54 protein-coding genes (1 of these 54 only partly in view) are annotated in these 55,953 nt (G+C 72.8%); 30 read left to right on the plus strand and 24 right to left on the minus strand.

Going from position 1 to position 55,953, the window contains the following annotated elements; translation table 11 throughout:
* Positions 1-221 precede the first annotated feature (221 nt).
* Genes CRP51_RS26005 through CRP51_RS26015 form a run of 3 tightly spaced genes read left to right on the plus strand, consistent with a single transcriptional unit; the run spans position 222 to position 3,506 of the window.
* Positions 222-1,079, plus strand: a complete 858-nt coding sequence (locus CRP51_RS26005) for a polyphosphate polymerase domain-containing protein (RefSeq protein ID WP_097233795.1) — start codon at positions 222-224, stop codon at positions 1,077-1,079.
* 34 nt (positions 1,080-1,113) lie between these two features.
* On the plus strand, positions 1,114-1,800 hold the full coding sequence (locus CRP51_RS26010; RefSeq protein ID WP_097233796.1) for a DUF4956 domain-containing protein: 687 nt from the start codon (positions 1,114-1,116) through the stop codon (positions 1,798-1,800).
* Between the two features lie 8 nt (positions 1,801-1,808).
* Positions 1,809-3,506 carry a CotH kinase family protein gene (locus CRP51_RS26015; RefSeq protein WP_212616005.1) on the plus strand — a complete coding sequence of 566 codons (1,698 nt, stop codon included), beginning with the start codon at positions 1,809-1,811 and terminating at the stop codon, positions 3,504-3,506.
* Positions 3,507-3,532: 26 nt separating this feature from the next.
* Here the strand turns inward: CRP51_RS26015 and CRP51_RS26020 are convergent, their stop codons facing one another.
* On the minus strand, positions 3,533-5,077 hold the full coding sequence (locus tag CRP51_RS26020) for a sensor histidine kinase (protein WP_097233797.1): 1,545 nt from the start codon (positions 5,075-5,077) through the stop codon (positions 3,533-3,535).
* On the minus strand, positions 5,074-5,826 hold the full coding sequence (locus CRP51_RS26025; RefSeq protein WP_097233798.1) for a response regulator transcription factor: 753 nt from the start codon (positions 5,824-5,826) through the stop codon (positions 5,074-5,076). The genes CRP51_RS26020 and CRP51_RS26025 overlap by 4 nt, the downstream gene beginning before the upstream one ends.
* 154 nt (positions 5,827-5,980) lie before the next feature.
* Here CRP51_RS26025 and CRP51_RS26030 point away from each other — a divergent pair, with 154 nt between their 5' ends.
* The 4 genes from CRP51_RS26030 to CRP51_RS26045 all read left to right on the plus strand — a co-directional run bounded on the left by CRP51_RS26030 (position 5,981) and on the right by CRP51_RS26045 (position 8,864).
* Positions 5,981-6,628: a dihydrofolate reductase family protein gene (locus CRP51_RS26030; RefSeq protein WP_097233799.1), complete on the plus strand. Its 648-nt coding sequence runs from the start codon at positions 5,981-5,983 to the stop codon at positions 6,626-6,628.
* A gap of 228 nt (positions 6,629-6,856) precedes the next feature.
* Positions 6,857-8,059, plus strand: a complete 1,203-nt coding sequence (locus CRP51_RS26035) for an RtcB family protein (protein WP_097233800.1) — start codon at positions 6,857-6,859, stop codon at positions 8,057-8,059.
* A gap of 130 nt (positions 8,060-8,189) precedes the next feature.
* Positions 8,190-8,360 carry a hydrophobic protein gene (locus CRP51_RS26040; protein ID WP_097233801.1) on the plus strand — a complete coding sequence of 57 codons (171 nt, stop codon included), beginning with the start codon at positions 8,190-8,192 and terminating at the stop codon, positions 8,358-8,360.
* A gap of 333 nt (positions 8,361-8,693) precedes the next feature.
* Complete coding sequence (locus tag CRP51_RS26045; RefSeq protein ID WP_097233802.1) at positions 8,694-8,864, plus strand: hydrophobic protein; 171 nt, start codon at positions 8,694-8,696, stop codon at positions 8,862-8,864.
* Positions 8,865-8,903: 39 nt separating this feature from the next.
* Here CRP51_RS26045 and CRP51_RS26050 read toward each other — a convergent pair whose 3' ends face one another.
* The 5 genes from CRP51_RS26050 to CRP51_RS26070 all read right to left on the minus strand — a co-directional run bounded on the left by CRP51_RS26050 (position 8,904) and on the right by CRP51_RS26070 (position 11,811).
* A complete protein-coding gene (locus CRP51_RS26050; protein ID WP_097233803.1) occupies positions 8,904-9,152 on the minus strand; it encodes a helix-turn-helix domain-containing protein in 249 nt (82 codons plus the stop codon).
* Complete coding sequence (locus CRP51_RS26055) at positions 9,152-9,697, minus strand: DUF2975 domain-containing protein (RefSeq protein ID WP_097233804.1); 546 nt, start codon at positions 9,695-9,697, stop codon at positions 9,152-9,154. Before CRP51_RS26055 ends, CRP51_RS26050 begins: the two co-directional genes overlap by 1 nt.
* Positions 9,698-10,089: 392 nt before the next feature.
* Positions 10,090-10,743, minus strand: a complete 654-nt coding sequence (locus tag CRP51_RS26060; RefSeq protein ID WP_097233805.1) for a GNAT family N-acetyltransferase — start codon at positions 10,741-10,743, stop codon at positions 10,090-10,092.
* A 19-nt stretch (positions 10,744-10,762) separates the two neighbouring features.
* Positions 10,763-10,969 carry a DUF397 domain-containing protein gene (locus CRP51_RS26065; RefSeq protein ID WP_097233854.1) on the minus strand — a complete coding sequence of 69 codons (207 nt, stop codon included), beginning with the start codon at positions 10,967-10,969 and terminating at the stop codon, positions 10,763-10,765.
* 11 nt (positions 10,970-10,980) lie between these two features.
* A complete protein-coding gene (locus CRP51_RS26070; RefSeq protein WP_170970681.1) occupies positions 10,981-11,811 on the minus strand; it encodes a helix-turn-helix domain-containing protein in 831 nt (276 codons plus the stop codon).
* 249 nt (positions 11,812-12,060) lie between these two features.
* On the opposite strand from CRP51_RS26070, the gene CRP51_RS26075 reads away from it, so the two are divergent.
* The 3 genes from CRP51_RS26075 (at position 12,061) to CRP51_RS26085 (ending at position 13,786) form a co-directional block, all read left to right on the plus strand.
* Positions 12,061-12,546: an ATP-binding protein gene (locus tag CRP51_RS26075; protein WP_097233807.1), complete on the plus strand. Its 486-nt coding sequence runs from the start codon at positions 12,061-12,063 to the stop codon at positions 12,544-12,546.
* Between the two features lie 397 nt (positions 12,547-12,943).
* Positions 12,944-13,288 (plus strand): DUF7848 domain-containing protein, encoded by a 345-nt coding sequence (locus CRP51_RS26080; RefSeq protein ID WP_141514663.1) that lies wholly within the window; start codon positions 12,944-12,946, stop codon positions 13,286-13,288.
* Positions 13,289-13,327: 39 nt separating this feature from the next.
* Positions 13,328-13,786 (plus strand): NUDIX domain-containing protein, encoded by a 459-nt coding sequence (locus CRP51_RS26085; RefSeq protein WP_097233809.1) that lies wholly within the window; start codon positions 13,328-13,330, stop codon positions 13,784-13,786.
* Positions 13,787-14,353: 567 nt separating this feature from the next.
* On the opposite strand, the gene CRP51_RS26090 is transcribed toward CRP51_RS26085, so the two are convergent.
* Entirely contained in the window at positions 14,354-15,109 is a 756-nt protein-coding gene (locus CRP51_RS26090) for an SDR family NAD(P)-dependent oxidoreductase (RefSeq protein WP_097233810.1), read from the minus strand.
* Positions 15,110-15,260: 151 nt separating this feature from the next.
* Here CRP51_RS26090 and CRP51_RS26095 point away from each other — a divergent pair, with 151 nt between their 5' ends.
* From CRP51_RS26095 to CRP51_RS26105, 3 genes are all read left to right on the plus strand, one after another.
* Positions 15,261-15,881 carry a TetR/AcrR family transcriptional regulator gene (locus tag CRP51_RS26095; RefSeq protein WP_097233811.1) on the plus strand — a complete coding sequence of 207 codons (621 nt, stop codon included), beginning with the start codon at positions 15,261-15,263 and terminating at the stop codon, positions 15,879-15,881.
* Positions 15,882-16,037: 156 nt separating this feature from the next.
* A complete protein-coding gene (locus CRP51_RS26100) occupies positions 16,038-16,424 on the plus strand; it encodes an effector-associated constant component EACC1 (protein WP_141514664.1) in 387 nt (128 codons plus the stop codon).
* Positions 16,424-17,656, plus strand: coding sequence for a caspase, EACC1-associated type (locus tag CRP51_RS26105; RefSeq protein ID WP_097233813.1), 1,233 nt, complete (start codon positions 16,424-16,426; stop codon positions 17,654-17,656). Before CRP51_RS26100 ends, CRP51_RS26105 begins: the two co-directional genes overlap by 1 nt.
* Before the next feature lie 51 nt (positions 17,657-17,707).
* On the opposite strand, the gene CRP51_RS26110 is transcribed toward CRP51_RS26105, so the two are convergent.
* From CRP51_RS26110 to CRP51_RS26130, 5 genes are all read right to left on the minus strand, one after another.
* Positions 17,708-19,255 carry a polyamine aminopropyltransferase gene (locus CRP51_RS26110; protein WP_170970682.1) on the minus strand — a complete coding sequence of 516 codons (1,548 nt, stop codon included), beginning with the start codon at positions 19,253-19,255 and terminating at the stop codon, positions 17,708-17,710.
* The gene (locus tag CRP51_RS26115) at positions 19,252-19,689 is read right to left on the minus strand and encodes a DUF350 domain-containing protein (protein ID WP_097233815.1); all 438 of its coding nucleotides are present in this window, start codon (positions 19,687-19,689) and stop codon (positions 19,252-19,254) included. The genes CRP51_RS26110 and CRP51_RS26115 overlap by 4 nt, the downstream gene beginning before the upstream one ends.
* A gap of 178 nt (positions 19,690-19,867) precedes the next feature.
* On the minus strand, positions 19,868-20,287 hold the full coding sequence (locus CRP51_RS26120) for a DUF4247 domain-containing protein (RefSeq protein WP_170970683.1): 420 nt from the start codon (positions 20,285-20,287) through the stop codon (positions 19,868-19,870).
* Positions 20,284-20,784 (minus strand): DUF2617 family protein, encoded by a 501-nt coding sequence (locus tag CRP51_RS26125; protein ID WP_097233817.1) that lies wholly within the window; start codon positions 20,782-20,784, stop codon positions 20,284-20,286. Before CRP51_RS26125 ends, CRP51_RS26120 begins: the two co-directional genes overlap by 4 nt.
* Complete coding sequence (locus CRP51_RS26130; RefSeq protein WP_097233818.1) at positions 20,781-21,410, minus strand: DUF4178 domain-containing protein; 630 nt, start codon at positions 21,408-21,410, stop codon at positions 20,781-20,783. Before CRP51_RS26130 ends, CRP51_RS26125 begins: the two co-directional genes overlap by 4 nt.
* Positions 21,411-21,895: 485 nt before the next feature.
* Here CRP51_RS26130 and CRP51_RS26135 point away from each other — a divergent pair, with 485 nt between their 5' ends.
* Positions 21,896-22,888: an ArsR/SmtB family transcription factor gene (locus CRP51_RS26135; RefSeq protein ID WP_097233819.1), complete on the plus strand. Its 993-nt coding sequence runs from the start codon at positions 21,896-21,898 to the stop codon at positions 22,886-22,888.
* Here the strand turns inward: CRP51_RS26135 and CRP51_RS26140 are convergent.
* From CRP51_RS26140 to CRP51_RS26165, 6 genes are all read right to left on the minus strand, one after another.
* Entirely contained in the window at positions 22,867-23,778 is a 912-nt protein-coding gene (locus CRP51_RS26140) for an oxidoreductase (RefSeq protein WP_097233820.1), read from the minus strand. The two genes, CRP51_RS26135 and CRP51_RS26140, sit on opposite strands and share 22 nt — an antisense overlap.
* 76 nt (positions 23,779-23,854) lie before the next feature.
* Entirely contained in the window at positions 23,855-26,161 is a 2,307-nt protein-coding gene (locus tag CRP51_RS26145; protein ID WP_097233821.1) for a beta-xylosidase/alpha-l-arabinosidase, read from the minus strand.
* A gap of 43 nt (positions 26,162-26,204) precedes the next feature.
* Entirely contained in the window at positions 26,205-27,095 is an 891-nt protein-coding gene (locus CRP51_RS26150) for a carbohydrate ABC transporter permease (RefSeq protein ID WP_097233822.1), read from the minus strand.
* Positions 27,092-27,994, minus strand: a complete 903-nt coding sequence (locus CRP51_RS26155; protein WP_097233823.1) for a carbohydrate ABC transporter permease — start codon at positions 27,992-27,994, stop codon at positions 27,092-27,094. Before CRP51_RS26155 ends, CRP51_RS26150 begins: the two co-directional genes overlap by 4 nt.
* 7 nt (positions 27,995-28,001) lie before the next feature.
* Positions 28,002-29,303: an extracellular solute-binding protein gene (locus CRP51_RS26160; RefSeq protein ID WP_097233824.1), complete on the minus strand. Its 1,302-nt coding sequence runs from the start codon at positions 29,301-29,303 to the stop codon at positions 28,002-28,004.
* Positions 29,304-29,430: 127 nt separating this feature from the next.
* Positions 29,431-30,450, minus strand: coding sequence for a LacI family DNA-binding transcriptional regulator (locus tag CRP51_RS26165; RefSeq protein ID WP_097233825.1), 1,020 nt, complete (start codon positions 30,448-30,450; stop codon positions 29,431-29,433).
* A 113-nt stretch (positions 30,451-30,563) separates the two neighbouring features.
* Between CRP51_RS26165 and CRP51_RS26170 the strand changes: the two genes are divergently transcribed.
* Positions 30,564-31,679: a glycoside hydrolase family 10 protein gene (locus CRP51_RS26170; protein WP_245880813.1), complete on the plus strand. Its 1,116-nt coding sequence runs from the start codon at positions 30,564-30,566 to the stop codon at positions 31,677-31,679.
* A gap of 28 nt (positions 31,680-31,707) precedes the next feature.
* Here CRP51_RS26170 and CRP51_RS26175 read toward each other — a convergent pair whose 3' ends face one another.
* Positions 31,708-34,479, minus strand: a complete 2,772-nt coding sequence (locus CRP51_RS26175) for a trypsin-like peptidase domain-containing protein (protein ID WP_097233827.1) — start codon at positions 34,477-34,479, stop codon at positions 31,708-31,710.
* Positions 34,480-34,486: 7 nt separating this feature from the next.
* On the minus strand, positions 34,487-34,792 hold the full coding sequence (locus tag CRP51_RS26180) for a trypco2 family protein (protein WP_212616006.1): 306 nt from the start codon (positions 34,790-34,792) through the stop codon (positions 34,487-34,489).
* Between the two features lie 198 nt (positions 34,793-34,990).
* On the opposite strand from CRP51_RS26180, the gene CRP51_RS26185 reads away from it, so the two are divergent.
* Entirely contained in the window at positions 34,991-35,311 is a 321-nt protein-coding gene (locus CRP51_RS26185) for a hypothetical protein (protein ID WP_141514665.1), read from the plus strand.
* A 289-nt stretch (positions 35,312-35,600) separates the two neighbouring features.
* Here CRP51_RS26185 and CRP51_RS26190 read toward each other — a convergent pair whose 3' ends face one another.
* Positions 35,601-36,347 (minus strand): phosphotransferase family protein, encoded by a 747-nt coding sequence (locus tag CRP51_RS26190; protein ID WP_097233829.1) that lies wholly within the window; start codon positions 36,345-36,347, stop codon positions 35,601-35,603.
* Between the two features lie 430 nt (positions 36,348-36,777).
* Positions 36,778-38,013: a Gfo/Idh/MocA family protein gene (locus CRP51_RS26195; protein WP_097233830.1), complete on the minus strand. Its 1,236-nt coding sequence runs from the start codon at positions 38,011-38,013 to the stop codon at positions 36,778-36,780.
* A 361-nt stretch (positions 38,014-38,374) separates the two neighbouring features.
* Between CRP51_RS26195 and CRP51_RS26200 the strand changes: the two genes are divergently transcribed.
* The 14 genes from CRP51_RS26200 (at position 38,375) to CRP51_RS26265 (ending at position 54,873) form a co-directional block, all read left to right on the plus strand.
* The gene (locus CRP51_RS26200; protein WP_097233831.1) at positions 38,375-39,940 is read left to right on the plus strand and encodes a PQQ-dependent sugar dehydrogenase; all 1,566 of its coding nucleotides are present in this window, start codon (positions 38,375-38,377) and stop codon (positions 39,938-39,940) included.
* 186 nt (positions 39,941-40,126) lie between these two features.
* Positions 40,127-42,106 (plus strand): glycoside hydrolase family 127 protein, encoded by a 1,980-nt coding sequence (locus CRP51_RS26205; protein WP_097233832.1) that lies wholly within the window; start codon positions 40,127-40,129, stop codon positions 42,104-42,106.
* A 164-nt stretch (positions 42,107-42,270) separates the two neighbouring features.
* Positions 42,271-43,992, plus strand: coding sequence for an ABC transporter substrate-binding protein (locus CRP51_RS26210; RefSeq protein WP_245880814.1), 1,722 nt, complete (start codon positions 42,271-42,273; stop codon positions 43,990-43,992).
* 4 nt (positions 43,993-43,996) lie between these two features.
* Positions 43,997-44,950, plus strand: a complete 954-nt coding sequence (locus tag CRP51_RS26215; protein WP_097233834.1) for an ABC transporter permease — start codon at positions 43,997-43,999, stop codon at positions 44,948-44,950.
* Positions 44,950-45,945, plus strand: coding sequence for an ABC transporter permease (locus CRP51_RS26220; RefSeq protein WP_097233835.1), 996 nt, complete (start codon positions 44,950-44,952; stop codon positions 45,943-45,945). Before CRP51_RS26215 ends, CRP51_RS26220 begins: the two co-directional genes overlap by 1 nt.
* A complete protein-coding gene (locus CRP51_RS26225; protein WP_097233836.1) occupies positions 45,942-46,790 on the plus strand; it encodes an ABC transporter ATP-binding protein in 849 nt (282 codons plus the stop codon). Before CRP51_RS26220 ends, CRP51_RS26225 begins: the two co-directional genes overlap by 4 nt.
* The gene (locus tag CRP51_RS26230) at positions 46,787-47,698 is read left to right on the plus strand and encodes an ATP-binding cassette domain-containing protein (protein ID WP_097233837.1); all 912 of its coding nucleotides are present in this window, start codon (positions 46,787-46,789) and stop codon (positions 47,696-47,698) included. Before CRP51_RS26225 ends, CRP51_RS26230 begins: the two co-directional genes overlap by 4 nt.
* Positions 47,695-48,996: an alpha/beta fold hydrolase gene (locus CRP51_RS26235; protein WP_097233838.1), complete on the plus strand. Its 1,302-nt coding sequence runs from the start codon at positions 47,695-47,697 to the stop codon at positions 48,994-48,996. The genes CRP51_RS26230 and CRP51_RS26235 overlap by 4 nt, the downstream gene beginning before the upstream one ends.
* 73 nt (positions 48,997-49,069) lie before the next feature.
* Complete coding sequence (locus tag CRP51_RS26240) at positions 49,070-49,981, plus strand: dihydrodipicolinate synthase family protein (RefSeq protein ID WP_097233839.1); 912 nt, start codon at positions 49,070-49,072, stop codon at positions 49,979-49,981.
* Complete coding sequence (locus CRP51_RS26245) at positions 49,978-50,979, plus strand: proline racemase family protein (protein ID WP_097233840.1); 1,002 nt, start codon at positions 49,978-49,980, stop codon at positions 50,977-50,979. Before CRP51_RS26240 ends, CRP51_RS26245 begins: the two co-directional genes overlap by 4 nt.
* Before the next feature lie 85 nt (positions 50,980-51,064).
* Positions 51,065-51,748 (plus strand): GntR family transcriptional regulator, encoded by a 684-nt coding sequence (locus tag CRP51_RS26250; RefSeq protein ID WP_097233855.1) that lies wholly within the window; start codon positions 51,065-51,067, stop codon positions 51,746-51,748.
* The gene (locus CRP51_RS26255) at positions 51,745-52,944 is read left to right on the plus strand and encodes an NAD(P)/FAD-dependent oxidoreductase (protein ID WP_212616007.1); all 1,200 of its coding nucleotides are present in this window, start codon (positions 51,745-51,747) and stop codon (positions 52,942-52,944) included. The genes CRP51_RS26250 and CRP51_RS26255 overlap by 4 nt, the downstream gene beginning before the upstream one ends.
* A gap of 128 nt (positions 52,945-53,072) precedes the next feature.
* The gene (locus CRP51_RS26260; protein WP_281259710.1) at positions 53,073-53,363 is read left to right on the plus strand and encodes a (2Fe-2S)-binding protein; all 291 of its coding nucleotides are present in this window, start codon (positions 53,073-53,075) and stop codon (positions 53,361-53,363) included.
* Positions 53,347-54,873 (plus strand): FAD/NAD(P)-dependent oxidoreductase, encoded by a 1,527-nt coding sequence (locus CRP51_RS26265; RefSeq protein WP_097233841.1) that lies wholly within the window; start codon positions 53,347-53,349, stop codon positions 54,871-54,873. Before CRP51_RS26260 ends, CRP51_RS26265 begins: the two co-directional genes overlap by 17 nt.
* Before the next feature lie 24 nt (positions 54,874-54,897).
* On the opposite strand, the gene CRP51_RS26270 is transcribed toward CRP51_RS26265, so the two are convergent.
* Positions 54,898-55,953: the 3' portion of an aromatic acid exporter family protein gene (locus CRP51_RS26270; RefSeq protein ID WP_097233842.1), read on the minus strand. It continues 78 nt past the right edge of the window; only the last 1,056 of its 1,134 coding nucleotides appear in the window; its start codon lies beyond the right edge, outside the window; it ends in the stop codon at positions 54,898-54,900.

The raw sequence follows: 55,953 nt of genomic DNA on the forward strand, positions 1-55,953 counted from the left end.
CCCGGACCCGCCCCCGCCCCTCCACGAACACCCCTCGTAGAGGACCAACGACCTGTGCCACCCCTCACACACCCAGGACCCCCACCCCCACCCGGGGCCAGCGACTGACCGCCGAGCGTGGCGGCTTCGGGGGCTCCCAGCGTTCTCTCAGGTAACTCTGCGGGTTCTCCCATCTCCATGGCGTTCCCTTCTCCCTGTCGCCACTGGAGAAGGGAACGTTCATGGCATTGACGGCAACCGGCCACGCGCCGCACGCCTTCAACCGCTACGAGCTGAAGTACCTGGTACCGGCCGCCGGTGTGGCGGAGATCCGTCGGGAGGTGGCCGCCCGGATGCGCCCGGACGGCAACGCCGGGCCCAACGGCTACGGGGTGTGGAGCCTCTACTACGACACGACCGGGCTCCGCTTCTACTGGGAGAAGATCGAGGGGCTGCGCTTCCGCCGCAAGCTCCGCATCCGCCGCTACGGCGAGCCCGGCGCCGATCCGGGCGCCGGGCCGGGCGCCGACGACCTGCCCGTCTCGCTGGAGATCAAGCAGCGGGTGAACCGCGTCACCCAGAAGCGCCGGGTGCTGCTCCCCTACGCGGCGGCCAGGGAACTCTGCGACGGCCGGCAGCGGATCGTGCCACCCGACGCGGGCCGCGCCGACGTCGACCGGGCGTTCGTCGACGAGGTGCTCGAACTGGTCACCCGGCTCGACCTGCGGCCCACCGCCATCACCGGTTACCGGCGCGAGCCCTACGTGGGCGTCGACTCCGACATGGGGCTGCGCGTCACCTTCGACCACCGGGTCCGGGGGCGGGACCACGACCTGAACCTGTGCGCCGAGGCGCAGAACCGCTCGATCATCAGCCCGCACCTGGTGGTGATGGAGGTCAAGGCCAACGAGCGGGCGCCGTACTGGATCACCGATCTCGCCGCCCGGCACGACCTCCAGGTGCGGCGCATCTCCAAGTACTGCCAGAGCGTCGAGGCGTTCGGCCGTGCGCCACGCTCCGTCTTCCACGCGCCGGAGACCGAGGACGCGCCCCTGGCCGCCCCCGCCACCGGCGACGCCGCCGAGCGGCAGCCCGCCTGAACCCCCGTATCCCACCGTCTCTCTGAGGAACCCCATGGATCTCGACTTCGGCATCACCGACCTGTCCGGCACGTTCAGCGTGCTGGACGTGACACTCGCGCTCTCCCTCGCCTTCGTGGCCAGCGTGGTCGTCGCCTGGACCTACCGAGCCACCCACCGCAACATCTCCTACAGCCAGAGCTATGTGCACACGCTGATCATCCTGGGGATGCTGATCGCGTTGATCATGCTGGTGGTCGGCTCCAACATCGCCCGCGCCTTCGCGCTGGTCGGCGCGCTCTCGGTGGTCAGGTTCCGCAACGCGATCAAGGAGACCAGGGACGTCGGCTTCATCTTCCTGGTGATGGCCGTCGGCATGGCCTGCGGCACCCGCTTCTACGCGTTGGCCGCCATCGCGACGCTGCTGATCTGCCTGGTCATCCTGCTCATGCACCGGTTCAACTGGTTTGCTCTGGAGGTCAAACGCCAACTGGTAAAGGTGCAGGTCCCCGCCGACGGGGAGGACCACGGGCCGACCGTCGAGGACGTGCTGCTGCGGCTGACCGACGAGCACGAGCTGATCAGCACCGAGTCCGTGCGCGGCGGCGCGCTGCTGGAACTGGCCTATACCGCGCGGCTGAAGAAGGAGGTCACCCCGGGGCAACTGGTCAGCTCCCTGCGGGAGTCCACGGCCGGCCAGAAGGCCGCCGTGCTGACCGGCTACGACCAGACCGACCTGTGACCCCGCCCGTGCGGGCCCAGGGGAGCCCCCGCCGCCGCCTCCGCCACCGGCTGCCCGTGCGGCTGCGCCGCCACTGGCCCACGCTCGGCGCGCTGTGCGCCACGGTGCTGGTGCTGTCGCTGCTGGTGGGCGCGGAACGGGTGCGGCCCTATGTCAGCTCGGAGTTGGTCGCCGACGAGACCGTCACGAACAACATCGAGGGCGAGGGCGACCTCTTCGACGACGGGGAACACGACATCGAGATCACGTTCAACGAGGACGAGTATGCCGACATGCTGCGCGTCTTCCGTGAGGAGGGCGAGAAGCAGTACATCAGGGCCGACATCGTCATCGACGGCACGGTGATCAACGACGTGGCGCTGCGGCTCAAGGGCAACTCCACGCTGATGCCGCTGCGCGGCGACGGCTTCGGGGGCGCCCCCGGGGTGCCGGTCGAGGGCGACGGCGAGCTTCCGAGCGGTGCTCGTCCCGCCCAGCGCGGCGAGTCGGCGGGCGCGGGGGAGGCGCAGGGGGACGGCTCGCTGTCGGAGGACGACCCCGAGACCCTGCCCTGGCTGATCAGCTTCGACGAGTTCCAGTCCGGCCGGGCCTACCAGGGGCGCACGGAGATCGCGTTGCGCCCCGGCACCACGGCCTCGGAGACGGCGCTCAACGAGGCGCTGGCGCTCTCCCTGACGGCGGACGACGGCCAGCCGACGCAGCAGTTCTCCTTCGCCTCGGTCGCGGTCAACGGCGGCGACTCCGCGCCCCGGCTGATGCTGGAGTCCCCGGACGAGCCCTGGGCGGCCGAGTTGGGCGAGGGCGTGCTCTACAAGGCGCGCGCCGGCGGATCGTTCGACTACCTCGGTGACGACCCCACCGACTACGAGGAGTCGTTCCGCCAGATCAACGGCCAGGGCAGCTATGACCTGACCCCGGTCATGCGACTGCTGCGCTTTGTCGACGAGGCGGACGACGAGGAGTTCGCCGCGCGGCTGGGCGAGTACGTGGACATCGACTCGTTCGCCCGCTACCTCGCCACCCAGGCGCTGTTCGCCAACTTCGACGGCATGAACGGGCCGGGGAACAACTACTACCTCTGGTACGACACCGAGGAGGAACGGTTCACCGTGCTCTCCTGGGACCTGAACCTCGCCTTCGGCGGCATGGGCGGCGCGGGCCTGGCCGCCCCCGTCGAGCTTCCGGGGGAGGCGGAACTCCCGGACGGCGGCGCGCTTCCCGACGAGGGAGAACTCCCGGACGGGGCGGGCCCGCCCGCCGAAATCCCCGAGGGGGGCGGGGGACCCGGCGGGGACTTCGGCGAGGGGCCAGGCAGGGACTTCGGCGAGGGGCGCGAAGGGGACTCCGGCGAGGGGCGCGAGAGGATGCGGATCGGGGGCGGAGGCAGCGCGGCGCTGATGGACCGCTTCCTCGGCCACGACGCGTTCAACGAGCTGTACGAGAACGCCTACGCGGAGCTGTGGCAGCGCTACGTGGGCGAATCCGACGGCGCCGACTCCGTGCGGGCGCTGCTGGACTCCCTGGCAGCCCGCGCCGAGAGCGCCGGGGACACCGAAGCCGACCGCGCGACCAGCGAGTTGGCCGAGCAGCTGGCCGAGACCCCGGAGGACCCGGACGAGACCCCGCTCGGCATGGGCGGCGGCTGGGGCCCGGCCGCACCCGAGGAGACCGACGTCCTCCCCGAAGGGGAGGCCCCGCCGGAGTGAGACCGACCGACCGGCCGACCTCGACCTCAGCCGAGGGGCAGCGCCACCGTGAACTCGGTGCCGCGCCCCTCGGCCGAGGCCACGGTCAACCGCCCGTCGTGGGCCGCGACGAACGCCGCGCTGATGGCCAGCCCGAGACCGGCGCCACTCCGCCCGCCCGGCGTGCCGGTGGCGCGGTAGAACCGGTCGAAGAGCCGGGGCAGCTCCGCCGCCGGGATGCCCGGCCCCTCGTCCCGCACGGTGAGCAGCGCCACCTCACCGACCCCGGCGGGCAACGTGCCCGCCCCCGGTCCCGCCGCCGCCGGCGGCCGGGGCGCGCGCCGCACCGCGACCGAGACCGGAGTGCCGGGCGGGGTGTGGTGGAGCGCGTTGCCCACCAGGTTTTCCAGTACCTGGCGCACCCGTTCACCGTCGGCCACCGCCAACACCGGTTCCGGCACGTCGAGTCCGATCGGTGTCTCCGGCGCCCGCACCCGGGCGGCCCGCGTCACCCGTTCCGCGATCTCGCCCAACTCGACGTCCCCCGGCTGGAGATGGGGCGTCTCGTCGAACCGGGAGAGGACCAGCAGGTTGTCCACCATGGCCCCCATCCGCTGCGCCTCCTCCTCGATGAGCGACATCCAGCGCTCCGTGCGCGGGTCCTCGGCGACCACACCCCGGTCCCGCCCCTGCCGGTGGAGCGCGGCGAACCCGACGATCGAGGACAGCGGCGTGCGCAGCTCGTGGGACGCGTCCGCCACGAAACGCTTCGTCGTCTCGGCGGAGCGGTCGCGCTCCCGCAGGGCCTGGGCGAGCTCGCCGAGCATCGTGTTGAGCGCGGCGCCCAGCCGGCCCGGCTCGGTCGCCGGGTCCAGGGCGGGCACCCGGCGGTCGAGGTCGCCTCCGGCGATGGCCCCGGCGGTCCGTTCGATCTCCCGCAGCGGCCGCAGTTGGAGCCGCACGATCGCCACCGCCCCGGCGCCCAGCACCACCAGCAGCGCCAGCCCCACCACCGTCTCGATGACCACCAGCCGGCCGAGGGTGTCGTCCACCTCGTCCAGCGACTGGGCCGTGACGTGCACACCGCCCTCCTCCCGGGGCAGCGCGAGCACCCGCCACGAGCCGTCGCCCCGCGTGCTCGGCGCGGTGAACGGCTCCCCGCGCGCGGCCAGCAGCTCCGCCACGCCCCACCCCGAGAGGTCGGGCAGCGCGTCGTCGTCCGGGGTGACCCCCACGACGCTCCGCACCCGCCCCGAGGCGTCCAGCTCCAGGCTGCGCAGCTCGGTCGGGAACGGCGGGGCCGTCCGGTCGGACTGGTCGAGCGGCGGGCGGTCCGGCGTCCCCGACCCCAGCGGCGCCGGCGGTTCCCACGGATCGGTCGGCGCCGGCAGGTCGACGCCGCTGCCCTCCGCCGGGCGCAGGCCGCCCAGCCGCCCGTCCACCTCGTCGATCATCGAGTGCCGCAGCAGCGTGGTACCGGCCGCGCCGAACGCGAAGAGCCCGACCGCCGTCAGACAGAGCAGCGCCACCGTCAACCGCGCGCCCAGTCCGCGCGGCCACAGCCGCCATCGCCCCGCCGCGTCCGGCGTCACCGCCGCTCCTCCTCCGCCAGCCGCAGACTGTAGCCGACGCCCCGGACGGTCTGGATCAGCGCGGGACCCGGCGACGCCGCGTGCACCTTGCGCCGCAGATAGCTGACGTAGGTCTCCACCACCCGGGTGTCGCAGGTCCCCCCGCCCCAGACCCGCTCCAGGATCTGGGACTTGCTGACCACCCGACCGGAGTTCAACAACAGGTAACGCAGCAACGAGAACTCGGTCGGCGACAGCCGCACCGGCCGCCCGCCGCGCCGCACCGCGTGCGCGTCCTCGTCCAGCTCCAGGTCCGCGTAGCGCAACGGCTCCCCGGCGCCGTCCCCCTCCCCGGGCTCCCCGGGGCCGCCCGCGCGCCGCAGGATCGCGCGCAGCCGGAAGACGACCTCCTCCAGGCTGAACGGCTTCGTCACATAGTCGTCCGCCCCCGCCCGGAACCCGGCCAGCCGGTCGTCCACCGTGTCCCTCGCGGTCAGGAACAACACCGGCAGCCCCGGCCGCACCCCCCGCAGATCCGCCACCAGCTCCAACCCACTGCGGTCCGGCAGCGTCACGTCCACCACCGCGATGTCCGGCACGAACGTCCCCACCGCGCCCACCGCGCCCCGCGCGTCGGGCGCCCCCCGGGTGGCGAACCCGCTCAACTCCAGTGAGGCGGTGAGCAGTTCCAGGATGTTCGGCTCATCCTCGACGATGAGCACCCGGGCCACCCCACCGGCGGCCCCCTCGGCTACGACACGCGGCTGCATGGAGCGACCCTGGCCCATGGGACGTAAAACCGCCGTTATGGTGCCGACGCCGTACCGGGTCGCCGGGCTCCGACCGGTTCCGGAGACACCGATGAGTTCCTCCGCCGCGGAGAGTCCTACCCCCGGTTGTCCGACAACACAGGAGGAGGAACAGGTGGCTCAGCTGCTGAGGGTCCAGAACTTCACCGTCTCCAGCGACGGGATCGCGGCCGGTGAGGACCAGAGTCTGGAGAGTCCCTTCGGCCGCGCCGTCGACCCGGCGCGACTGTTCGCCTGGGCCGGCGCCACCGCCAGCTGGCCCAATCGCACCGACCCCGGCGGAAGCAGGGGCCTGGACGACTACTTCACGCGGGACTTCGCGCGCAACATCGGCGCCGAGATCATGGGGCGCAACAAGTTCGGGCCGCAGCGCGGACCCTGGCAGGACCACGAGTGGCGCGGCTGGTGGGGTGACGAGCCGCCGTTCCACACCCCGGTGTTCGTCATGACGCACCACACGCGCCCCTCGTTCACGCTCTCCGACACCACGTTCCACTTCGTCGACGGCACCCCGGCCGCGGTCCTTGAGCGAGCGCGGGAGGCCGCGCGCGGCCAGGACGTCCGACTCGGCGGCGGGGTGACCACCGTTCGGGAGTTCCTCGACGCCGACCTCGTCGACACCATGCACGTGGCGGTCTCGCCGGTGAGGCTCGGTTCCGGACTACGGCTCTGGCAGTCGCCCGAGGAACTGCTCGACCGGTTCCACCTGGAGGTCGTGCCCAGCCCGAGCGGCATGACGCATCACCTGTTCTGGCGTAAGTGACCGGTGACCCCGGAGAGTTCACCCTTCGAGCGGGGCACGGCGGGGTTCGGCGGGGCACGGCGGGCACGGCGGGATACGGCGGGGTTCGGTCGGCGAGCGAAAACCCGTTGTACCCACCCCGCCCCCGCACGCGACCATGGACCCACCGCGCGTCGACAACGCCCGGCCGCCGCAGGGCGGTTGGGGCTGGCCGTGGCGTGCGTGACAGCGGACGACCGAGGGGGAGACATGGGATTCACCGAGCTGCCGGGGGACCGGGTACCGATCCGGATGTGGGCCGACCCCACGCAGGTGGAGGACAGCGCGATGCGGCAGCTGCGCAACGTCACCACGCTGCCGTGGGTCCGCGGGCTGGCCGTGATGCCGGACGTGCACTACGGCAAGGGGGCCACCGTCGGCTCGGTGATCGCCATGGAGGGGGCGGTCTGTCCGGCCGCCGTCGGGGTCGACATCGGCTGCGGCATGTCCGCCGTCCGCACCTCGCTCACCGCCGAGGACCTGCCGGGCGACCTGTCGCGGCTGCGTGCGCGCATCGAGCGGGCGATCCCGGTCGGGCGTGGGATGCACGACGAGCCGGTCGACCCGACGCGGCTGTACGACTACGGCTCCGGAACGGGCGCGCGCTGGGGGGACTTCTGGTCGCGGTTCGACGGGGTCGCGGACGCGGTCTCGTTCCGGCGCGAGCGGGCGACCAGGCAGATGGGGTCGCTCGGCTCGGGCAACCACTTCGTGGAGGTCTGCCTCGACACCGAGGGCCGGGTCTGGCTGATGCTGCACTCCGGTTCGCGGAACATCGGCAAGGAGCTGGCCGACCACCACATCGGCGTCGCCCAGAACCTCCCGCACAACCAGGGCCTGATCGACCGCGATCTCGCGGTCTTCGTGGCCGACACGCCGCAGATGGCGGCGTACCGGCACGATCTCTTCTGGGCGCAGGAGTACGCGCGGTACAACCGCGGCGTGATGATGGCGCTGCTCAAGGACGTGGTCCGGAAGGAGTTCGGAAAGGCCAAGCCCCGTTTCGAGCAGGAGATCTCCTGCCACCACAACTACGTGGCCGAGGAACGGTACGAGGGAATGGACCTGCTCGTCACCCGCAAGGGCGCGATCAGGGCCGGAGCGGGTGAGTACGGAATCGTGCCGGGTTCGATGGGGACGCGTTCCTACATCGTGCGGGGTCTGGGGAATCCGAGTTCCTTCCAGTCCGCCTCGCACGGCGCGGGCCGGCGGATGAGCCGGGCGGCGGCGAAGCGGCGGTTCACCGAACGGGACCTGGCGGATCAGACGAGGGGCGTCGAGTGCCGGAAGGACTCGGGGGTCGTCGACGAGATTCCCGCCGCCTACAAGCCGATCGAGCAGGTCATCGCGCGTCAGGGCGACCTGGTCGAGGTGACGGCCGAGCTGCGGCAGGTCGTCTGCGTCAAGGGCTGAGGCTTCCGCCGTTCGCGGGTCCCCGGGTCGCGTGACCCCGGGGACCCGTCGTCTCCCTCGTCATTTCCCGGCGACTCGGGGAATGTTCCGGGAGCGGTCGGGCAGCAGCGAAGTCAGGAGGTTGGTAACCATGGGCATGTTGTTGCTCGTTCTGCTTCTCGCTCTGCTGCTGTTCGGCCTGGGGTTCGCGTTCAAGGTGCTCTGGCTGCTCGCCGTGGTGGTGCTGGTCGTGTGGATCGTCGGCTTTCTGGTGCGCCCCGCGGGAACGGGCGGAAGCCGAGGCCGCTGGTACCGCTGGTAGCGGCCCCTCCTCCCCTTTCCCGTCCGTCTTTCGCTCTTCTGGCCACTTCACCGAGCCGCTCTTCTGAGCCACTTTTTGGGCCGCCTTTTTGAGTGTGCCCACCGCTCGTTCCAGGACCCGCTGCCGGCCCGGTGCCGGTGACACACCGGGCCGGCAGCGCCATTCTCGGCAGCGGGATTCTCTTTCGTGTGAGCGAATGAACGCACGCGGTGAGATCTGACGCGAATGCCTCACCCGGGTCGCCGTGGTCGAGATCCGGCCGCAACGTGGAAGAGACATTTCACGGGCGTCCCCGCGCTGAGCAGGGGACGCCGAGCGCTGGAGGTTTGATTCGTGGGTCCGATACTTCTCGTACTGCTTCTCGCTCTTATTTTCTTCGGCCTCGGGTTCGCGGTGGAGGCCCTGTGGTGGATCGCCGTGATCATCCTGATCATCTGGCTTCTCGGTTTCTTCATCCGCCCCGCCGGAGCGGGCGGCCAGCGGGGCCGCTGGTACCGCTGGTAGACGCGGGCGGACGGGCGGTCGGACCGGAGGGAACCCCCTTCAGTCGGGTGGGGCCTCCGCGTCGGGGAGTTCGGCGTCGTCAGTGGCGGGGACATAGCGCAGAAGATCGCCGGGTTGGCAGTCGAGAACCTCGCACAGGGCCTCAAGAGTGCTGAAGCGGACAGCTTTGGCGCGGCCGTTCTTCAGTACGGCGAGGTTGGCGGGGGAGATGCCGACATAGTCGGCGAGACGGCTGACGGTGAGTTTGCGCCTGGCCATCATGACGTCGATGTCGACGACGATCGGCATCAGACCAACCCTTTGAGTTCGTCGTGCATACGAGTGGCTTCGTCGTCGCGCTCGATGGCCTGGTGCAGCAGGGTGCGCAGCAGGAGCATGACCAGGGTCCCGGTGCCCGCCGCCAGGGCGGTCCCCCACGGGTAGAGGGTGAAGCTGAGCGGCACGGCGTCGCCGACGCGCACGGCGAGGAGGGCCAGCAGGACGGTCGCGCCGGCGAGCGCGCGGACGGTGACCGTGAGGTAGGGCAGCGAGGCGGAGCTGAGGGCTTCGCCGTTCTGGGCGAGCGTGACCACGCGCCAGACGCAGACGACGACGACCTGAACCAGCAGCAGGGCGGCGATGGTGTAGAGCGCCACCCCGGTGCCGTGCGTCCGCATGACGGAGGACACGAGGTCGTTGCCCTCCGTGACGGTCCCGTCGGGCGACACGGTGAGGCCGCCGCTCCGGTCGCGTTCGGTGTGCGCGAGGAACGCGGTCAGCGCTTGGATGCCCAGGGCGAGGGCGAACACCGCGACGAGGGCGGCGCGCAGGGCACGCGGGAGTAGGTGTGTCATCCGGACTCCATGATCTATCGATTAACGATAGAACTCTATCATTATTCGATAGCCCCTCTGGGTGGCCGGGTCGACGGCCCGGCCGGGCCCGGTCGGTTTCCGGTCGGCGCGACCCCAGGGGGCTTCTGCCGGGGGTGGGCGGCACGTGGGCGCTTCAACGACGAAGCCGCTCCGTACCGGAGGTACGGAGCGGCCATCGCCGGCGCGCGGGGTTCGTGATGTGGGGAACGTCCCCGCGCGTGCGGGGAGCAGTCGAAGCCGATCAGGTAGGACTCGCCGGGGACGGGGCCATCCCCGCACGTGCGGGGAGCAGGTGGTCTTGGACGGCGCCGCGCCCGCGCGGCGGGGAACACCCCCGCGCGTGCGGGGAGCAGAGTTCGTGAGCTGCGGGTTTATCCGCGGTGGAGGTGGATTTTACTTACTTTACCTTTGGTCTCCACGGTGCCTGCGTCGGAAGCGGACTCGTCGGTCGAACGCGGCCGTGCGTCCCCCGGCGTGGTGGGTGACACGCCCGCTCTCCACTCATGTTCCAGGATGGAGTGGGTCACGGAGTCGCGCCAGGTTCCGGCGACGTGGACGTGGTCGCGGATCGTGCCCTCCTCGACCATGCCGACGCGGCGCAGCAGCGCGGCGGACGCGTCGTTCTGCGGGGCGCGGGCTGCCCAGACGCGGTGGAGGCCCAGGTGGTCGAAGCCCAACGTCAGGAGCAGGGTGACCAGTTCGGTTCCCAGGCCGCGTCCCCACACCGACGGGTGGAGGGCGAACCCGATCTGGGCGGCGCGTTGTCCTTCGAGCGCCAGGCGGGCGTACCCGATCAACTGGCCGTCCGCCGCGCACACCGCCAGGGCGTACTCCGTGCGCGGTTGCGCGACGGCGGAGACCATCGAACGGGCGACGATTCCACCGACCTGCCCCCGGGTGCGCGGCTCGAACGAGAGGTGCCGGGTCGCCTCCGCGTTTCCGTAGAGGGCGTGAACGGCGTCCACGTCGTCCGTCGTCAACTCGCGCAGGGAGAGCCGGTCGGTGGAGAGGTCGATCGGGTACATGCCGTGGGGCGTGGTGCGGTCAGTCGGCGAAGGTGGAACGCTTGGCGGCGTCCACGAAGGCGTTCCACGCCGAGGTGGGGAAGGTGAACGCGCCGAGGGCGCGGTCCTTGCTGTCGCCGACGGCCACGAGGCCGTCGGCGGTGCGTTGGGTTTCGACGCAGCTGCCGCTGCCGCCGTTGGAGTAGGTCGACTTGCGCCACCTGGAGGTCGGCAGGTCGTATCGCATCGTCGTGTCCTTCACTTGCCGTCGAGCTCCGCAGCGATAGCGGAGATCAAGGTCATTGACTCCGGCGAGGATAGCGCCTGAGTGCGGAGGTGTTCAGCCGCGATTCGGTAGGGTTCCACGCTGGTTTCCTCCTCGACGAAGACCCGGCTGTCCTTCTGCTCCAGGAAGACGATGTCCATGTCCGCGGCCCCGCTGAAGGTGAAGTGGAGGAAGCTCCCGTCCAGACCCGCGTGCGCACCACGGGCGAACGGGATGACCTGGATGGCCAGGTGGGGCGGGTTGTTGATCTCGACCAGCCTGCGCAACTGCTCGGCCATGACCTCGGGACTTCCGACCTGGCGGCGGAGGATCGCCTCGTCCAACAGGCAGAGCAGGCGTGGCTTCTCGTCTTGGGTGAGCAACTGCTGGCGTTCCATGCGCACCTGGACGGCGTGGTCGACGGATGGGCTGTGCGGAGTTGGAAAGCCGCTGATGATGGCGCGGGCGTAGGCCTCGGTCTGGAGCAGTCCCGGAACCACCAGCGCTTCGTACTGGAAGATGGTGCTCGCGGTGGACTCCAGCTCGATCAGTTCGACGAGTTTCGGGGTCAGCACATCCTGTCGTTGCTGCCACCAGCCGCGTTGTTTGCTGTTCCGGTTGAGTTCGAGCAGCCCGTCGCGTAGCCGGCGGTCGGACACCTCGTAGAGGTCCAGGAGCGCGACCAGTTCGAGGCGGCTCAGCCCGGTCTTGCCGCCTTCGAGGCGACTGACCTTGGTGTCGCTGGTGTCCAGGGCCTCGGCTGCGTCCTGTTGCGACTTGCCGACCTGCTCACGCAGTCGGCGCAGCTCCAAGCCGAGCCTCATCCGACGGACCGTGCTGACCGCGCGTCCCATTTCTACCTCCCGTGACTTCGGTGAACGGGGCACAAGTCTGCCGCATCCCGCACCTGTTGGGGTATCAGAACACTTAGGCGAATCGCAAATCTGCGGTGAGCGGCTTGCGAAGCGTCGGGCGTTGGGCCACTCTGAGGGTGCTGACGCTGCGCGCCTGGCGAGTGACTAGTCGTTGCCCTCGTGCGCCCTCATCGAGCGTCGGCGTGTCCGGGAGGTGCCATGACGAATCCGTTGCGACCCGTTGTCGGCCACGGGGTGGCCGTACGAGCGAAACGTGGCTGGGCCTTACAAGTGCGCCCCGCCGAGATCGAGTTCTGGCGCCAGGCCGCAGGTCGGCTGATGGCTGACTGGGGTGCTTCCACGGCCGTGACCGATGTCGTTCGGCTCGGTGTCTCTGAGCTGCTGGCGAATGTCAGCCGCCATGTCGAGGATCAACGTTGCCGTCTCAGCGTCACTCGTGCGGGTGGTGATGTGCTGGTCGAGGTCGTCGACCGTTCCAACCAGCCTCCGCTGGTCGGGGAAGTGCCCGACTGGAACGCGGAGTCCGGGCGAGGGCTGTGGATGTTGCGCGAAATGGTCGACGACTTCGGCTACATGCCCAGGCCCTACGCCCTGCGGGTCGCCCGCCGAGGGACCGTGCTGCGCATGGGGAAGACCGTCTGGTTCTCGTGCAAAGCCGTCCTTCCGGAACGGGGCGTCGGGTGAACGCGCGGGCGCACGATGCGCGTTCGGGCCTGGGGCCTGCGGAGTGGGAGTTCCAGATACCGGTGCCGGGGTTGGTGGGTGCGGAGCAACGGGCGTGGGGTCCCTGTTGGTTCTGGTGTGGGCACCGGGTGGCGCCGGTGGTGTGGATCGGCTGCCTCACCTCGGAGGGCGCGACTGCCCCGCTGTATGCCTGCGACGGGTGTTTGCGGCAACTCGCGGCGATGGCCTGGGACTTCACTGATGCCGTGCGTGGGGCGCCACGCGGCTGTGACGGGCGGGCGTTGGAGCCGTACCGGCCGGCGGACGGTGCATGGATGCCCTGGGCCCGGCGGGGCCGTGGGCGGCCTCGGGCCCGCACCACGTTCGGCACCCGTTTCTGGCAGGGGGGCTGGCCGTCGTGAACGACATCGTGCGGGGGGCGGACCGGGTGTTGATCCAGGAGCGGGGGCCCGGGGTGCCGGGGGGCATCTACGGGGCGGAGTGCATGAGTTGCGAGGCGGTCTCTCCGTTGTTCGACGACGATTCGCTGCCGGTGGCGGTCTGGGCGCTCCAGCACTCGCAGGATCAGCCGGATCACACGTTGTTCCTGGCTCGGACGGAGCGCCACTGGCGTGTGGTCCCGCGTCCGGACGACCCCCAGCCGCCGTCGTCCCCCGGCCCGGGGTTCGCCGGTCCGGCGTTCGTCGGCCTGATGTGTCTGCTGACGGCCCTCTCGGGTCTGCTGCCCGCCCTGACCGCCTGACCACTTGAACCGAACCGACCTTGTGAGGAGAACCCCGCCATGCTGACGACGATCAACCGTTCCCCGATCCCCATCACCTTCCACGTCCTGGCCACCACCCAGACCAACCACGTGCTGATGGTGCGCGGGACGCGTGAGGACGGCCAGGAGGGGTGGGTGCTGCCGCACGGGCGGGTGCCTCAGGGGCGCTGCATCATTCTGGCCGCCCGCGAGGCGTTGCTGGAGGCCACCGGCTGCGACCGCACCCTGTCCGAAGTCCTCGCGGTCAGCCCCACCACGGATGACGCCGGGACGCTCAACGGCCTGACGTATGTGCTGGACGGCGGGGTCCTGCCCCAACTGCCCGCCAGGGAACCGAAGGAGGGCGCGGGCTGGGTCCCGCTGCGCGAGCTGTACGAGCCCCCGGCCCTCTACCAGTACGCCATCATCGCCACCGGCCAACGCCGCCGCCTCCCCCTCCTGATCAACACCGACCGCCCGGAGGCGGCCTTCATCTGACGGGGGAGGGGGAGGGGACGCGGGCCGCCCCGGCCGGGCTGGCCGGGCTGGCCGGGCCGATTTACACCCCCGGGCGTGCGAGGAGCAGCCGCGCCAGTTCCCTGACGATGTGGTCGGGCGGGGAACACCCCCGCGCGTGCGGGGAGCAGGCCCTGCCGACCGCGAACAGCCTGCGGTTCCAGGGAACATCCCCGCGCGTGCGGGGAGCAGGTCGGCTCAACTTCGTCGGGCTCGGGCCGCTGGGGAACACCCCCGCGCGTGCGGGGAGCAGAGTTCGTGACCTGCGGGTTCATCAGCGACAGTGGCCGATTTTACTTACTTTACCTTTGACTCCGAGGCAGCCGGGTTCGCGATACACGGGCCGGCGATCCCGAAGTGTCATCGCTTACTCCCCTTCCCCCTGACGGTCAGCGAACAACCCCGACCGCCTCCACCCTATTGGGCTGCCGCAGTTGGGCTGCCGCCTCGCCCGCCGAGCGCGCGCTCACCACGGCGGCGGCCCCGCGACCTCAACGGCCAATTGCTCCCGCCGGGCCGGGGCCCGGGAAGCCGCCGCGTGGGGGGCGGCTATGCCGCGTAGCCGCCGTCGATCCTCAGTACCGCGCCGGTGACGTAGGACGCCTGGGGGCTGGCGAGGAAGACGACGCCCGCGGCGATCTCCTCCGGCCTGCCGTAGCGGCCCATCGCCGTGGTCGGGAGGAACACGGCCGCGCCGGGGCCGTCGGCGGGGTTTGCTTCGGTGTCGACGAACCCGGGCTGGACGACGTTGACCGTGATGCCCCGGTGCGCCAGGTCGCGGGCCGCGCCCCGGCTGAAGCCCTCAAGGGCGGCCTTCGAGCCGGTGTAGTACGCCATCCCCTGGAAGCCCGCCCGATGGACCACGCCCGAGCTGATGTTGACGATCCGCCCGCCGTCGGGCAGCAGCGGCACCGCTGCCTGGACCCCGGCGAGCACGCTGGTGTAGTTGAGGGCGAGCTGCCGGTCGATGGTGGCCTGGTCCACCTGCTCGCCGAGGACGCCGCCACCGCCCACGGCCGCGTTGTTGACCAGTATGTCCAGCCTCCCGAACTGGTCAACCACGCGCCGGATCAGGTCCGCCGCCTGCTCCGCGTCCGCCTGGTCGGCCTGGAACGCCGCCGCGCGCACCCCCTTCGCCTCCAGTTCGGCGACCACGGCCTTGGCCCGGTCCGCCGAGGACGCGTAGCTGATCGCGACGTCGGCCCCCTCGTCGGCCAGCGCCAGCGCGGTCGCCGCCCCGATCCCGCGCGAGCCGCCGGTCACGATGGCCACCTTGTTGTCCAGCTTGTTGCCCGGCTTTCCCATGTGCTTCTTCCCGCTTCTCTCGATGCCGCGACCGCGTGCCGCGTACTGCGCGTTGCACGTCGCGTGTCGTGCGCCGCGCGTCGCGGAGTTCTTGACCGTTCGGTCCACCATATGGGTGGTGGACCGAACGGTCAAGAACTATCCTGTGGGTATGGCACGCCCACGCTCGTTCGACGAGAAGCAGGTACTGAACGCCGTCCGCGACCAGTTCTGGGACGCCGGATACGCCGCGACCTCGCTGGAGGACCTGATGCGGGTCAGCGGCCTGGGCAAGGGCAGCCTGTACGCGGCGTTCGGCGACAAGCGCCAGCTCTTCCTGCGGGCGCTGCACGGTTACACCGAGGAGATCCACGCGGAGCTGCGGGAAGTCCTCGCCGACGCCCCACGGGCCCTGGACGCGCTGCGGGCACTCCTCGAACCGCCGATCGACGCGTCGCCCGGGGCCGACGCCGGCGCCGTCACGCGGCGCGGCTGTCTGATGGCCAACAGCGCGTACGAACTCGGCAACGCCGATCCGGAGGTCCTCGCGCACGCCCACCGCACCTACGAGAAGTCGACCGCGCTGATCGGGGACTGCGTCGCCCGCGCCCAACGCGAGGGCGACCTGCCGGCTGGAGCGGACCCGGTCGCGCTGGCGCGCGCCCTCCTGGCCGCGCAGCAGGGGCTCGTGTTCATGAGCCGGACCGGGCTGGACGCGGAGGCCCTCACCGCCACGGCACGCTCGCTCGCCGCTCGACTCCTGCCGGACCAGGGGCAAGCGGGGAGCGGGTAGGCCCGGAGCCGGGGGCGCCCCTCCGGGAAGGGCGGCGGGGCGGCGCCCCGCGTGCGGAACGGAGGCAGCCGGGGCGAGCGGCACGCGGCGCCGCCCCGGTCGTGGCACCATCAAGGCGAGGCAGAGCAACCGGAGTTCGGGCACCTGGGGGTGGGCGTGCGGGTACGGATTCGCGTCGCGGCGGGGGAGGACGGGGCACGGGAGCTGGCGTCGCTCCGGCGTTGGCTGGAGGCCGAGGCCGGACTGCGGGGCACCGTCGACGTCGAGCGACGCCCGGTCGGCGCCGGGGAGATGGGGGCGCTGGCGGACACGCTGACGGTGGCGGTGGGGGCCGGCGGCGTGGTCACGGTGCTGGCGGGCTCGTTGTCCGGGTGGCTGCGGCAGCGCCGTTCCGACGTGCGGGTCGACATCACGGCGAGCGACGGCAGGCGCGTGTCGGTCACCGCGCGGCGGGTGCGGGACGCCCCCGCCCTGATCGAGAACGTGCTGGCCGCCGAGCGGGAGAGCCGGGACGGCGACGGGGCGCCGCGGGGAGCCGACTGATGGCCGGGCTTCCGGACCCGGCCGGGACCCGTGCCGTGCTGATCGGCGTCGGCGAGTACGAGCTGCTGCCCGGACTTCCCGGCGTCACCAACAACCTGTCCGCCCTGTACACGCTGTTCACGGCGCCGGATCTGCTCGGTCTGCCGGCCGACCACTGCACGGTGTTGGACGGCTCGGTCTCCCCGGACGAGATGGACCGGGCCGTCGCCTCGGCGGCGGCCGAGGCGACCGACACCCTGATCGTCTACTACGCCGGGCACGGCCTGGTCGACGAGTACGACGGGACCCTGCACCTCAGTGCGTACCGTACGGACCCGGCCCGGGTGCACGCGACCGCGGCCCCGTACGAATGGGTCCGCCGCAGCCTGCCGCGGGGGCCGGAACGACGCCTGGTCGTCCTCGACTGCTGCTTCAGCGGACGGGCGTTGAACAGCATGGCCGACGACGGGATCACGGCCATCACCGCGGCGGAGGGCACCGCCGTGCTCGCCGCCGCCCACGAGAACCGCGTGGCCGCCGCGCCGCCGGACGAGCCGCACACCGCGTTCACCGGGGAACTGGTCGAGCTGCTCTCACGCGGCATCCCCGGCGGCCCGGAACTGCTCGACCTGGCAACCCTCTTCGGCACCATGGAACGCGCCCTGCGGGCGAAGGGGCGGCCGGTGCCGCAGGGCGCGTTCCGGAACACGGCCAGGCAGCTGGCCCTCGGCCGCAACCGTGCCTGGGCGCCGCCGGACGTCGTGCTCCACCAGCCCCCGCGCGCCGGCGCGGCGCGCGGGGGCGAGGAGACGCGCGCCGTGCTGACCCTCAGCCAGGAGGTCTGCGACCAGATCGTCGCCCATGCCAGGGAGGAGCATCCCCGACTGGCCTGCGGCATGGTGGTGGGCCCGGCCGGCTCCGACCGCCCCGATCACCTGATCCGCATCACCAACGCGTCGCCCACGCCCGAGACGATGTGGGAGTTCGACGGCCTGGAGGCGGTCAGGGCGTACCAGCGCATGGAGAGGAACGGCGAGGATCTCGTCGTCGTCTACCATTCGCGTCCCGAGCCGGGGGCCTATCTGTCGAGGCTCGACGTCGCCTTTCTGGACGAGGACCGCACCGGCCGGCATCTCGTCATCGTCGCCATCCCGGACCCGGACCGCGTCGAACTGCGCTCCCACCGCGTCTCGGACACCCGGATCATGGAGGAAGCGGTGCGGGTGGTGCCGTCGCACGAGCGGAGTCCGTGAGCCGGGGCCCGTCGGCGGAACGCCCCGTCCACAACCGCCGGGACAACACACCTAGTTGTACTGCCACTCGTCCTTCCCGTACTCGATGATCACGGGCTCCATCAGGGTGTTCGGACGGATGCCTGGCGGGCGTTGGCGGTCCGGGGGGAAGACGCGGGACGCGGCGAGGACCTCGGGGGAGAGGTAGCGCTGGGGTGGGGCGTCGGGGGAGAGGACGAGGTCGGGCGCTTCGCCTCCCCGGGCGGCGAGGACGAAGCCCCAGTTGCCGAAGCTGGGGACGTCCACGTGGTAGGGCGTGGTGGACAGGCCGGCCTCGCGGAGGCTGGTCTCGATCGACCAGTAGCTGTTGGGGGCGAAGAACGGCGACCCGCTCTGGACGACGACCCGCGCGTCCGGCGCGAGGACGCGGGTGAGCATCGAGTAGAACTCGACCGAGTACAGCTTCGCCGTCGCCGTGTCCTCCGGGTCGGGGAAGTCGATCAGCACCGCGTCCCAGGGGCCGCGCGCGTCGCGGAGCCAGTTGAACGCGTCGTCGTGGACGACGTTCACCCGCTCGTCCTCGAACGAGCGGTCGTTGAGGTCGCGCAACGGCCCGAAGCCGTTGCCGAGATCGGTCATCGCCGGGTCCATCTCGACGAGGGTGACCTCCTCGACGTCCGGGTAGCGCAGGATCTCGCGCAGCGCCAGCCCGTCGCCGCCGCCCAGCACCAGCACCCGCCCGCGGGTCCCGGCGAGCGCCGGGTGGGTGAGGGCCTCGTGGTAGCGGTACTCGTCGACGGAGGAGAACTGGAGGTCGCCGTTGAGGAAGAGCCGCAGGTCGCTGCCGCCGGTGAAGGCGAACGAGCGGGTGACCACGATCTCCTGGTACGGGGTGCGTTCGGCCAGCAGGATCGGGTCGCGGTAGAGGCGTTGCCGCGCGGTCACCTCGATGTCCTCGGCGTACGCGTAGGCGCCGCCGAGCAGGGCGAGGATGACCGCCATGGTGGCGAGCAGCGAGGCGCGGACGAAGCGGCGCGTCTGCCGGCGGAAGATCCACAGCACCACGGCCATGCCGACCGCCGCGTTGACGGCGCCGACCACCAGCGCGCCCTTGAGCTGCCCGAACGTCGGCAGCAGCAGCAACGGGAAGCACAGCCCGCCGACCAGGGCGCCGAGGTAGTCGACGGCGAACATGTCGGCGACCGCGCCGCCGGCCTCCTGACGTTTGATGCGTTGGAGCATCGTCATCAGCAGCGGGATCTCCGCGCCGATCAGCACGCCGACGACGAACGCGACGACCACCATCGCCTCGGTGTAGATGCCGACCCAGGCGAAGAGGACGTACAGCAGCAGCACGGAGAAGCCGCCGACGAGCGCCAACAGCCCCTCGACCAGGGCGAAGGCGCCGACCGCGCGGGCCCGCAGCGGCTTGGCCGCCAGCGAGCCCACGCCCATGGCGAAGACCATCACGGACAGGACCAGTGAGGTCTGGAAGACGGTGTTGCCGATCAGATAGCCGCCGAGGGCGACGAGGGCCAGCTCGTAGACCAGCCCGCAGGCGGCACAGAGGAAGACCGTGAGGAGCAGCAGGAACCGCGCCAGCCGAGGGCGCGGGATCACGAGAGGGCCGCGCCGACCATCAGTGCCGTGCCGAGGTAGGTGGCGCCGTGCACCCAGGCGGCCGGGTGGGCCTGGCCGTCCCGGTCCTCGAACGCGACGGCGCCCATGCGTCCCGGCGCGAGCCAGCCGATGACGACGAAGACGAGGATCATCAGGGCGACGCCGACCAGCCCGTAGACGCCGGTGGAGACCAGGCCCCAGCCGAGACCGTCCTCGGACTCGCTGCTGCCGACGGCGCGCATCACGACCCAGCCGACGCCCAGCATCTGGCTGCCGAGGACGATGGCGCCGCCCCGGTTGCGGTCCCGCCAGACGACGCGGTCCAGCCGGCCAGGTGTGACGAGGTCGAGGGCGACGAACGCGACGGCCATCACGGCGAAGCCGACGAGGCCATAGAGGAGAGTCTCGCCGGCGGACTCGAAGATGTCCCCCATGGTCTACCTGCCTTCTGTGCGGTGCACTGCTCTGCGGATGGAAGTGGTTAGGTCGACGGAAGTGGTCTGGTCAACTGGTCTGGTCAACAGGTGTGGTCTGGTCAACTGGTGTGGTCAGGAGGGGAAAAGTGGTCTGGTCAACGGGTGCGGGCCCCGGGCGACGGGCCGCGTGTGCGGGTCACTTGCCGGTTCCGGGGCCGCCGCCGCGGAAGTTGTCGCTCTGCGAGGCGGACCAGCGGTGGCCGACGTGTGAGTGCCAGCGTTGGACACCCCTGCGGTACTCCTCGATCTCGATCCTGCTGCCGCGCGGCGCGTGGGGGCTGACCGCCACGATGTCGTCGTCGTAGCGCAGGAAGATCCGGTCTCCGTCGACGATCCGGTCCTCCGGCTTCGCCTTGTCGCGGATCTCGTCGGCCACGTCGCGCGGCCCGTCGGCGCTGTCGAGATAGGTGGCGGTGGCGGTGGTATCGCGCTGGTAGGTCTCGGCGATCCAGCCGCGCGGGGCGTCGGCGGAGCCGCCGCCGGAGCAGCCGACCAGCAGGAACGCGGTGGTCGCGACCAGGGCGACGCCGACGTGTCGGGGGCGGGGGTTCCTCACGGCATCTCCAGACGGGTCTCGGTCGCCACGACCTGGCCGGCCTGTGGATACACGTGCCAGGTGCGCCAGTTGACGACCCGGCCCGCGCGCCAGGTGAGCAGCCCGGTGAGGGCGTCGGGCGAGCCGGGGAAGGTGCCGTGCAGCGCGGCCGGCCGGTGGGCGAGGCGGGCACGCAACGCGGCGGCGCGGGCGCTGAGTTGGTCGGCGGGCAACGGCGTGACGGTGGAGTCGAACGCGTAGCGCCAGCCGTCGATGTCGCGGCGCACGGTGTGCGGCGGGCCCTCGCCCGGCTCGGCGGGCAGGCAGGCGAGGGTCTCGCTGACGGGCCCGGCGAGCACCTGGTGCGAGGCGCCGAGGAGGCGCAACTGAACGGTGAAGCCGTCGAGTTCCGCGTCGGTGACGGCGAGTGCCGGCCGGCGGGGGCCGGTCAGGGTGAAACGGAGCTGGTCGGCGCTGGTGTCGCGGTAGGGCGTGGCCAGGCGTATGCCGCCGCTCACGCGTCGCCGCCCGGGTAGATGGTCAGGGTGCCGCGCGGCACCCGTTCGCCGAGGGAGACCTCCCAGCGGCCGGGGCCGCCGGCGCCGGGGAACCGCTCGAAGGCGAGGCCCCGGCCGCCCGGTGCCTCGTAGTCCGCGTACTCGACGCGGCCGTCGGCGGCCAGGCCGGTGGTCCCCTCGGAGCGGTAGGCGGCGGTGCCGTGCTCACTCCGGACATAGGTGACGCCCTCGACGGTCAACGTCTTCCCGGCGGGCACGAGTGCGCCCTCGCCCCGGTACTCGGTCCAGAGCATGACCTCCAGGTCCGGGTCCTCCTCGACGGAGATCCAGCGGCGTCCCTCGCCGCCGCCGTCGGCGTCCATCGGGTCCAGGAAGTGTTCCGACCAGGTGAAGCCGCCCTCGGTCAGCCGCAACGAGCCGCGCACGAAGAGGCGTTGGCCCAGGTACTCGACCATGTCGCCGGCCTTCAGCTTCCTCGGGTCGCCGCCGGTCTCGGCGTCCGGCGCGAACGGGTCGCGTGGCGGGCGCGGCGCGGTGGCCCGCGGCCTGGCGCGGGCGCGCAGCACGACGGTGACGACGACGGCCGCGAGCGCGACCAGTCCGACGAAGGCCAGTACCAACCCCATGGAGCTTTTCCCCCGTTGACCATTTCCCCGGCAACCACCGGGATTCCCCCGGATGCGCCCCGATGCGCCCGGACGTGCGCAAGCGAGGCCCCATCGGGGCCGTTCGGCGCAGAGTATGGCACGAGATCCAGCCGGTATCCCGGGGTGGTGCGGGACTGTGTCCCGGTGATGACATTCGGCCGCGGCCGCACCGGCGCGGGCGTTGGGACCGGCCTCCGCCCGGGGGAGTCGTCGGCGCGCCGGGACACGAGGAAGGGGTCTTCCGCCCGGCGCGGCCAACGACTGGTCGCCGGCGCTGGTCAGGCGCCGTTTCCCCCGACCCGAGCGGGGCCGGATGGCCAAGGGTGGCCCCTGGGGCAACGTGGGGCCAGCGGCTTCGACGTAGGCTGAAACCGCCGGGTAGTAGCGAACAGCCGTGCTGCCGGGGGCCGGCGGACACCTTTCCGTTCCCCGCGGTCCGGCCTGGCTCAGGGGAGGCTTGGCCGATGACGCTCAGGGTGCGGTTCACGGGGGAGGATCTGGGGCGGGTCAGGCTGGCCGCCGGCGCCGACCCGATGTGGGAGACGGTGCTCAGCGTGCACCGGCTGCGGGACGGCCACGCGCCGCACGTCTACGGGGCGTGGCGGCGTTCGCTGCGGGCGGCGCAGGTGCCGGAGAGCCTGCGGGTGCTGATACCGGGGCGCGGCTACTTTCCGGACTTTCTCAACCCGGAGGAGTCGGCGTGGGGTTGGCGCGCGGCGTTGGACGCGGTGCGGGCGACGCCGGGGCGGCGGGTGGCCTCCGAGCTGTCGCGGCTGCCGAGGGGGCATGAGGAGCCGGGCTGGTTACGGGAGTTGGCCGCGGGGCGGCGGGGTGCGCTGGGCCGGCTCGCCGACGACCTGGACCGTTACCACCGGGTCGCGGTGGGCGGGCATCCGGTGTGGTCGACGGTGCGGGCGGCGGTGGACGCGGATCTGGCGGACCGCGCACGGAGGTTGGCCTCCGGCGGGGTGGACGCGCTGCTGTCCGGGCTGCGGCCCGCGATGCGGTGGGAGCCGCCCGTGCTGGAGGTGGACTATCCGGTCGACCGGGAGCTGCGGCTGGCGGGGCGCGGGCTGCTGCTGGTGCCGTCGTTCTTCTGCTGGCGGACGCCGGTGATGCTGGCCGATCCCGGGCTGCCGCCGGTGCTGGTCTATCCGGTGGCTCACGGCCCGATGGTCTCCGCCGACCGGGCGGCGCTGGGGCGGCTGTTGGGGGCGACCCGGGCGCGGGTGCTGGTCCGCGTGGCCGAGGGCGGCGCGACCACGGGGGAGTTGGCCAGAAGCATCGGCATCTCGTTGAGTTCGGCTTCCCAACACGCCCGCGTGTTACGGGAGTCGGGGCTGCTGTACTCGATGCGTCGCGGCAACGAGGTGCTGCACACGGTGACCCCGGCCGGCCGGACGCTGCTGCCGGCCGACGGCGTTCCCTGGGCGCGTCAGCCGCGCGGCGCCGGGTAGCGGACGCCGGTCAGCTCCTCGGAGACCTGCCACAGGCGGCGGGCGACCGCGTCGTTGAGCGTCCAGGGCGCGCGGAGGGTGGGGGCGCGCCGGCCGCGCACGGTGCCGGGGCCGGTGAACGAGTCGGGGGCGACGTCGGGCGCGGTGGCCGCGTAGAGGGTGGGCATGGCGCCGGCCTCCGCCGTACTGGCCAACGTCCGGTTGACCAGTCGCGCGGCGCGTTCCCTGGCCGGTTTCCGCCGCAGGCGGGCGGACTGGAGCGTCAGGTCGGTGTCGGCGTAGCCGGGGTGGACGGTGGCCGCCAGCAGGTCCACGTCGGCGGCGCGGCGCGCCAGCTCGCGGGTGAACAGCAGGTTGGCGGTCTTGGAACGGCCGTAGGCCAGCCAACGGCGATACGGGCGTTCGGTGTTGAGGTCGTTGATGTCGATGTTGCCCAGCAGGTGGAGCACGCTGGAGACGGTGACGACCCGGGCGCCCGGCGCCTTGCGCAGCGCCCCGTACAGCAGGCCGGTGAGGGCGAAGTGCCCCAGGTGGTTGACGCCGAACTGGCTTTCGAAGCCGTCGGCGGTGGTGGCGCGGGGGACGGCCATCACTCCCGCGTTGTTGACCAGCAGGTGGAGCGGGGCGTCGGCCCAGGTGCCGGCGAAGGCGCGGACCGAGGCGAGGTCGCCCAGGTCGAGCAGGCGCAGCTCGGCGCGGGCCTCCGGCACCTCGTCGAAGAGCCGGGAGAGCGCGGACTCGCCGCGCCGCTGGCTGCGGCAGGCGAGCACCACCCGGGCGCCGCGCCTGGCCAGCTCACGCGCGGTGACGTAGCCCAGCCCGCCGTTGGCGCCGGTGACCACCGAGGTGCGGCCCTTGAGATCGGGGATGTCCCGTGCGGTCCAACGCATGGACCCAGGGTAGGCCGCGCCCCGGCGGCCGGCGCACAGGTGACTGGCCGTCACCATGACGCGCCGGCCGCGAGGTTCACGGGGCGGTCGGGGGAGCGGGCAGCGGGGTGACGGTGGCAGGGCAGCGCAGCCGCCGGTCGTGGCCGAGCTCGCGCTCGGGTCCGGTGACCGTCAGCGGCAGGGCGTGCCGCAGGTCGCCGACGGACGCGCCGAGCCGCAGCTCCAGCGCCCCCGGCTCCACGATCCGCCGGCCTGGTGCCACGGTGTAGCCGGCGAGGTCGGCGTGGAAGGAGAGGTCGACCCGGGCCGAGGCGCCGGCGGCCAGCGGGACCCGCGCGTAGCCGACCAGCCGGTTGACGGGGCGGACGGTGCGCGCCACCGGGTCGTGCAGATACAGCTGGACGACCTCGGTGCCCTCGCGTGCGCCGGTGTTGGTGACGGTGACCGACACGGTGGTCCCGCCGTCGGTCGGCACGGTCGCCGCGCTCAGCGCCGGCTCGCTCCACGCGAAGGTGGTGTAGCTCAGCCCGTGGCCGAACGGGTAGAGCGCGGTCGGGTCGACGGCGCTGGCCTCCCCGGCCTGCGCCAGCGGCGGCGCGAGATAGCCGGCCGGCTGGCCGCCGGTGTCGCGGGGGACGCCCACCGGCAGCCGGCCGGCCGGGTTGACCCGCCCGGAGAGCACCCCGGCGACGGCACGCGCGCCCTCCTGTCCCGGCAGGAACGCCTGGACGACGCCGGCCAGCCGGTCGGCCCACCGGCCCAGCGCGTAGGGCCGCCCGGTGAGCGCGACCACCACGACCGGCACCTCGCCGGCCACCAGCTCGTCCAGCAACGCGCCCTGATCGTCGGGGAGTTCGAGGTCGCCCACGTCGCAGCCCTCGCCCGAGGTGCCGCGCCCGAAGAGCCCGGAGCGGTCCCCGACGACGGCCACGCACACGTCGGCGCCCGCCACGTCGGCGGCCGTCGCCGCCCTGGTCAGGCGGGTGTCCGGCAGCTCGTCCGCCAGGGCGGCGAACAGCGTCGGCACCTCCACGCCCAGTGGCAACTCCGGGTGGCTGATGCCGACATGGCGCGGGAAGGTGTAGCAGCCCAGGAGCGGCGCCACGTCGTCCGCCAGCGGTCCCGCCACCGCGATCCGCGCTTCGCCCGAAAGGGGCAGCGCCCCGCCGTCGTTGGCCAGCAGCACCACGGACTCCTCGGCCAGCGACCGGGCGACGGCACGCAGCGCGGGCGGGTCGAGGTCGACCCGCCCGCCGTCGCCGAGCGCCGCCGGGTCGGGGCGGTAGTCGGCGTCCAGCAGGCCGAGTTCGGCCTTCTGGGCGAGCACCCGCAGCACCGAGCGGTCCACCAGTTCCTCGGGCACCCGGCCCGCGCGCACCAGCTCCGCCAGCGGCGGCCCGTAGCAGCGCTGCGCCGGCAGCTCCACGTCGATGCCCGCGGCCAGTGCCACGGCCGCCGCCTCGCCGGGGGAGCCGGCCACGCCGTGGTTGACCTCGAGGAAGGAGACGCCGAAGTAGTCGGAGACCACCGTCCCCTCGAAGCCCCACTCCTCCCGCAACAGCCCGACCAGCAGCGCCTCGTCGGCGGAGGCGGGCACGCCGTCGATGTCGTTGTAGGCGGCCATCACCGAGCGTGCGCCGCCCTCCCGCAGCGCCATCTCGAACGGCGGCAGCAGCACGTCCGCCACCTCGCGCGGGCCCATGGAGACGGGCGCGTGGTTGCGGGCGGCGCGGGAGGCGGAGTAGCCGACGAAGTGCTTGAGGGTGGCGATGATCCCGGCCGACTCCAGGCCCCGCACATAGCCGGTGGCGACGGTCGCCACCAGATAGGGGTCCTCGCCGATGGTCTCCTCGGTGCGTCCCCAGCGCGGGTCCCTGCTGACGTCGAGTACCGGGGAAAGGCCCTGGTGGATGCCGACGGAACGCAGCGACTCGCCGATCAACTCCGCTGCCCGCTCGACCAGTTCGGGATGGAACGTGGCCCCCCAGGCCAGCGGGGTCGGCAGGATGGTGGCCTGCCAGGCGGTGAATCCCGTCAGACACTCCTCGTGCGCCACCGCCGGGATGCCGAACCGCCCGGCGGCCACGATCCGCCGCTGGTCCTCGGCCAGCAGCTTGGCCTTCTCCGTCGGGTCGACGGGCAACGTGCCGAACGGGCGCGTCAGTTGGCCGAGCCCGTGCGGCAGCAGCTCCGCGAGGTCGGGCTGGCCGGCGTTGATCTCGTGCTGGAGCGGGGCGACGTCGGCCTCGTCCGAGCCGCCGGCGTCCGACCCGGGCCAGAGACCGACCAGTTGGGCCAGCTTCTCCTCCAGCGTCAGCTCGCTCAGCAGCGCCCGCGCCCGGTCGAGGGGGGTGCGGGTGGCGTCGTGCCAGGGGTGGTTCATCGAACTCCTCGTTTCGGTGCGGGCGTCCCGGGCGCGGGGCGGCTCACTTGCCGCCCACCCCCATCAGCCCGTTGATCAGCTGACGCCGGGCGAACAGATAGGCCGTGAAGATCGGCACGATCGACAGCACCACGGCGGCCAGCAGCGCGGGGATGTCCACGCGGAACTCGCCCACGAAGTCGTAGAGGCCGAGCGTCAGCACCCGCGTCTCGCGGGACTGGGTGAGGATCAGCGGGAAGAGGAAGCCGTTCCACGCGCTCAGCGCCGAGAAGACGCCCGCCGTGGAGATCCCCGCCCGGGACATCGGGATGACCAGTTGGAAGAGGACCCGCACCGAGCGCGCGCCGTCCAGCGCCATCGACTCGTACAGCTCCTCCGAGATGTCCCGCATCGTGCCCACCATGATCAGCACGCTCACCGGCAGCGAGAACGCGGCGGTGGGCAGGATGATCGCCAACAGCGAGTCGTAGAGGGAGAGTTCGGTGATGATCAGGTAGATCGGGATGATCACCGCCTGGGAGGGGATCGCCAGGCCCAACAGGAAGAGCTGGAAGGTCTTCTGGCTCAGCCGCGAGCGGGTGCGCACGATGCTGTAGCTGACGGTGACCGAGAGGGCCAGCACCAGCGCGGCACAGGAGGCCGTCACGATCACGGTGTTGAGGAGATAGCGCGGGAAGTCGCCCTCCAGCACCTGCCGGTAGCTGTCGAAGGAGAGGCTGGTGGGCAGCGACAGCGGTCCGTTGTCCAGGTACTCCTGGCGGCTCTGGAGCGTCGAGGCCACCAGGATGTACAGCGGTACCACGACGATGATCAGCCAGACGAACGCGCCGAAGCCGGCCGGGTAGTTGGCCCGCCGTGGTAGCCGGGTCCGCTGCTTTCGCGGCGCGTTCCGTTCGCGCGGCGGCGCCGGGCGCGGCGTGGTGTCGGTGCTCACATGCCCTCCCGGGTGCTGCGCATCCTGTTGAACCCGGTCAGCCGCACCAGCAGCAGCGAGGTGCCCGTCGCCACGATCACCAGCGCGGCGGCGACGGCGCTGGCGTAGCCCAGGTCGAACGCCTTGAAGCCGGTCTCGTACATCAGGTACGGCACGATCGAGGTGGCGTCGCCGGGACCGCCCCTGGTGAGGATGAGCACGGTGTCGAAGTAGGTCAGCGCGCCCACCACCATCAGCACCGTGGAGGTGACGATGGTGTTCCGCAGCTGCGGCAGGGTGATGTGGAAGAACTGCCGCACGGTGCCCGCGCCGTCGATGGCCGCCGCGTCGTAGAGCGACTGCGGGATCTGCCGCGCGCCGCCCTGGTAGATCAGGGTGTGGAACGGCACGAACTGCCAGCCGGTGACGAAGAGGATCGCGGCGAACGCGCCGGTGCTCGACCCCAGCAGGTCGGCGTTGTCGAGGTTGAACCAGTCGGCGACGTCGGCGGCCAGGCCCAGGTTGGGGTCGAAGATGGTGCGCCACAGCAGGGCCAGCGCCACGGAGGAGGCGAGCAGCGGCAGGAAGAAGATCGCCGACAGCACGGCCCGGTTCCGCTGGCGGCCCGCCGCCCACACGCCGAGCAGCAGCACGATGGGGGTCTGCGTCAGCCAGGTGAGGGCGGTCAGCAGCAGGCTGAGCCAGATGGCGTTGCGCATCCCGTCGTCGTTCCAGAGCCGGGACCAGTTGTCCAGCCCGGTCCAGCTCGGGTCGCTGAGGCCGTCCCAGTCGGTGAAGGACAGGTAGCCGACGATCCCCATGGGGGCCGCGGCGAACAGGAAGAAGAAGAGCACGGCCGGGAGCGCCCAGGCGATGCCTGGGCGCCCGGCGCGCGGGGTGTGGGTCGTCTCGCGCTTCACGGAAGTCCTAGAGGTTCTGCATCGCTTCGACGAACTGCTCGGCGTCGAGCTGGCCGCTGAAGAGCTTCTCGATGTTGTCGAGCATGGGCGTGGCCTGGTCGGCGGTGAGCGCCTGGTCCCAGGAGAGGGTGAAGCTGGGGGCGTCGCGCACCATCTCGTACTGGAAGCGCGCGTACTCCGGCGCGGGCGCGTCGTCCAGCAGCTCCTCGACGTCGGCGGTGGTGGGTATGTCCCCGTTGCCGACGAGGGCGCTGGCGTACTCCTCGCTGGCGTGGAGCTTCAGGAACTCCACGGCGGCGTCCCACTTCTCGCCCTCGACGCGGGAGTTGACGGACCAGTAGTTGGTGGGGTTGCCGACCAGCGCGGCCGGGTCGCCGGTGCCGCCCTCGACGGCGGGGAAGGTCGCCCAGGCGAGGTCGTTCTCCGCGAACTCCGGCTGGTTGGACAGCTGGTTGGAGAACTCCCAGCTGCCCATGAGGTGCATCGCCGCCTCGCCCTGGGCGAAGAAGGTGGAGGCGCCGTCCGTGGTGTAGCTGACGGAACGGAAGTTGTTGCCGAAGGCACCCGCGTCGACCAGGTGGACGGCGTGCTCGGCGGCGGCGAGCACGGCCGGGTCGCCCCAGGCCGAGGTGTCGCCGTTCCTGATCCGGTCGAAGAGCTCGGAGCCGCCCTGCCGGTCCAACAGGTACTCCAGCCACATGAGTTCGGTCCACGGGTCGCCGCCGGCCAGCACCGCGGGGGTGATGTCCCGCTCCGCGAACGTGTCGACCAGCGTGAAGAGTTCGTCCAACGTGGTGGGCGGGGTGACGCCGGCCTCGTCGAAGAGCGTCTCGTTGTAGAAGAGGATCACCGGCTGGACGCCGCGCATCGGCACCCCGTAGTAGCGCCCGTCGATGGCGCCGGCGTCCAGGATCGTCGGGAGGAACGCGTCCCCGAACTCGGGGTCCTCGGCGAGGGTGTCGGTGAGGTCGATCAGCATGTCCTCCTCGACGAAGTCGGCGATGCTGCCGCCGCCCCAGTTGAAGAAGATGTCCGGCGCGTTGGGGCTGCCCATCGCGGTGCGCATCCGGTCCTGGTAGTTGTCGCCCGGGATCTCCGTCAGGTTGATCTTGATGTCGGAGGTCTCGTTGAACTGGTCGACGAAGTCCTGCTGGATCGTGGTCGAGCCGTCCTGGTAGACCCAGACCTCCAGACTGTCCGAGCCGCCGCCCGGGCCGTCGCTGCCGCAGGCGGCGAGGGTGGTCGCCGCCACCGTGCACGCGGCCGACACGGCCAGGAACCGAAGTCGCGGTCTCTTGGGGCTTCGCATCGCACACCTTCCGGAAGGACGCCGATAATTATCGGTGAATGGGTGTGGCAAATTACGGGCACGGCGGCGTCCCGTCAACGGTGTCGACGAAACTGGCGCCTGTCCGCCCCTGAGGGAACGTCAGTTTTCAGCCGGCGGGCGGCGGCGGCGCGGTGGAGGCGCGCACCACCAACTCCGTTGCCAGTTCAAGCCTCGGCGTGTCGATCTCCTCGCCCCTGGTCTGCCGCAACACCGTGCGTGCGGCGACCTTGCCCATCTCGGCGAGCGGCTGGCGGACCGTGGTCAACGGCGGCGCGGACCAGCGCATTTCCGGAAGATCGTCGAAACCCACGACGCTCACCTCCTGCGGAACGCGCAGCCCGCGCCGCCGCAGCGCCTCCATCGCGCCCATCGCCATCTGGTCGCTCGCCGCGAACAGCGCCGTCGGCGGGTCGGCCAGCTCCATCAGTCGCTCGCAGCCGGTGAACCCGGACTCGTGGTAGAAGTCGCCCGGCACCATCAGCTCCTCGGCCACCGGCAGCCCCGCGCCCTCCAGCGCCGCCCGGTAGCCGTCCAGCCGGGCGCGGCTGCACAGCAGGCGGGGCGGCCCCGCGACAAAACCGATCCGCCGGTGCCCCAGCGACAGCAGATGCTCGGTCGCGGCCAGCCCGCCGGCCCAGTTGGTCGCCCCCACGGTCGGCGCGTCCAGCGGAGGCGCGCCGGCCGGGTCCACCACCACCAGCGGCACGCCCAGCCGGTGCAGCTCCTTGTGCAGCAGCGGCTCCAGCACGCTGGTCACCATGATCACGCCGTCCGAGGCGCGCGCCCGCAGGTTGGTCATCCACTGCCGCGCCGCGCCCGCCCGGTCGTGGATCGCCGAGACCACCGTGCCGACCCCGGCGGCGCCGGCGACCTCCTCGACGCCCCTGATGATCTCCACGGCCCAGGGGCTGTCGAGGTCGTTGAAGACGAGGTCGAGCAGCGCCGCCCGGTCCCCGGGGGCGTGGGTGCGCCGCCGGTAGCCGTACTGGCGCAGCAGCTCCTCCACCCGGGCGCGGGTCTCGGGCGCGACGTCGGAACGCCCGTTGACCACGCGCGATACCGTCGGCACGGAGACCCCCGCCTCCCGGGCGATGGCCGTGATGGTGACCTTGCGTTCCGCTGCCATGGTGGTACCTCTTCGTTGGCTCTGGGTGCTCCGGAAGTTTTTCAACATTATTCCGGAAGGGTTGACGCGTCCCCAAGTGCCCCTTAGAAACGGTCGGGTCAGCCTGCGGGGGCATGACAATCGAAAGGGGCATCGCTATGTCTCCCCTGGTGCGCAGAGCCGCGATCGCCGTCTCCGTCGGAGCCTTGCTCTCCGGAGCGGCCCTCGTCAACGCGCAGGCCAACGAAACCTCGGGCACCACCCCGGGGAGCACGACCGCCGAGGTGGCGCCGAGCGCCGCGACCCTCAAGGAGGCGGCCGAGGCCAGCGGCCGTTTCATGGGCACGGCCATCGCGGACGGCAGGCTCGGCGACCCGACCTACACCGGCATCGCGAGCAGCGAGTTCTCCAGCGTCACGGCGGAGAACGTCATGAAGTGGGAGGCCATCCAGCCCCAGCGCGGCCAGTTCAACCTGGACCCCGCCAACCGGCTGATGGACTTCGCCGCCGCCAACGCCCAGCAGGTCTGGGGCCACACCCTCGTCTGGCACAGCCAACTGCCCGGCTGGGTGAGCAACGGCGGCTTCGGGGCGGAGGAGCTGGACGGCATCGTCCAGGACCACATCTCCACGGTGGTCGGCGAGTACGCCGGCGAGATCGCCTACTGGGACGTGGTCAACGAGGCGTTCAACGACGACGGTTCGCTGCGCCAGTCGGTCTTCCTCAACACCCTGGGCGAGGGCTACATCGCCGACGCCTTCCGCTACGCGGAGGCCGCCGACCCCTCGGCCAAGCTGTGCATCAACGACTACAGCACCGAGCACACCAACGCCAAGAGCGACGCGTTGTACGAGGTGGTCTCCGGGCTGCTGGACGAGGGCGTGCCGATCGACTGCGTCGGCTTCCAGATGCATCTCATCCTCGACCAGTACTCGGCCTCCGACATCCAGTCCAACCTCCAGCGCTTCGCCGACCTCGGCGTCGAGGTGGTCATCACGGAGCTGGACGTCCGGATGGACATGCCGTCCGACGAGACGAAGCTGGCCTCCCAGGCCACGCAGTACGCCGACGTCGTCGGCGCCTGCGTCGCGGTCAACGGCTGCGCCGGCGTGACGATCTGGGGCTTCGGCGACGCGGACTCCTGGGTCCCCGGCACGTTCCCCGGCCAGGGCGCGGCCCTGCCGTGGGACGAGAACTACCAGCCCAAGCCGGCCTATGACGGCATCCTCCGGGGCTTCGGCGCGGCGTAACGCCTGCCGGCGGGACGCGGGCGGCGACTCACCCGGCCGGCCCGGGCGGGGAGCCGTCCGCGTCCCGCAACGCCGCGACCCGGCCGGCCTCGTCCGGCGTGAGGTCGGGGCGGGCCAGGAGCGCGCGCAGCACGAAGCCGGCGTCCGACTCCTCGGTGTGGGCCTCCAGCCAGGTGAGGGCCGTGGAGATGACCTGTCGCGCCTCGTCCGGCGTGAGGTCGGGGCGGGGGAGGAGCGCGCGCAGCACGAAGCCGGCGTCCGCCCGCTCCGTGTGCTCCGCCAGCCAGGTGAGCGCCACCCGGACCGTCCGCCGCGCGTCGTGGGACGTGCGGGCGGGACGGGCGAGCACCCGGTCCAGGACGGCGCGCACCTCCGCGTTCGCGACGCGCCGCTCCAGCCAGGTCAGTGCCAGGGAGAACGCCCGCCCCGCCGCCTCAGGCGGCAGATCGTCGCGGGAGAGCAGCGCGGGCAGCACGAAGTCCACGCTGTCGGTGCCGACATGGCGCTCCAGCCAGCGGAACGTGCCGTCGACCAGCCGTTCCAGCGCCTCCGGCGGCAGGTCCTCTCGGTACAGCAGCGGCCCGAGGACATAGCTCGCCTCGCGTCTCACGCCGTGGTCGCTCAGCCAGTCCAGCGCGGCCGGCACCAGCAACGCCCCGCCCTCCGGCGGCAGATGGCGCAGGCCACGGTAGAGCAGGTGACGGGCGTCGACCCCGGCGCCGAACTCCGTCAGCCAGGGGCCGACGACCTCCTCCCAGCAGCGGACGGCGGCGGTGTGCCAGGGCGGCCCCGAGCAGATCGCGCCGAGGGCGTAGCCGCCCACGTCGGCGTCGTCGCGCAGGAGGCGACCGACGGTCGCCGCGTTCTCCCTGAACCAGCCGTCCAGCGTGGACGTGAGCGCGCCCGCGCGGTCGACGAGCGACAGGTCGTTGACGAGCCGCCCGATGTTCGTGGCGTAACGGCCGAGGGTGCGGGGGTGGGTGAGGCCGCCGGCCAGCAGGGCACGGACACCGGCGGCGTCCGGCACCTCGTCGCGTTCCGGCAGGACGACGGACTCCACCAGTTGGTCGGCCACCACGTCGTGGGCCACCGACAGCAGTTCGTCGTCCCCCTCGAACCAGCCGAGCGAGACCAGCGTCGCCACGACCGACTCGGCCCCCGGCGCCTCCTCGGGCGGCGCCCCCGCGAGGGCGGCGCTGGCGGCCGCGACCACCTCCGCGCGGGACTGCGGGCACGCCGCCGCGGCGGCGGCCGCGGCCACCAGGCCGAGGGGCGCCCTGGCGGGGGTGAACGTGTCCTTCCGGGCGCGCACGGTCAGGCCGTCCTCGCTGAGCCGCCGTTCGAGCCACCCGGCCAGCTCCCCGCTCGACCGCAGCCCCGCGGTGAGGGGCACCGGCAGCCTGGCCTCGATGCGGCGCTCGATCTCGCGCGCGATGAGGAGGGCGATGATCGGCCGATTCCGGCAGACGGCCGTCATCTGCGCCGGGTCGAGCGCGTCCACGGCCTTCGGCGCCAGCCTTGTCAGCGCGTTGGCGGTGACCTCCCGCTGAAACGCGTCGTCCCGCCGCAGTTCCACCTCGTCGAAGAGCTCCCGCAGCGCCGCGCGGTCCGACTTCCGGAGCCAGCCGGGGCGCACCGAGGCGAGCAGCGCCACCGTCACGCCCTTGCGGTGGGCGGCGGGGAGAAGGCGGTGCCGCAGCGCGGACAGGTCGAGCTGCGACTCGTTGAGGTAGTCGATCACCACCAGCACGGGACCGGGCTCCGCGAGGACGTGCTCGGCCAACTCGTCGGTGGGCGACGGGTTCTCACCGGGCAGGACGTGCAGCACCCTCCAACCCGCCTCCATCGCCAGCCGTCCGACCTCAAGTCCGGTGCGCGTCTTCCCGGTGCCCGCCGCGCCCACCAGCAGCACGCCTCGGTCGGCGGACGTCACCAGCGTCAGGAACAGGTTCGCCGGATCGGCCGCGTGCTCGCTGCCGGGAGAGACGAAGGGAAGGTGGTCGGGGTCGAGGTTCTTCTTGAAGTCCCCCAACCCGCGCACCAGTTCCTCCTGGGGGACGACCGCGGACAGCATCCTGCCCCGGTCCGCTCCGGGAGGCTCGATCGCCACCGCCCGCGGCCGGATGCCGTCCCGCGCGACGAGCCGCACGAACTCCGGGTCCTCCAGCGCGACGGCGATCGGCTCGCCCTCGGCGCTGCCGGTCCCGGCGGCGGGCAGTCGTTGCGACTGGACGCCGACCAGGAAGAGCCCGTCCTGGGTGAACAGCGCCGTGCCGGAGAGTCCCTGCCACGGATCCTGCCCGTCGGGTCCCCGGTTGGTCGGCGGGGAGGTGGTGAAGACCAGGTCCAGACAGCCGGACTTGATGTTGGAGCCCAGCGGCACGAACCCGCCGACCTCCCGACTGTCGCGACGCCGCAGTCCCGCTCGCCCGGCGGTCCCGGGCCGCTGTGCGTACGCGGGGAAGCCGACACCGGTGAACGGCACGGTGCCCGTGCCTCCCGACAGCCGGCCCAGGGGCACCGGCGGCACGGGCGCCCCCGTCCCCGGGGAGGCGGGCGGCGCCGTGAGCCGCAGCAGCGCCAGGTCGCGCCCCCGGGCCCGCCACACCGGCGCGACGGGGTGCTCGGTGTCGTGCCCGCCGAGCAGCACGGTGCAGCGGGGCTCCCCCTCCGGGGGGTCGAGGAGATGGCCCGCGGTCAGCACCAGGGTCGGCCCGATGCGGTAACCGGACCCGTACTCCGCGTGCTTCCCGCGCCTGACGACGACCTCCGCCACGCGTTCCCTGTCGAACGGCCGCATCGCGCGGTCAGCCGCCGGAGAGCAGATCCGAGACGTCGTCGCCGGTCAACACGGGGTCGCCGCCGCCGGTCTCGGCCGCCAGGCTGATCCTGACCGTGTGGGTGTGCGTCGACTTCACGCTCCCCCCACCGTCCAGCGAGACGACCCAGAAACGCACCCCCGCCTTGGCGTCGGCCGACTTCTCCACCGCCACCTGGAGCTCCAGATCGATGGAGCCGACGCGGAACCGCACGTCCTCGCCGGCGGCGTCCAGCCGGGCGCGGTTCAGCTCGGAGCGCAACGACGCGAGCAGGTCAGCCAGTTCGATGTGCACACCAACCCCCCGGAAAAGGCCCCGAGTTCACGGGCCCTCGTCGGTACGACGTAGGACGGACAAGTCTCGCAGAGAGCTTCGCCACTCGCACCACAACGCGGCACCGTGCCTCGTTCCCTGTGCACACCCCTGAGTGGAACGCGAGTTCGACAGCTCGCCCCGCCGGGCCTAGTCTGCGGGAGCATGACAGTTCCACGCGTGTTATCCGCACTGGAGCGACTGCGCCCCGCCGGGGGGCCGGGGGGCGTGCGCGCCGCCCGCGTCGGGCCACCGACCGTGGACGAGCTCCGCGACCTCGCCGACTTCTCGGCGCCCGCCCCGCTCGCCGTCCGGGTCGCCCGGCGCACCGCCGTGGGCGTCGGCGCCGGGGTGCTGCTCTCCGGGACGGTGCTGCTCACCGGCGCCGAGGCGCAGGCGCCCGAGGCACCGCCGCGGCTGCCGCCGGTGCCGGCCTCCACCCTGCCAACCCCTTCCGGCGGCCCGGCGCTCGCGCCCGTTTCGGCCCCCGACCAGCCCTGACGGTCCTCGGCGTTCTCCGGTCGCGGCGTTCTTCCCTCGCGGTGAAGCTCCGCTCGCGACCGGTCGGGTGCGCGCGCCGCTCGTTCCGGCGTGCGGCGGCGGTGGGCGGTCCCCGTGACGGGCCGGTACCCGGCTCTCCCTCTCGGACGAAGGGACGCCGGGGGCGGCTACGAGGAGGAGGGGCGCCCGCAGCGCGCACCCGGCTCCGCCGGGCCGCCCACGGCGCCCGCCCCTCTCGCGCGCACCCCTCTCACCGGGCTGGACGTCTCCACAACGGCCGGGAAGGGCCTCACATGCGAGCTTTCAGCACGTCGACCTCACAGCCCGGCGCGAACGGGTCGAAGCCGTGCTCGACCAGCCAGCGGACCCCCAACAGGCTTCGCAACGACCACCACGCGCGGATCACGTCGACGTCGACGTCGGTGCCGTAACCGGCGAGGACGTCGTCGAGGCGCTCCTCGTGTCCCAGCGTCAGGGTGGCGAGGTCGAACAGGGCGTCGCCCGGACCCGCCTCGGACCAGTCGATGACGCCCGTGACCTCGTCGCCGTCGACGAACACGTGGTCCACCTGGAGGTCGCCGTGTGTGAACGCGGATGCCCATGGCCGGATCGCCGCCTCGGCGACCTGGCGGTTGCGGGTGACCAGGTCGGCGGGCAGGACGCCGTTCTTCACCAGCGCCTCGCACTCGCCGTCGAGTTCCGCCGCCAACTCCTCGGGCCCCCGGCGGCGCCGGCCGGTCCACGGCGGCAACGGCGCCTCGTGCAGCCGCCGGACGGCGGCGCCCGCACCGGCCCACGCCGCCGGCGACGCGGTCGACGGCGCACCGAGACGACCGAGCGCCGTCCCCGGGACCGCGGTGATCGCGAGCACGGGCGGCCTGCGCCACAACACCCGGGGCGTCGGGAGCGACACCAGGGCCAACGCCTCGACCTCGACGTCGATGCGCGCCTGATCGGCGTCCACCTTCAGAAACACGTCGCCGACGCGCAGGGTCGCACGCTCGGAGTGGGCGACGACCACTTTGACCTCGTCCATGGGCGCCCAGTATTCCGGGGGTGATCGTCGGCGTCGCCGGGATTATCACGTGCGACGACGCCTGCCCCTCGCGGCTGTTCGTGGACGATCAGCCCGGCGAGAGGGGAACGGGCGAGGGGGCGGGCGCCGTGGGTGGCCCGGCGGAGCCGGGTGCGCGCTGCTCCCGCCCCCGGGCCGTGGTCGGCCCGGAACAACGGCGCGGCCATGGTGCCCGGTTGGCGCGGCCCGCCACCCACCGACCACCGGTCGGCAGCGGGGATACGCGTACCCCCGTCCCTCCCCCTCGTAGCCGCCCTTGGCGGCCATGCGCACGAGAGGGAGAGACGGCACACGGCCCGCCACGGGGACCGCTCACCGCCGCCGCAGCCACCGCAGGGGGGTGTACGCGCGACGGTCCGGCGGCGCCAGTGCGTTCAGCCGATCTCGGGCTTCAGCCGATCTCGGGCGCGTCCCCGTGGTCGGGGACCGGGAGGCGTTCCCCGCCGCGGAGGGCGGAGGCGTGGGCGATCACGCCCGGGAGGGTGTAGCGGGCGGCGACCCAGGCGTTGACCGAGGGGAGCGTGCCCTGGTTGACCGCGTTGACGAAGTCGTCGGCCAGGAAGTGGTGGCTGCCCTCGTGCCCGTTGGGGACGTGGGCGTACTGGGTCGGCAGCCGCGAGATGTCGTGGACCGGCGCGGTGCCGGAGACGAACGCGTCGCGCAGCGCCGGGTCGACGTGTTCCAGGGAGGGGTCGTCGGCAGCCAACGTCCGCTTCGGCGTGAGGAGTTCGCTGATGTCGTGGACCCCCTCCTTGTCCTGCCAGACGCTGAAGGTGGCCAACTGCTCGAAGCTGCCCTCGGTCCCGAAGAAGCGGAACCTGGACTCCCGGATGTGCGAGGGGTATCCCACCCGGCGGAACTCGTTGATCCGGAACGAGCCGCCGCCCGCGACCTCGAAGAGCGCCGTCGCGTTGGAGAGGTCGTTGTCGAACTGGCTGACGTCCTTGTCGAAGACGCCGTCCCCGCGTTCGTCGCGCACCCCGACGGCGGAGACGCTGACCGCGTGGGTGCCCCAGGCGCCGAGGACGCCGCCGACCGAGTGGGTCGGGTAGAGCAGCGGCGGGTAGCTGGCCGTGGCCTTCCAGTTCTCGCCCCCGCTGTACTGGTAGGCGGAGTAGAAGCCGAGGTCCATGTCGTGGACGTAGTCGCCCTCGGCGTAGAAGAGCCGGCCGAAGGCGTTCTCCGCGACGCGGTTCCTGGCGTAGACGGTCGCCGGGTTGTAGTGGCTGGTCTCGCCCATCATGTAGGTGAGGCCGGTCTCCTGGACCGCCTCGACGATGGCGGCGATCTCCTCCGCCGAGACGGCCATCGGTACCGCCGAGTAGACGTGCTTGCCCGCCCGCAGCGCGGCCACGGCCAGCGGTCCGTGGGTCCAGCGCTGGGTGAAGAGCGCGACGGCGTCGATCCGGTCGTCCTCCAGCATCGCCTCGAACGACGGCAGCGTGCCGGCGAGGCCCTGCTCGGCGACGAGCGACTCGGCACGCTCGGGGATCAGGTCGGTGACGTGGACGGAGCCGACACCGGGGTGCAGATGGAACAGCTTGCTGAACGAGCCGGCGAACTGGCCGGCGCCGACGATGCCGACGGAGAAAGGACCGGAGGGCCTGGGGCGCCTGGGAAGGGGCATGGAGCGAATCCTCACTGGGGGTTCCGAGGGGACACCGGATGGGCATCAGGAACGATCACGGACAAACGCTTTCCCACAGAGAACCCTAGGCAGGGCCTGACGCGCTGGTCAAAGGTCTGTCGCCTGTCAACTTCGGCGCGCTCCGGACGGTATGCCCAACCGGTCGCTAAACAAGACGAGTTGGGGACATCGTTTACTACCAGGAACTCGCGTGGGCGCACTGGTGTGGCGCCTGGTGAACAGCTAGCGTCGCGCACATCCCACCCCGCGTGCGGCCACTGGTCACGGCCGGCCACCCCCTTCCGTCGGGCCGCCCGCGGTCGATCCGGGTCCACCCCCCCCTCACGCCGTTGGAGCCGTTATGCCACGACGCCGATGGAAAGCGCCCCTGCTGATCGCCGCCTCCCTCTCCCTGCTGACCCCGCTCGCCCTCACCACGACCGCCGCGGCCTCGGGGTCCGACGACACGGCGGCGGAAGCCGCCCCGAGTGACGTCGGGACCACCGCCGTCCCGCTGGAGAACCTGACCGCGACCACCACCCAGGTCGCCTCCGGGCTGCGCCGCCCGACCGCCGTGGTCGCGCCCGACGACGGCACCGGCAGGCTGTTCATCACCGAGAAGCCCGGCACCGTCCGCGCCTACCACCCGGACTCCGGCCTGGAGGCGGACCCGCTGCTCGACGTGATCGACGAGGTGGACTCCTCGGCCAACGAACGCGGCCTGCTCGGCATCGCGCCCGCGCCGGACTTCAGCGACAGCCAGGAGCTGTATCTGGCGTACACGGCCGCCGCCGACGGCGCGGTGACGCTGGCCCGTTACGGGCTGGCGGACGACAGCCTGGAGGTGCTGCTCAGCCAGGAGCACGCCGAGTACGACAACCACAACGGCGGCCAGCTCGCGTTCGGCCCCGACGGCTATCTGTACATGTCGATCGGCGACGGCGGCGGCTCGGGCGACCCGTTCGACACCGGGCAGCGCGTCGACACCCTGCTGGGCAAGATCCTCCGCCTCGACGTGAGTCAGTCCTGCGGCGACCTGGCGTACTGCGTGCCGGAGGACAACCCGTTCGTCGGCGACCCGGAGGCGCGCGAGGAGATCTGGTCCTTCGGGCTGCGCAACCCGTGGCGGTTCTCGTTCGACTCCGAGGACGGCTCGCTGTGGATCGGCGACGTCGGGCAGGGGGTGATGGAGGAGATCAACCACCTGCCGGCCGGCGAGGGCGGCGCCAACTTCGGCTGGTCCTGCCGCGAGGGCGACTCCGAGTTCGACCCGGAGCAGTGCGACCCCTCGGCCGAGCTGACCGAGCCGATCTTCACCTACCCGCTGACCGGCGGCAACTGCGCCGTGATCGGCGGACACGTCTACCGGGGCCAGGAGTTCGCCGACCTGGCCGGCGGCACCTATGTGACCGTCGACTACTGCTCGTCGAAGGTCTTCGGCATCCGCCCGGCCGAGGGCGGCGGCTACGAGACCGCCGAGATCGGCAACGTCGGCCAGAACAGCACCCAGATCACCGCCATCGGCACCACCGTGGACGGCGAGTTCTACGCCGTCAACGACCTGCCGGGCGGGCTGCACCGGATCAGCTTCGAGGAGACCGCGCCGGCCACCACCTGCGAGGTCGCGGTGGACGTCGACTCGTGGGGCAACGGCTACAACGCCGCGCTGACCCTCACCAACACCGGCGAGGAGCCGGTGGAGGGCTGGGAGCTGACGTTCGCCCTCGCCGAGGGGCAGCGGTTCGTCTCCGGCTGGGGCGGGGTCTTCACCGCCGAGGGGAACACCGTCGTCGCCCGCGACAACGGGCACAACGCCACCATCCCCGCCGGCGGGAGCGTGAGCCTCGGCCTGGTCGCCCGCCACCAGGGTGACGCCTCGACGCCCGCCGCCTTCACCCTCAACGACGGCGCGTGCGCGCTGGGTTGACGTAGCACGCCGCCCCCGGAGGGCGGACCGAAAACGCCCGCCGGCGCCGCCGGCGGGCGTTTTCGGTTACACGAAGTTCACGCAGACCTCTTGTGCCCCGGGGGCCGATGCCAGTGCAATGTCACCCACCACATTGCAGTCTTCGATGGGGTCCCCCAGGGGCGCCCCGGGACGGCAGGTCCTGTGATGTCCTCTTCCTCCTCCTTCGCCGCTTCCCTCCCGGCCGAGGCCGGCGCCCCCGCGGTGCTGGCCACCGGGCGGCCGGGCCGCGGCCTGGGCGCCGCCCGGGTCACGATCACCGGCGGCCTGCTGGCCCGTTGGCAGCGGCGCAACGCCACCGCGACGCTGCCGCACGCCCTCGCCGAGATCACCGCGGCCGGGAACCTGGACAACTTCCGCCGCGTGGCGGACGGAGACCGTTCACCGGGCGGCGAGGGCGCCTACCGGGGGCGTTACCCGTTCCTCGACACCGACGTCTACAAGACGCTGGAAGGGCTGGTCTACGAGCTCGCCAGGGGCTCGACCGGGCCCGAGGCGCGGGAGTTCTGGGAGGAGAGCGTCGCGCTGATCGAGGCGGCCCAGGCCCCGGACGGCTATCTCGGGACCTACCACCAGAGCCCCGACACCCCCAAGTCGCCCTGGGAGGACCTGGCCTGGGGACACGAGCTGTACAACCTCGGCCATCTGACGCAGGCGGCCGTCGCCGCCGCGCGACAGCTGGGGGACCGGCGGCTGCTGGACGCCGCCCGCCGCTTCGCCGACCTGGCGGTCGCCCGCTACGGCCCCGACGGCGAGCCGCTCTACTGCGGCCACCCCGAGGTCGAGACGGCGCTCGTCGAGCTCTACCGGGAGACCGGCGAACGCGCCTACCTCGACCAGGCGCGGCTCTTCGTCGACCGCAGGGGGGCGGGCCGGCTGCGGCACAGCGTCTTCCCGCCGTCGTACTTCCAGGACGAGGTGCCGCTGCGCGAGCTGCCCTCGCTCACCGGCCACGCCGTGCGCATGGTCTACCTGGCCGCCGGCGCCACCGACCTGTGCCTGCACGACGAGGACCCCGCGCTGCTGACGCACCTGGAGGCGCTGTGGGACGACATGGTCGCCACCAAGCTGTACCTGACGGGCGGCCTCGGCAGCCGCCACTCCGACGAGGCGATCGGCGACCGCTACGAACTGCCCGCCGAACGCGCCTACGCCGAGACCTGCGCCGCCATCGGCACCATGCAGTGGGGCTGGCGGCTCTTCCTCGCCACCGGCAGGGCCGACGTGCTCGACGTGGTGGAGCGGGTGCTGTACAACGCGTTCGCCGTCGGCACCTCGCTGGACGGACGCGCCTTCTTCTACGACAACCCGCTCCAGCGCCGCCCCGACCACGAGCAGCGCAGCGGCGCCGAGACCGGGGGAGACCCGCTGCGCCGCGCCTGGTTCGGCTGCCCGTGCTGCCCGCCGAACATCGTGCGCTGGGTCGCGCAGCTCCAGGACCACCTCGCGGTCACCTCCGACGACGCGCTGACACTGGCGCTCTACGCCGACGCCGAAATCCGGGGCGTCCCGCTGGACGTCACCGTGCGCACCGACTATCCGTGGGACGGCCGGGTCACGGTCACCGTCGACCGCGCGGTCGACGGTGAGTCGACGCTGGTGCTGCGGGTGCCGGACTGGGCGGCGGGCGCGGTGCTCACCGGCGCCGACGGGGAACCGGTCGCCGCCGCGCCGGGCTGGCTGCGGCTGAGCCGGCGCTGGTCGGCGGGCGACCGGGTGGTGCTCGAACTCCCGCAGCGCGTCCGGGCGGTCGCGGCGCACCCGCACAACGACGCGGCGCGTGGCACGTTGGCGCTGCTGCGCGGCCCGCTCGTGTACTGCGTGGAGCAGCAGGACTCCCCGGCGCCCGTCGACGACCTGCTGCTGACGGCGGACGACGCGCCGGCGGCGCGGGTCGAACGCGACGGGTCGACGTGGGGGGAGCCGGCCGTCACGCTGGCCGCCGAGCTGGCGGTCGCTCCGGCGGCGCCGCCGGAGCCGTACCCGGAGGTGCCGGTGGCGGCGGCCGTGCCGCCGGCCGCTCCGCCGGCCGGCGGGGGACGGCGCGTGCCGGTGCGGCTGGTGCCCTACTTCCTGTGGGGCAACCGCGACCCCGGCGCCATGCGCGTGTGGCTGCGCCGCTTCTGAGGCGGGCCGCAGTCGACCACCCACCTTGTCCGTTCCGTTTCGTTGTCGTCCTCTCCCCGTCCCGTACGCGGCGCGCAGTTCCCCGCGCCCCGTCAGGCCGTCGCCGGCTGACCACTCAGCCACCCCCACGACCGTTGTCGCCCCTCCATCCCCAAGGAGTCCCGTTGAGAAGGTCATCCCTCGTGAGGGCCGGCGCGCTCGCCGCCGTGGCCGCCCTCGCGCTCAGTGCCTGTTCCGGCGGCGGCCCCGACGGCGGGGGCGGCCCCGGCGGCGGGGAGGTGTCGTACGCCGACACCCCGGCCACCGGCGGCACCGTCACCCTGCTCCAGAACGCCGACTTCTCCTACCTCGACCCGGCCCGCGGCTTCGACGGCGGCGTCAACAACTTCTACCGGCTGGTCTACCGCACGCTGACCACCTCCGCGCCGGGCGACTCCGACGATCCGTCGGCCGTCGTGCCGGACCTGGCGACCGATCTGGGGACGCCGTCGGAGGACGGGCTGAGCTGGACGTTCACGCTGAAGGAAGGCATCACCTTCGAGGACGGGCAGCCGATCACCTCGGCCGACGTGAGGTTCGGCGTCTCCCGCTCCTGGGACCCGGAGCTGGGGATCGGCAGCCCCTGGGCGCGGCAGGTCATCGACGCGCCGGAGGACTACGAGGGGCCCTACCGCTCGGGTCCGCTGGAGACCATCGAGACGCCGGACGAGCGGACCGTGGTCTTTCATCTCAAGGAGCCGTTCCCCGAGTTCGGTTCGCTGGTCGCCCAGCCCAACTTCGTCCCGTTCCCCGAGGGTTCCGGCGCGGGTGACGAGTTCGTCGGCGACATCATCGCCTCCGGCCCCTACACGCTGGACTCCTACACCCCGGGCAGCTCCATCGAGCTGGTGCGCAACGAGGCGTGGGACCCGGAGACCGACGACGTGCGGCCGGCCTACCCGGACCGCTGGAACATCGTGATCGGCCTGGACCCGGCCACCATCGACGAGCGGCTGCTCGCCGGGCAGGGCGCGGACGTCAACGCGTTCGGGCTCACCATCCAGCCGGCCACGCTGCCGCGGGTGCAGACCCCGCAGTTGGAGCGGCGGCTGCTGGAGCTGCCCAGCGTCTGCCTGACCTACATGGGGATGAACACCACCAAGGAGCCGTTCGACGACGTGCGGGTGCGGCAGGCCGTCAACCTGGCGGTCGACAAGGCCGCGGTGCGGACCGCGAGCGGCGGCACCCAGCTGGCGGAGCTGGCCAGCACGATCCTGCCGCCGACCGTCGGCGGCCACCGCGACTACGACCTCTACCCGAGCGAGGGGGACGCCGGCGACGTCGAGGCGGCGCGTGCGCTGCTGGAGGAGGCCGGCGTCGGCGACGGCTTCACGATGACGCTGGACATCAGGTCCCAGCCGAAGATGCAGGCGCAGGCGGAGGCGATCCAGCAGGCGCTCCAGAAGATCGGTGTCACCGTCGAGTTGAACGTCATCGACGTCTCCAGCTACTACGAGACGATCGGCACCACCGCGCTCCAGCACGACGCGGCGATCACCGGCTGGTGCCCGGACTGGGCGTCCTCGGCGTCCACGTTCCTGCCGCCGCTCTTCGACGGCCGCACCATCACCGAGGTGGGCAACTCCAACCTGGCGCAGATCGACGACGAGGGGATCAACGCCCGGATCGACGAGATACGCGCCATGACCGACCTGGCGGCTGCCAACGAGCAGTGGGGTCAACTCGACGAGGAGATCATGGAGTTGGCGCCGGTGGTGCCGCTGGTCTTCGAGTCCTCGCTGGCGCTGCCCGGGGAGAACCTGACCGGCCTGCACTCCTCGCCCGGCGCGGCGAGCGGCGGCATCGACCTGGTGCTGGTCGGGCTGCGGGACCCCGAGCGGGGCTGAGACCGTGACGACCATCCCGACGGAGGCCCTGGCCAGGGAGGAGGGCGCGCCGTCCGCGACGGACGGCGCGCCGCCGCCCGGCCGGGTCTGGCGCGCGCTGCTGACCGACAGGGGCGCCGCGCTCAGCGCGGCCTACATCCTGCTGATCGTGCTGATGGCGCTCTTCGCGCCGCTGATCGTGAAGGTCAGCGGCTGGGGCCCCTACGAGTTCGACCAGACGGCCATCGACCCCGACCTCGCCGGCACGCCGATCGGCGGCTGGGGCGGGGCGGGCGGCGAGCACTGGTTCGGCGTCGAGCCGGGCAACGGGCGCGACATCTTCGCGCGGATCGTCTACGGCGCCCGCGCCTCGATGCTGATCGCGATCAGCGCGACGGTGCTGACGACGCTGCTCGGGGTGGTCTTCGGGCTGCTCGCCGGCTTCTTCGGCGGCCGGGTCGACTGGGTGATCTCGCGGGTCATGGACTTCCTGATGGCGTTCCCCGCGCTGATCTTCATGATCGCCATCCTGTCGGCGCTGCCGGCGGGCAACCGGGCCACGCTGCTGGTCGTGGTGATCTCCCTCTTCGGCTGGCCCTATCTGGCGCGGGTGGTGCGCGGGCAGACGATGACGCTGGCGCAACGGGAGTTCGTCGAGGCGGCCAGGGCGTCGGGCGCGAGCCGGACGGCGATCGTCTTCCGCGAGATCCTGCCCAACCTGCGCTCCACCATCATCGTGCTGACCACGCTGGCCGTGCCCGGCTACATCGGCACCGAGGCCGGGCTGTCGTTCCTCGGCGTGGGCGTGGTGCCGCCGACGCCGTCGTGGGGGCAGATGATCGCCTCCTCGGTCAACTGGTACTCGGTGGTGCCGACCTACTTCGCGATCCCGGGCGTCTTCCTCTTCCTGCTGGTGCTCTCGTTCACCGTGCTCGGCGACCGGCTGCGCGCGGTCCTGGACCGGGAGGGGGCGCGCTGATGGCCAGGTTCCTGGTGTCCCGGCTGGCCGGGGTGGTCCTCATCCTGCTGCTGGTCTGCCTCTTCACCTTCGGCGTGTTCTTCGTGCTGTCGCCCGATCCCGCGGTGCAGATCTGCGGCAAGAACTGCACCCCCGAGCTGATCGAACGCATCCGCGACAACCTGGGGTTGGACGAGCCGCTGCTGACGCAGTTCCTGACGTTCGTCAGCGGGCTGTTCGCCGGCCGCACCTACGGGGTCGGGGAGTCGGCGACGCACTGCGCGGCGCCGTGCCTGGGCTACTCGTTCCAGTCCAGCCAGCCGGTGTGGGAGATGATCACCGACCGGCTGCCGGTCTCCGTGACGGTCGCCGTCGGCGCCGCCGTGCTGTGGCTGCTGGTCGGCGTGGTCGGCGGTCTGGTCGGCGCGCTGAAGCGCGGCACCTGGTGGGACCGGAGCGCGATGGTCGTGGCGCTGGCCGGCATCTCGATCCCCAACTACGTCTTCGCGCTGCTGCTCCAGTACGTGCTGGTCGTGGAGCTGGAGTGGCTGCCGTTCCCGCAGGCGGTGCCGTTCTCCGAGGACCCGACGCGCTGGTTTCAGAACTACCTGATGCCGTGGATCGTGTTGGCCTTCGCCTACGCGTCGGTGTACGCGAGGCTCACCAGGGCCAACGTCATCGACACCCTGGAGGAGAACTACGTGCGCACCGCGCGTGCCAAGGGACTCCCCGGCCGGCTGGTGATCCGCCGCCACGCGCTGCGGCCGGCGCTGACGCCCGTCGTCACCATCTTCGGGATGGACTTCGCGGGTCTGCTCGGCGGGGCGCTGATCACCGAGACCGTCTTCGGGCTCAACGGCGTCGGCAAGATGACGGCCGACTCCATCGCCCGCAACGACCAGCCGGTGATCATGGGCGTGACGCTGCTGGCGGCGGCGTTCGTCGTGGTGGGCAACGTGGTCGTGGACCTCGTCTACACGGCCCTGGACCCGAGAGTGCGGGTGAGGTCGGCATGAGCGGGGCGACATCGGAACCACTGCTGCGCGTCGAGGAGTTGACCGTCACCTTCGACGGGCCGCGCGGGGACGTCGACGTGGTGCGGGAGCTGAGCTTCGCCCTCGAACCGGGCGGCTCGCTCGGCATCGTCGGCGAGTCCGGCTCCGGCAAGTCGATGACCAGCCTCGCCGTGCTGGGCCTGCTGCCGGCGGGCGCCCGCCGCACCGGCCGGATCTCGCTGTCCGGCCGCGAGCTGACCGCGCTCACCGAGCGGCAGCTGCGCCGGGTGCGCGGCGACCGGGTGGCGATGGTCTTCCAGGACCCGCTCTCCTCCCTCAACCCGTACTACACGGTGGGCGCCCAGATCGCCGAGGCGTACCGCGCCCACCGGCAGCGCGCCACCCGCCGCGAGGCGCGCCGGGTCGCGGTCGAGGCGATGGAACGGGTCCACATCGACGACGCCGCGCGCCGCGTCGACCACTACCCGCACCAGTTCTCGGGCGGGATGCGGCAGCGCGTGATGATCGCGATGGCGCTGTGCACCGAGCCCGACCTGCTGATCGCCGACGAGCCGACCACCGCGCTCGACGTCACCGTGCAGGCGCAGATCCTGCGGCTGCTGACCGAGGTGCGGGCGGAGACCGGCGCCGGCCTGGTGCTGATCACGCACGACCTGGCGGTGGTCAGCGAGATGACGGACGAGGTGCTGGTGATGCGGCAGGGCGAGTGCGTGGAACGCGCCACCGCCGAACGGCTCTTCTCCGACCCGCGACACCCCTACACCCGGGCGCTGCTGGACGCCGTGCCCCGGCTGGACGACGAGGTGGGCGAGCTGCGTTCCGTCGACGAGGGAGGCGCGCGATGACCGGTGGGACGACCGCGCGGGAGCCGGCCGGGGAGCCGCTGCTGCGGGCCAGCGGCCTGGTCAAGGAGTTCCGGGTGCCGGGGCGCGGCGGGCCGCTGCGCCGCCGCGACGTGCTGCGCGCCGTCGACGACGTCGACCTGGAGGTGCGGGCCGGCGAGACGCTGGCGCTGGTCGGCGAGTCCGGGTCGGGCAAGTCGACGACCGCGCGGCTCGCCGCCCGGCTGCTCGACCCGACGGCCGGCACCGTCACCTGGGAGGGCGCGGACGTCACCCGGCTGACCGGCTCGGCGCTGCACCACTTCCGTTCCGGCGTGCAGGTCGTCTTCCAGGACCCGTTCTCCTCGCTCAACCCGCGCCACACCGTCGAGCGGATCGTCACCGCCCCGCTGCTCTACCAGCGGCGGCCGATCCCCGGCGGCGCCCGCGCCTTCACCCGCGGCCTGATGGAACGCGTCGGTCTCAACCCCGACCACAGCACGCGCCACCCGGCGCAGTTCTCCGGCGGTCAGGCGCAACGCATCGGCATCGCACGGGCGTTGGCCGTCGGGCCGCGCGTCGTGGTCTGCGACGAGGCGGTCTCCGCGCTGGACGTCTCGGTGCAGGCGCGGGTCATCAACCTGCTGCGCCGCCTCCAGCGCGAGGAGGGGCTCGGCTATCTCTTCATCGCCCACGACCTGGCGGTGGTGCGGCAGATCGCCGACCGCGTCGCCGTGCTGCACCACGGCAGGGTGGTGGAGAGCGGGGACCGCGACACGCTCTTCGCCGCGCCGCGCCACGAGTACACCCGCACCCTGCTGGCGGCCGTGCCCCGCATCCGCCCGGAGTGGGAGGCGGCCCGCAGGGCGCGGGCCGCGGAACGCGCCACCGGCGCCGGGCGGGAGACCGAACCGACGGAGGACACACGATGACCGAGCAGCACCGCGCCGCCGACGGCTACGCCCTGGGCGGGCTCTGGCTGCGTGAGCACACCGTGACCGTTCCGCTGGTGTGGGGGGCGCCCGACGGGCGGGAGCTGACCGTCTTCGCCCGCGAGGTGTGCGCGCCGGAACGCCGGGCCGAGGACCTGCCGCTGCTCCTCTTCCTCCAGGGCGGCCCCGGCGGCGCCTCGCCCCGCCCGCTGGACCGCTCCGGGTGGCTGGCCGAGGCCGTCGACCACTACCGGGTCGTCCTCCTCGACCAGCGCGGCACCGGCCGCAGCACCCCCGTCGACGGCACGGTGATGGCCGCGCTCGGCTCCGGGGAGCGCGGCGCCGAGTATCTGGGGCACTTCCGGGCCGACGCCATCGTCGCCGATGCCGAACACCTGCGCCGCACCGTCTACGGCGGCCGGCGCTGGGCCACCCTCGGCCAGAGCTACGGCGGCTTCCTCACCCTCGCCTATCTCTCCCGCGCGCCCGAGGCGCTGACCGCCTGCTATGTCACCGGCGGCCTGCCGGGGCTGCCGCCGGACGCCGCCGAGGTCTACCGGCGCACCTACCCGAGGGTGGCGGCCAAGACCCGTGCGTTCTACCGGAGTTACCCACAGGATGTGGAACGGGCCGCCGCCGTCGCAGACCGGCTCGCCGAGGGGGACGTGCGGCTGCCGGACGGCGACCAGCTCACCGTGCACCGCTTCCAGTCGCTCGGCCTCGACCTGGGGATGAAGCCAGGCGCCGAGCGGCTCCACTGGCTGCTTGAGGAGGCGTTCGCCGCGCCGGGACGGCTCTCCGACTCGTTCCTCCAGCAGGTCCAGGTCCGCACCTCCGGCGTCGCCAACCCGCTCTTCTGGACGCTCCAGGAGACCATCTACGCCGACGACGCCTCGGGCCCCACCGGCTGGGCCGCGCAGCGCGAACGCGAGCGCCGCCCCGCGTTCGCCCCCGACGCCCGCCCGCTGCTGTTCACCGGCGAGATGGCCTACCCCTGGATGGTGCGGGAGGTCCGCGCGCTGCGCCCGTTCGGACCCGCCGTCGAGGCGCTGGCGGCGCGCGCCGAATTCGGGCCGCTGTACGACGTCGAGCGGCTGGCCGCCAACGAGGTGCCGGTGGCCGCCGCGGTCTACTACGACGACATGTACGTCGACTCCGGCCTCCAGCTTGCCACCGCCGAGGCGCTCGGCAACGCCCAGGCGTGGGTCACCAACGAGTTCGAGCACGACGGCCTCGGCAGCGGCCGGGTGTTTACCAGGCTGCGCGAACTGGTCAGGGACCGGGGCGGCGAACGGTGAACCACCCCCACGAAGCCTTCCTCCTCCGCCCGCGGGGATCGGACCCCGCACCCACCAACCCGATCGGAGAACGATGAGTACCACCGCTTCGCGGCCGGCATGGCACGGTGTGCACGTCGCCACCGCCCTGCCGTTCACCGACGACCGCGAGGTCGACCTCGACGCCTTCGCCGCCCATGTCGGCTTCCTCGCCGAGAACGGCTGCGACGGCGTCTGCCCCAACGGCTCCCTCGGCGAGTACCAGACCCTCACCGAGACGGAACGCGCCGCCGTGGTGGAGACCGCCGTCGCCGCCGCGCCCGACGGGTTCGGCGTGATGCCGGGCGTCGCCGCCTACGGCGCGCGGGAGGCCGCCCGCTGGACCGAGCAGGCCGCGCGGGCCGGCGCCACCTCCGTGCTGCTGCTGCCGCCCAACACCTACCGCGCCGACGAGTCCGCCGTCGTCGAGCACTACCGCGAGGCGGCGGCCGTCGGCCTGCCCGTCGTCGCCTACAACAACCCGATCGACACCAAGGTCGATCTCACCCCCGAGCTGCTCGCCCGGCTCGCCGACGAGCAACTGATCGTCGGGGTCAAGGAGTTCACCGGCGACGTGCGCCGCGCCTACCAGATCGCGGAGCTGGCGCCGGAGTTGGACCTGCTGGTCGGCGCCGACGACGTGCTGTTGGAGCTGGGCCTGGCCGGCGCCGTCGGCTGGATCGCCGGCTACCCCAACGCCCTGCCGAAGGCCACCGTCGAGCTGTACCGGCTGGCGACCTCGGGCGACCCGGCCGACATCGCCCGCGCCCTGCCCCTGTACCGGGAGCTGCACCCGCTGCTGCGCTGGGACTCCAAGACGGAGTTCGTGCAGTCCATCAAGCTGTCGATGGATGTCGCGGGCCTCCGCGGCGGCCCGTGCCGCCCGCCGCGTTCCCCGCTGCCGCCCGAGGTCGCCGCCCGCGTCGTGGCCGACACGGAGGCCGTGCTGGCGCTGGGGCACCGGTGAGGAGCAGCCGCGTCGTGCACGCCGTCGACTCCCACACCGAGGGGATGCCGACGCGCGTGGTGACCGGTGGCGTCGGGGTCTTCCCCGGCGCCACCATGGCGGAGCGGCGCGCCTGGTTCGTCGAACACGGGGACGAGCTACGGCAGTTCCTGGTCAACGAGCCGCGCGGGCACAGCGCGATGAGCGGCGCCGTCCTCCAGCCGCCGACCCGGCCCGACGCCGACATGGGGGTGCTGTTCATCGAGGTCAGCGGCGTGCTGCCGATGTGCGGGCACGGCACCATCGGCGTCGCGACCGTGCTCGTGGAGACGGGCCTGGTGCCCGTCACCGAGCCGGTCACCACCGTGCGGCTCGACACCCCGGCCGGCCTGGTGGTCGCCGAGGTCGAGGTCGCCGACGGCGCCGCCCTCTCCGTGACGCTGCGGAACGTGCCGTCGTTCGCCGTCGCCCTGGACCGCGTCGTGGCGGTTCCCGGGCTCGGCGACGTCCCCTACGACCTGGCGTTCGGCGGCAACTTCTACGCCGTCGTCCGGCTGGAGGACCTGGCCATCCCCTTCGAACGGGCCGCCGGCGGGCGGATGTTGGAGGCCGCGCTGGCGGTCATGGGCGCGATCAACGACGAGGCGCCGCCCACCCACCCCGAACGCCCCGACATCGTCGGCTGCCACCACGTCTATCTGGAGGCGCCCGGCTCCACCGCGCGCCACTCCCGGCACGCCATGGCCATCCACCCCGGCTGGTTCGACCGCTCCCCGTGCGGCACCGGCACCAGCGCGCGGATGGCGCAACTGCACGCCAGGGGACTGCTGCCGCTGGACACCGACTTCGTCAACGAGTCGTTCATCGGCACCCGGTTCACCGGCCGGCTGGTGGAGTCCACGGAGGTCGCGGGGCGTCCCGCCGTGGTGCCGACGATCAACGGCCGGGCCTGGATCACCGGGACGGCCCAGTACCTGCTCGATCCGCGCGATCCGTTCCCCCGCGGCTTCGTGCTGTAGGCATGGCGGCAGCATGGTCCCGCACAACGGCGTGCGGGACGGGGCCCAGGGGAGGCAGGGGAACGTGAACGGTTCGGAGGGGAAGATGGAGACAGCGCCGATCGCGGGGCTGGGGCCGCTGAGCAAGCGTGAGCGGCTGCGCGAGATGGTGGCGGACGCGCTGCGCGCCGCCGTCATCTCGGGCGAGATGCGGCCGGGCGCGGTGTACTCGGCGCCGACGCTCAGCACGATGTTCGGCGTCTCGGCGACGCCGGTGCGCGAGGCGATGCTGGACCTGGTCCGCGAGGGCATGGTCGAGGCGCTGCCCAACAAGGGCTACCGGGTCCGCGTCGTGCCCGAGGGCGAGCTGGACCAGGTCACCCACGTGCGGCTGCTGCTGGAGCCGCCGACCGTCCACGACGTGGTGCCGCTGGTGCCCGAGGCGGACTTCCCCCGGCTGCGGGAGCTGGCCGACGCCATCGTGACGGCGGTCGCCGAGGGCGACCTGGTCGCCTACATCCACGCCGACCGGGTCTTCCACCTGAAGCTGCTCTCCTACGCCGGCAACGCGCAACTCTCCACCATCGTCGCCGAGTTGCGGCTGCGCACCCGGCTGCTCGGGCTGACCCCGCTGCTGGAGTCCGGGCAGTTGGAGTCCTCGGCGCTGGAGCACCACGAGCTGCTGGACCGCGTGGAGGCCAGAGACGCGGAAGGAGCGAGGGAGTTGATGGAACGTCACATCGGCCATGTGCGCGGGAAGTGGGCGCGCGGCGCGCCCGGTGGCTCGTGAACGGCCGCGCTCGCGAGGGCGGTGCGGCGGGCGGTGGCGCGGCGGCGGACGACCTGTCCTTCGACGTGGCGGTCGTCGGCGCCGGCGCGGTCGGCGCCGCCACCGCCTTCTTCGCCGCCCGCGCGGGGCTGCGCGTCGCGGTGCTGGACCGGGGCGCTCCCGGCGGGGGCACCTCCAGCGCCGGCGAGGGCAACGTGCTGGTCTCCGACAAGGACATCGGCCCCGAGCTGGACCTGGCCCGCCACTCCCAGCGGGTGTGGCGGGAGGAGCTGGCCGAGCACGGCCACCACTGGGAGTTCGAGTCCAAGGGCGGCGTGGTGGTGGCCGCCACCCTCGCCTCGCGGGACGCGCTGCGCGCGCTGACCGCCAGACAACGGGCCGCCGGCGTCGTGGCGCTGGACGTCGGACCCGACGAACTCGGCGCGTTGGAACCGGGGTTGCGGCCCGGCCTGGCCGGCGGCGCGCACTACCCCGAGGACGCCCAGGTGCAGCCCGTGCTGCTCGTCGCCCATCTGCTGCGGCTCGCCCGCGCCGCCGGCGCCACCGTGCTGCCGCACGAGCCGGTCACCGGGCTGCTGCGCTCCGGCGAACGGGTCACCGGCGTGCGCACCCCGCGCCGCTCGGTCGTCGCGCCCGCCGTGGTCAACGCGGCAGGCACCTGGGCCGGCGAGGTCGCCGCGCTCGCCGGCGTCCGGCTGCCGGTGCTGCCACGCCGGGGCTTCGTGCTGGTCACCGAGCCGCTGCCGCCGACCATCCGGCACAAGGTGTACGCCGCCGAGTACGTGGGCGACGTGGGCAGCTCGGACGCCGCGCTCCAGTCCTCGCCCGTCATCGAGGGCACCCCTGCCGGCACGGTGCTCATCGGCTCCACCCGGGAGCGCGTCGGCTTCGACCGGCGCCCGTCGCGGGCCGCGCTCGGCGCGCTCGCGCGGGGGGCGCTCGGCCTCTTCCCCGCGCTGCACGCCGTCCGCGCGATCCGCGCCTACCACGGCTTCCGGCCCTACTGCCCCGACCACCTGCCGGTCATCGGCCCCGACCCCCGCGCCCCCGGCCTCTGGCACGCGTGCGGTCACGAGGGCGCCGGCATCGGACTCTCCGCCGGCACCGGGCAGTTGCTCGCGCAGGCCCTGACCGGCGGCCCCACCGCGCTCGACCTGGCACCGTTCGCCCCCGACCGGAAGGGACTCGCCGCGTGAACGACGACCGCCGAACGGGCGACCACAGCCGAACGGACGACGCGAGCCGAACGGGCGACCACAGCCGCGCGCACGGCGACCGCGGCGCGCACGGCGACCGTCGTGCGGAGGAGGAGGGCGCGCGTTCCCTGACCCTGCACTTCGAGGGCCGGGCACTGCCCGCCCGCCCCGGCCAGACCGTCGGCGGCGCGCTGGTCGCCGCCGGCGTCACCGCCTGGCGCACCACCCGTGGCCGGGGCCGGCCGCGCGGCCTGTTCTGCGGGATCGGGCTCTGCTTCGACTGCCTGCTGACGGTCGACGGCCGCCCCGACCGGCGCGCCTGTCTCGAACCCGCCGTCGACGGGATGCGGCTGACCGTCACCAACCCGGGGGAGCACCCGCGTGCGGACGAGGAGGCACCCGATGCCGACGCCCGTTGAGTCCGGCACGTCCGAGCTCCGCGACCCCCGCGACCCCCGCGACCCGTTCGACGTCGCCGTCGTCGGCGCGGGCCCGGCGGGGCTCGCCGCCGCGGTGACGGCGGCGGCCGGCGGCCGTTCCGTGCTGCTGCTGGACGCGGGGGAGCGGCCCGGCGGCCAGTTCTGGCGCCATCCGCCGCCCGCGCCCGGGAGCGCCGAGGGCGAGGACACCGTCCGGGTGCACCACGACGGGGCCCGCTTCGCCGCGCTGCGCCGCGCCCTGGCCCACCACGTGGCGCGCGGGCGGCTCACCCACCGCCCCGGGCACCAGGTCTGGCTGGTGACCCGCGACGAGGACGGCTTCCTGATCGAGTCCACCCCCGTCCACCCCGGCACCGCACCCGTCACCCGACGTGCCAGGGCCCGCGCCCTGATCCTGTGCCCCGGCGCGGCCGACCGCCAACTCCCCGTCCCCGGCTGGACGTTGCCCGGGGTGATGGCGGCCGGCGGGGCGCAGGCCCTGTGGCAGGGGCAGCGCGCGCTGGCCGGCCGCCGGGTGCTGGTCGCCGGCACGGGGCCGTTCCTGCTCTCCGTCGCCGGCGGGCTGGCCGAGGCCGGCGCCCGGGTGGTCGGCGTGTGGGAGGCCGGCTCCCCCCGCGCCTGGGCGAGCCGCCTCCCGGCGGTCGCCCGCGTGCCCGCGAAGGCCGTCGAGGGCCTCGGCCACGTCGCCACGCTGGCCCGTCACCGCGTGCCCTATCTGACCCGCACCGTCGTCCGCGAGGTGCTCGGCGAGGACCGGGTGCGCGCGGCGCGGCCCGCCAGGCTCGACGCGGCCGGGCGACCCGGCCCGGCGGGGGACGAGGTGCCTGTCGACCTGGTGGCGCTCGGCTGGGGGTTCACCCCCTCGCTCGAACTCCCCCTCCAGCTCGGCGCCGCCACCCGGCTGGATGCCGACGGCTCGCTGGTCGTCACCGTCGACGACGAGCAGCGCGCCGACATCCCCGGGCTGTGGGTCGCCGGCGAGGCCACCGGCGTGGGCGGCGCGGCGCTCGGCGTCGCCGAGGGCACGCTCGCCGGGCTCTCCGCCGCCGGCCGGCCCACCGAGGGCCGCGCCGCCCGCCGGCTGCGGGCGCGGATCGCCGCGCACCGGGCGTTCGCCCGCGCGATGCACCTGGCCCACCCGGTGCCCGCCGGCTGGAGCGACTGGCTGCGCGACGACACGGTGGTCTGCCGCTGCGAGGAGGTGGACGCGGCGACGGTCCGCGCCGCCCACGACACGCTCGGCGCCGACGACGCCCGCACCGTCAAGATGCTCACCCGCTGCGGCATGGGCTGGTGCCAGGGCCGCGTGTGCGGCCTGGCGACCGCCCTGCTCGCCTCGCACCACGCCGGCCGCGCCCCCACCGAGGCCGACCTCGCGGCGACGGCGGCCCGTCCCCTGGCCTTCCCGGTCACCCTCGGGGAACTCGCCGAACTGGGCGACGAAGAAGGGGGGTTCGGCGGCGACGCCGTCGGCGCGGGGGAGGGGTGAGGGGGCGAACGCCGCGCGGCCCGGTCAGGAGGCGTCCAACGCGCGGACCATCCGCCGCGCGTCCGACAGCAGCGGCCCGACCACCTCCATCGCGCCCACGTCCGGCAGCTCCGACGGCGCCACCCTGGCCGTCAGCCGCTCCAGCGAGGCGGAGGCGCGGGCCACCGCGTCGGTCAGCTCCCGCCGCTCCTCCCCGCCCGCGCTCGTCACATACCGGCCGTAGGCGTCGACGGCCGCGCCGGTGTCGCGCAGACAGCGGGCGTAGGTGGGCATCAGCCCGTCGGGGAGGGCCGGCTCCTCCGCGGTCCGCGCCGCGCCCTCCTCCACGACGCGCGCCAGTCCCTCCGCGTTGTCCACCAACTGCCGCACGGTGTGCACCACATCCTCCGTCGTGTAGTCCGAGGGCAGCACGCTCTCCGTCGTCCGGCGGCGCACGTTCAGCCGCAGGCTCTCCCGGTCCCACTCCCACGCCGCGCGCGTCGCCCTCGCCCACCGCGGCAGCTGCCGGGCGCGCTCGGCCACCCGTGGGGCGTCGTCCCAGGCGCCCGCGTCGAACACCCCGGCCAGCTCCTCCAGCACGCCCGCCACCTCGTCCGTGGCGTCCCGCACCGCCGCCCCCGCGTCCCGCAGGTAACGCGGCGGGCGCACCAGGGCGTTCACCCCGATACCCAGCGCCGCTCCCACGGCGGCCGCGCCCACCCGTTCCGCGCTGACCAGCGGCGTCACCGGGCCGCCTGTGAGCGCGAAGATCGTCGACGTGGCCACCGTGACGCCCTGCGCGCCGAACCTGTCCAGATTCCCCATCAACAGCGCGACCGGCAGCACCACGACCAGCGTGAGCAGCTGGTCGTCCAGCAGCAGCGCCGTCCCGGTCGCCAGCGCCGTGCCCAGCACGATCGCCACCGTCTGCCGCAGCCCGTCCGCCAGCGAGCGGTAGACGGTCGACTGCACCAGCACCACCGCGACCCACGGCGCCATCAGGCTGAGGCTGTCGGTGAACAGCCAGGAGGCCACCAGCCAGGCCAGCAGCGCCGCCAGCGCGCTCTTCGCCGACTGCGCCGCCAGGTCGCGCTCCCGCCC

The sequence above is a fragment of the Streptomyces zhaozhouensis genome (assembly GCF_900230195.1).
In the GTDB taxonomy this organism is placed as follows: Bacteria; Actinomycetota; Actinomycetes; order Streptomycetales; family Streptomycetaceae; genus Streptomyces; species Streptomyces zhaozhouensis.

Coding starts and splice junctions, on each gene's coding strand:
- CRP51_RS26005 (WP_097233795.1), top strand. CDS start 222: ATGGCATTGACGGCAACCGGCCACGCGCCGCACGCCTTCAACCGCTAC.
- CRP51_RS26010 (WP_097233796.1), top strand. CDS start 1,114: ATGGATCTCGACTTCGGCATCACCGACCTGTCCGGCACGTTCAGCGTG.
- CRP51_RS26025 (WP_097233798.1), bottom strand. CDS start 5,826: ATGCAGCCGCGTGTCGTAGCCGAGGGGGCCGCCGGTGGGGTGGCCCGG.
- CRP51_RS26035 (WP_097233800.1), top strand. CDS start 6,857: ATGGGATTCACCGAGCTGCCGGGGGACCGGGTACCGATCCGGATGTGG.
- CRP51_RS26040 (WP_097233801.1), top strand. CDS start 8,190: ATGGGCATGTTGTTGCTCGTTCTGCTTCTCGCTCTGCTGCTGTTCGGC.
- CRP51_RS26050 (WP_097233803.1), bottom strand. CDS start 9,152: ATGCCGATCGTCGTCGACATCGACGTCATGATGGCCAGGCGCAAACTC.
- CRP51_RS26055 (WP_097233804.1), bottom strand. CDS start 9,697: ATGACACACCTACTCCCGCGTGCCCTGCGCGCCGCCCTCGTCGCGGTG.
- CRP51_RS26060 (WP_097233805.1), bottom strand. CDS start 10,743: ATGTACCCGATCGACCTCTCCACCGACCGGCTCTCCCTGCGCGAGTTG.
- CRP51_RS26065 (WP_097233854.1), bottom strand. CDS start 10,969: ATGCGATACGACCTGCCGACCTCCAGGTGGCGCAAGTCGACCTACTCC.
- CRP51_RS26070 (WP_170970681.1), bottom strand. CDS start 11,811: ATGAGGCTCGGCTTGGAGCTGCGCCGACTGCGTGAGCAGGTCGGCAAG.
- CRP51_RS26075 (WP_097233807.1), top strand. CDS start 12,061: ATGACGAATCCGTTGCGACCCGTTGTCGGCCACGGGGTGGCCGTACGA.
- CRP51_RS26085 (WP_097233809.1), top strand. CDS start 13,328: ATGCTGACGACGATCAACCGTTCCCCGATCCCCATCACCTTCCACGTC.
- CRP51_RS26090 (WP_097233810.1), bottom strand. CDS start 15,109: ATGGGAAAGCCGGGCAACAAGCTGGACAACAAGGTGGCCATCGTGACC.
- CRP51_RS26095 (WP_097233811.1), top strand. CDS start 15,261: ATGGCACGCCCACGCTCGTTCGACGAGAAGCAGGTACTGAACGCCGTC.
- CRP51_RS26105 (WP_097233813.1), top strand. CDS start 16,424: ATGGCCGGGCTTCCGGACCCGGCCGGGACCCGTGCCGTGCTGATCGGC.
- CRP51_RS26115 (WP_097233815.1), bottom strand. CDS start 19,689: ATGGGGGACATCTTCGAGTCCGCCGGCGAGACTCTCCTCTATGGCCTC.
- CRP51_RS26130 (WP_097233818.1), bottom strand. CDS start 21,410: ATGGGGTTGGTACTGGCCTTCGTCGGACTGGTCGCGCTCGCGGCCGTC.
- CRP51_RS26135 (WP_097233819.1), top strand. CDS start 21,896: ATGACGCTCAGGGTGCGGTTCACGGGGGAGGATCTGGGGCGGGTCAGG.
- CRP51_RS26140 (WP_097233820.1), bottom strand. CDS start 23,778: ATGCGTTGGACCGCACGGGACATCCCCGATCTCAAGGGCCGCACCTCG.
- CRP51_RS26145 (WP_097233821.1), bottom strand. CDS start 26,161: ATGAACCACCCCTGGCACGACGCCACCCGCACCCCCCTCGACCGGGCG.
- CRP51_RS26160 (WP_097233824.1), bottom strand. CDS start 29,303: ATGCGAAGCCCCAAGAGACCGCGACTTCGGTTCCTGGCCGTGTCGGCC.
- CRP51_RS26165 (WP_097233825.1), bottom strand. CDS start 30,450: ATGGCAGCGGAACGCAAGGTCACCATCACGGCCATCGCCCGGGAGGCG.
- CRP51_RS26170 (WP_245880813.1), top strand. CDS start 30,564: ATGACAATCGAAAGGGGCATCGCTATGTCTCCCCTGGTGCGCAGAGCC.
- CRP51_RS26175 (WP_097233827.1), bottom strand. CDS start 34,479: ATGCGGCCGTTCGACAGGGAACGCGTGGCGGAGGTCGTCGTCAGGCGC.
- CRP51_RS26190 (WP_097233829.1), bottom strand. CDS start 36,347: ATGGACGAGGTCAAAGTGGTCGTCGCCCACTCCGAGCGTGCGACCCTG.
- CRP51_RS26195 (WP_097233830.1), bottom strand. CDS start 38,013: ATGCCCCTTCCCAGGCGCCCCAGGCCCTCCGGTCCTTTCTCCGTCGGC.
- CRP51_RS26200 (WP_097233831.1), top strand. CDS start 38,375: ATGCCACGACGCCGATGGAAAGCGCCCCTGCTGATCGCCGCCTCCCTC.
- CRP51_RS26205 (WP_097233832.1), top strand. CDS start 40,127: ATGTCCTCTTCCTCCTCCTTCGCCGCTTCCCTCCCGGCCGAGGCCGGC.
- CRP51_RS26220 (WP_097233835.1), top strand. CDS start 44,950: ATGGCCAGGTTCCTGGTGTCCCGGCTGGCCGGGGTGGTCCTCATCCTG.
- CRP51_RS26225 (WP_097233836.1), top strand. CDS start 45,942: ATGAGCGGGGCGACATCGGAACCACTGCTGCGCGTCGAGGAGTTGACC.
- CRP51_RS26230 (WP_097233837.1), top strand. CDS start 46,787: ATGACCGGTGGGACGACCGCGCGGGAGCCGGCCGGGGAGCCGCTGCTG.
- CRP51_RS26235 (WP_097233838.1), top strand. CDS start 47,695: ATGACCGAGCAGCACCGCGCCGCCGACGGCTACGCCCTGGGCGGGCTC.
- CRP51_RS26240 (WP_097233839.1), top strand. CDS start 49,070: ATGAGTACCACCGCTTCGCGGCCGGCATGGCACGGTGTGCACGTCGCC.
- CRP51_RS26250 (WP_097233855.1), top strand. CDS start 51,065: ATGGAGACAGCGCCGATCGCGGGGCTGGGGCCGCTGAGCAAGCGTGAG.
- CRP51_RS26265 (WP_097233841.1), top strand. CDS start 53,347: ATGCCGACGCCCGTTGAGTCCGGCACGTCCGAGCTCCGCGACCCCCGC.